At 71.4% G+C, this 57,671-nt stretch carries 37 protein-coding genes, 1 tRNA gene, 1 rRNA gene, 4 pseudogenes and 1 riboswitch; of the genes and pseudogenes, 14 read left to right on the top strand and 29 right to left on the bottom strand.

What is annotated here, in order from left to right; all coding sequences use genetic code 11:
- Positions 1-856: 856 nt before the first annotated feature.
- From MTQ01_RS00210 to MTQ01_RS00200, 3 genes and pseudogenes are all read right to left on the bottom strand, one after another.
- Positions 857-2,104 (bottom strand): CU044_5270 family protein, encoded by a 1,248-nt coding sequence (locus tag MTQ01_RS00210; RefSeq protein ID WP_374207626.1) that lies wholly within the window; start codon positions 2,102-2,104, stop codon positions 857-859.
- Positions 2,105-2,188: 84 nt separating this feature from the next.
- Positions 2,189-2,754 (bottom strand): annotated as a pseudogene (locus tag MTQ01_RS00205) (RNA polymerase sigma factor); the annotation flags it as partial.
- Positions 2,755-2,854: 100 nt separating this feature from the next.
- Positions 2,855-3,802: a restriction endonuclease gene (locus MTQ01_RS00200; RefSeq protein ID WP_247486247.1), complete on the bottom strand. Its 948-nt coding sequence runs from the start codon at positions 3,800-3,802 to the stop codon at positions 2,855-2,857.
- Between the two features lie 453 nt (positions 3,803-4,255).
- Between MTQ01_RS00200 and MTQ01_RS25200 the strand changes: the two genes are divergently transcribed.
- Positions 4,256-5,338, top strand: coding sequence for a hypothetical protein (locus tag MTQ01_RS25200; protein WP_374207625.1), 1,083 nt, complete (start codon positions 4,256-4,258; stop codon positions 5,336-5,338).
- Between the two features lie 37 nt (positions 5,339-5,375).
- On the opposite strand, the gene MTQ01_RS00195 is transcribed toward MTQ01_RS25200, so the two are convergent.
- The 8 genes and pseudogenes from MTQ01_RS00195 to metE form a co-directional block, all read right to left on the bottom strand.
- Positions 5,376-6,059: a DUF3592 domain-containing protein gene (locus tag MTQ01_RS00195; RefSeq protein WP_247486246.1), complete on the bottom strand. Its 684-nt coding sequence runs from the start codon at positions 6,057-6,059 to the stop codon at positions 5,376-5,378.
- Between the two features lie 160 nt (positions 6,060-6,219).
- Positions 6,220-7,026, bottom strand: a complete 807-nt coding sequence (locus MTQ01_RS00190) for a hypothetical protein (RefSeq protein ID WP_247486245.1) — start codon at positions 7,024-7,026, stop codon at positions 6,220-6,222.
- 156 nt (positions 7,027-7,182) lie between these two features.
- Entirely contained in the window at positions 7,183-8,817 is a 1,635-nt protein-coding gene (locus MTQ01_RS00185; protein WP_247486244.1) for a serine/threonine-protein kinase, read from the bottom strand.
- On the bottom strand, positions 8,804-11,215 hold the full coding sequence (locus MTQ01_RS00180; protein WP_247486243.1) for a serine/threonine-protein kinase: 2,412 nt from the start codon (positions 11,213-11,215) through the stop codon (positions 8,804-8,806). The genes MTQ01_RS00185 and MTQ01_RS00180 overlap by 14 nt, the downstream gene beginning before the upstream one ends.
- Before the next feature lie 563 nt (positions 11,216-11,778).
- Positions 11,779-12,825 (bottom strand): hypothetical protein, encoded by a 1,047-nt coding sequence (locus MTQ01_RS00175; protein WP_247486242.1) that lies wholly within the window; start codon positions 12,823-12,825, stop codon positions 11,779-11,781.
- Positions 12,826-13,145: 320 nt separating this feature from the next.
- A pseudogene (locus MTQ01_RS25195) lies at positions 13,146-13,916 on the bottom strand (AAA family ATPase); the annotation flags it as partial.
- A gap of 483 nt (positions 13,917-14,399) precedes the next feature.
- The gene (locus MTQ01_RS00165) at positions 14,400-15,044 is read right to left on the bottom strand and encodes a hypothetical protein (RefSeq protein ID WP_247486240.1); all 645 of its coding nucleotides are present in this window, start codon (positions 15,042-15,044) and stop codon (positions 14,400-14,402) included.
- A 391-nt stretch (positions 15,045-15,435) separates the two neighbouring features.
- Complete coding sequence (gene metE, locus MTQ01_RS00160; RefSeq protein WP_247486239.1) at positions 15,436-17,751, bottom strand: 5-methyltetrahydropteroyltriglutamate--homocysteine S-methyltransferase; 2,316 nt, start codon at positions 17,749-17,751, stop codon at positions 15,436-15,438.
- A 158-nt stretch (positions 17,752-17,909) separates the two neighbouring features.
- Positions 17,910-18,131, bottom strand: a riboswitch (cobalamin riboswitch).
- A 582-nt stretch (positions 18,132-18,713) separates the two neighbouring features.
- Here metE and MTQ01_RS00155 point away from each other — a divergent pair.
- The 4 genes and pseudogenes from MTQ01_RS00155 (at position 18,714) to MTQ01_RS00140 (ending at position 23,707) form a co-directional block, all read left to right on the top strand.
- Complete coding sequence (locus tag MTQ01_RS00155; protein WP_247486238.1) at positions 18,714-19,295, top strand: (2Fe-2S)-binding protein; 582 nt, start codon at positions 18,714-18,716, stop codon at positions 19,293-19,295.
- A pseudogene (locus tag MTQ01_RS00150) lies at positions 19,292-20,278 on the top strand (xanthine dehydrogenase family protein subunit M); the annotation flags it as partial. The gene MTQ01_RS00155 and the pseudogene MTQ01_RS00150, both read left to right, overlap by 4 nt.
- Positions 20,279-20,370: 92 nt before the next feature.
- Positions 20,371-22,545 (top strand): xanthine dehydrogenase family protein molybdopterin-binding subunit, encoded by a 2,175-nt coding sequence (locus MTQ01_RS00145; protein ID WP_247486237.1) that lies wholly within the window; start codon positions 20,371-20,373, stop codon positions 22,543-22,545.
- The gene (locus tag MTQ01_RS00140) at positions 22,538-23,707 is read left to right on the top strand and encodes an XdhC/CoxI family protein (protein ID WP_247486236.1); all 1,170 of its coding nucleotides are present in this window, start codon (positions 22,538-22,540) and stop codon (positions 23,705-23,707) included. Before MTQ01_RS00145 ends, MTQ01_RS00140 begins: the two co-directional genes overlap by 8 nt.
- 197 nt (positions 23,708-23,904) lie before the next feature.
- On the opposite strand, the gene MTQ01_RS00135 is transcribed toward MTQ01_RS00140, so the two are convergent.
- Both MTQ01_RS00135 and MTQ01_RS00130 read right to left on the bottom strand, forming a co-directional pair.
- Positions 23,905-24,903, bottom strand: coding sequence for a YdcF family protein (locus MTQ01_RS00135; protein WP_374207624.1), 999 nt, complete (start codon positions 24,901-24,903; stop codon positions 23,905-23,907).
- A 171-nt stretch (positions 24,904-25,074) separates the two neighbouring features.
- The gene (locus MTQ01_RS00130) at positions 25,075-25,899 is read right to left on the bottom strand and encodes a CPBP family intramembrane glutamic endopeptidase (RefSeq protein ID WP_247486234.1); all 825 of its coding nucleotides are present in this window, start codon (positions 25,897-25,899) and stop codon (positions 25,075-25,077) included.
- A gap of 372 nt (positions 25,900-26,271) precedes the next feature.
- On the opposite strand from MTQ01_RS00130, the gene MTQ01_RS00125 reads away from it, so the two are divergent.
- Both MTQ01_RS00125 and MTQ01_RS24760 read left to right on the top strand, forming a co-directional pair.
- Complete coding sequence (locus MTQ01_RS00125) at positions 26,272-26,856, top strand: TerD family protein (protein ID WP_247486233.1); 585 nt, start codon at positions 26,272-26,274, stop codon at positions 26,854-26,856.
- Positions 26,857-27,389: 533 nt separating this feature from the next.
- The gene (locus tag MTQ01_RS24760) at positions 27,390-30,296 is read left to right on the top strand and encodes a BTAD domain-containing putative transcriptional regulator (protein ID WP_282613111.1); all 2,907 of its coding nucleotides are present in this window, start codon (positions 27,390-27,392) and stop codon (positions 30,294-30,296) included.
- Between the two features lie 344 nt (positions 30,297-30,640).
- On the opposite strand, the gene MTQ01_RS00110 is transcribed toward MTQ01_RS24760, so the two are convergent.
- The 8 genes from MTQ01_RS00110 to MTQ01_RS24755 form a co-directional block, all read right to left on the bottom strand.
- On the bottom strand, positions 30,641-31,258 hold the full coding sequence (locus MTQ01_RS00110; RefSeq protein ID WP_247486232.1) for a M23 family metallopeptidase: 618 nt from the start codon (positions 31,256-31,258) through the stop codon (positions 30,641-30,643).
- 315 nt (positions 31,259-31,573) lie between these two features.
- Complete coding sequence (locus tag MTQ01_RS00105; protein WP_247486231.1) at positions 31,574-32,254, bottom strand: response regulator; 681 nt, start codon at positions 32,252-32,254, stop codon at positions 31,574-31,576.
- A gap of 26 nt (positions 32,255-32,280) precedes the next feature.
- Positions 32,281-34,842: a sensor histidine kinase KdpD gene (locus MTQ01_RS00100; protein ID WP_247486230.1), complete on the bottom strand. Its 2,562-nt coding sequence runs from the start codon at positions 34,840-34,842 to the stop codon at positions 32,281-32,283.
- Between the two features lie 141 nt (positions 34,843-34,983).
- Complete coding sequence (locus tag MTQ01_RS00095) at positions 34,984-35,595, bottom strand: potassium-transporting ATPase subunit C (RefSeq protein WP_247486229.1); 612 nt, start codon at positions 35,593-35,595, stop codon at positions 34,984-34,986.
- A 5-nt stretch (positions 35,596-35,600) separates the two neighbouring features.
- Positions 35,601-37,814 carry a potassium-transporting ATPase subunit KdpB gene (gene kdpB / locus MTQ01_RS00090; protein ID WP_247486228.1) on the bottom strand — a complete coding sequence of 738 codons (2,214 nt, stop codon included), beginning with the start codon at positions 37,812-37,814 and terminating at the stop codon, positions 35,601-35,603.
- Positions 37,815-37,849: 35 nt separating this feature from the next.
- The gene (gene kdpA, locus MTQ01_RS00085) at positions 37,850-39,514 is read right to left on the bottom strand and encodes a potassium-transporting ATPase subunit KdpA (RefSeq protein ID WP_247486227.1); all 1,665 of its coding nucleotides are present in this window, start codon (positions 39,512-39,514) and stop codon (positions 37,850-37,852) included.
- A gap of 7 nt (positions 39,515-39,521) precedes the next feature.
- Positions 39,522-39,611, bottom strand: a complete 90-nt coding sequence (kdpF, locus tag MTQ01_RS00080; protein ID WP_247486226.1) for a K(+)-transporting ATPase subunit F — start codon at positions 39,609-39,611, stop codon at positions 39,522-39,524.
- On the bottom strand, positions 39,608-39,739 hold the full coding sequence (locus MTQ01_RS24755; protein WP_282613110.1) for a hypothetical protein: 132 nt from the start codon (positions 39,737-39,739) through the stop codon (positions 39,608-39,610). The genes kdpF and MTQ01_RS24755 overlap by 4 nt, the downstream gene beginning before the upstream one ends.
- A gap of 232 nt (positions 39,740-39,971) precedes the next feature.
- On the opposite strand from MTQ01_RS24755, the pseudogene MTQ01_RS00075 reads away from it, so the two are divergent.
- Positions 39,972-40,067: pseudogene (locus MTQ01_RS00075) on the top strand (GntR family transcriptional regulator); the annotation flags it as partial.
- A gap of 1,428 nt (positions 40,068-41,495) precedes the next feature.
- Here the strand turns inward: MTQ01_RS00075 and MTQ01_RS00070 are convergent.
- From MTQ01_RS00070 to MTQ01_RS00055, 4 genes are read right to left on the bottom strand one after another with little or no spacing between them, the layout of a single operon-like run.
- Positions 41,496-41,792 (bottom strand): hypothetical protein, encoded by a 297-nt coding sequence (locus MTQ01_RS00070; RefSeq protein WP_247486225.1) that lies wholly within the window; start codon positions 41,790-41,792, stop codon positions 41,496-41,498.
- Positions 41,789-42,127, bottom strand: coding sequence for a hypothetical protein (locus MTQ01_RS00065; RefSeq protein WP_247486224.1), 339 nt, complete (start codon positions 42,125-42,127; stop codon positions 41,789-41,791). The genes MTQ01_RS00070 and MTQ01_RS00065 overlap by 4 nt, the downstream gene beginning before the upstream one ends.
- Positions 42,121-42,591, bottom strand: a complete 471-nt coding sequence (locus tag MTQ01_RS00060) for an ATP-binding protein (RefSeq protein ID WP_247486223.1) — start codon at positions 42,589-42,591, stop codon at positions 42,121-42,123. Before MTQ01_RS00060 ends, MTQ01_RS00065 begins: the two co-directional genes overlap by 7 nt.
- A 46-nt stretch (positions 42,592-42,637) precedes the next feature.
- Positions 42,638-43,045: an NUDIX hydrolase gene (locus MTQ01_RS00055; RefSeq protein WP_247486222.1), complete on the bottom strand. Its 408-nt coding sequence runs from the start codon at positions 43,043-43,045 to the stop codon at positions 42,638-42,640.
- 118 nt (positions 43,046-43,163) lie between these two features.
- Between MTQ01_RS00055 and MTQ01_RS00050 the strand changes: the two genes are divergently transcribed.
- Entirely contained in the window at positions 43,164-43,952 is a 789-nt protein-coding gene (locus MTQ01_RS00050) for a GntR family transcriptional regulator (RefSeq protein WP_247486221.1), read from the top strand.
- A gap of 429 nt (positions 43,953-44,381) precedes the next feature.
- Here the strand turns inward: MTQ01_RS00050 and MTQ01_RS00045 are convergent.
- Positions 44,382-44,455, bottom strand: a tRNA-Gly gene (locus MTQ01_RS00045).
- Positions 44,456-44,988: 533 nt separating this feature from the next.
- Between MTQ01_RS00045 and MTQ01_RS00040 the strand changes: the two genes are divergently transcribed.
- Entirely contained in the window at positions 44,989-47,499 is a 2,511-nt protein-coding gene (locus MTQ01_RS00040; protein WP_247486220.1) for an asparagine synthase-related protein, read from the top strand.
- A 78-nt stretch (positions 47,500-47,577) separates the two neighbouring features.
- Here the strand turns inward: MTQ01_RS00040 and MTQ01_RS00035 are convergent, their stop codons facing one another.
- Positions 47,578-49,632 carry a sigma-70 family RNA polymerase sigma factor gene (locus MTQ01_RS00035; RefSeq protein WP_374207558.1) on the bottom strand — a complete coding sequence of 685 codons (2,055 nt, stop codon included), beginning with the start codon at positions 49,630-49,632 and terminating at the stop codon, positions 47,578-47,580.
- Positions 49,633-49,834: 202 nt separating this feature from the next.
- On the bottom strand, positions 49,835-50,713 hold the full coding sequence (locus tag MTQ01_RS00030; RefSeq protein WP_247486219.1) for a TetR/AcrR family transcriptional regulator: 879 nt from the start codon (positions 50,711-50,713) through the stop codon (positions 49,835-49,837).
- Positions 50,714-51,441: 728 nt separating this feature from the next.
- Between MTQ01_RS00030 and MTQ01_RS00025 the strand changes: the two genes are divergently transcribed.
- Positions 51,442-52,794 (top strand): NAD(P)/FAD-dependent oxidoreductase, encoded by a 1,353-nt coding sequence (locus MTQ01_RS00025; protein ID WP_374207623.1) that lies wholly within the window; start codon positions 51,442-51,444, stop codon positions 52,792-52,794.
- A gap of 181 nt (positions 52,795-52,975) precedes the next feature.
- Positions 52,976-54,688, top strand: a complete 1,713-nt coding sequence (locus MTQ01_RS00020) for a SpoIIE family protein phosphatase (RefSeq protein WP_374207557.1) — start codon at positions 52,976-52,978, stop codon at positions 54,686-54,688.
- 112 nt (positions 54,689-54,800) lie between these two features.
- On the opposite strand, the gene MTQ01_RS00015 is transcribed toward MTQ01_RS00020, so the two are convergent.
- Positions 54,801-56,237 (bottom strand): MFS transporter, encoded by a 1,437-nt coding sequence (locus tag MTQ01_RS00015; protein ID WP_374207556.1) that lies wholly within the window; start codon positions 56,235-56,237, stop codon positions 54,801-54,803.
- A 205-nt stretch (positions 56,238-56,442) separates the two neighbouring features.
- Here MTQ01_RS00015 and MTQ01_RS00010 point away from each other — a divergent pair, with 205 nt between their 5' ends.
- Both MTQ01_RS00010 and MTQ01_RS00005 read left to right on the top strand, forming a co-directional pair.
- The gene (locus MTQ01_RS00010) at positions 56,443-57,024 is read left to right on the top strand and encodes a MarR family winged helix-turn-helix transcriptional regulator (RefSeq protein WP_247486216.1); all 582 of its coding nucleotides are present in this window, start codon (positions 56,443-56,445) and stop codon (positions 57,022-57,024) included.
- Positions 57,025-57,557: 533 nt separating this feature from the next.
- Positions 57,558-57,671, top strand: a 16S ribosomal RNA gene (locus MTQ01_RS00005); the annotation flags it as partial.

Raw genomic sequence — 57,671 nt, 5'->3', positions numbered from 1 at the left:
TTGCTGACCGAAGTGTCCCGGTAGCGCACTGTTCGCTCCCGGGCTGCGCGAGAAGTCTCACTGTTGCTGCGTCAGTTGTCTCACGCGCCGTCAACTGCGAACCGGGAGAGTGATCGGGGCACAACTGCGAGCGAGCAGACGAAGACAGGTGACGTTCACGGCGTACGGAGCCGGCCACGGGGGGCCGGTCCCGATCTCGCCGCGAACAGCGCCGAGGGGGCGGGACCACGGCCGTGCGGACGGCCAAAGTTCGGAACGACCGGTCATGGCCAGGGGGTGGCTCATGACCCGGGGGGAACCGTTCCGATCCCTCGCACTTCGACGTTCGCAACCGCCGACCCGGGTACGGCGTCGGCCGGCAGCAGTGTGCACGGGCCTGTGCCCGCTCGGACGAGGGGGAGAGCGGGCGCAGGCGGGGTCCGACCACCCCCGGGTGGGTCGCTCCCTCTCGCGGCCACTCCGTCTCGGCCCCTCCGGCTCAGTCCCTCCGGCGCGTCCTCGGCCACTGCGGCACCTTCGGTCGTTCCGCGTCTTCGGCCACTCCGGCGTCTTCGGCCCCTTCGGGCGCGCTGCCGGCTCTGCGCGACCGTGTTCCTCGGAGCGGTCGCGTCCGCTGTGTTCCGTGTGCCGCGCCGCATTGATGGCGTCGGGTGCTCGGGTGCTCGGGCACCCGTACGCCGCGCCGGTGGCGACTTCCCGTACGCCGCCCACGGCCGGCTGGTGGGGCCCACGGCCGCGGGCCCGCGTATCGGCGGAGGCCAACTCCGCGGATACGCAGGCCCGTTGGTGCGTCACAGATTGTTCAGCGTCAACTCACTGCTCGTCGCCCGGTGTTCGGTGCCCCGGCGCTCGCTGCTCAGCTCTTCGCCGACGGCTTCTGCTTGAGCTCGTCGACCACGGCCCGGGCGGTGGTCGCGCTGGTGAAGGTGACAGTGCCGGGCTTCATCAGCAGATCCTCCTCGTTCGGGCTCTTCGGCTCCTTGACCTGGACACCGCGTTCGCCGAGGAAGGCGTGCGTCCTGCGGTCGAAGATCCACTCGGTGCGTTCGCCGCTGAACTCGTCGAGCCTGGCCACCGCTACGCCCTTGCGGCCGACGGCGTCGACGGCGTCGTCGACGTTCACCACGCCCGGGATCTTCGCCGCCGCCTTGTAGAGGGCGGCCTCCAGGCCGGCCGGCGCGTAGCTCTCGCTGATCAGGTCGCCGATCAGGTCGAACGCCGCGTGGTCCCTGCTGTTGCCCTGGTCCTTGCTCTCGGCGTAGATCTTCTTCAGCAGTGCGTCGGGTTCGGTGGGCAGCTTCTTCAACTTGTCCCACGCGCCGGTGTGGCTGTGCTCCGAGTCGAGGGTCTCGCCGCCCTCGGGGCTGTTCCCCGGCTCGATCAGCCAACCCTTGTGGCCGTCGGGCGACTGCCAGACCTGCCGTGTGTGCGGCTTCTCGCTCACCACGGTGTGCTTGTTCTCGACCGTCCTGACGTAGGTGTTCGCCACGGTCGACTCGACGTAGATCCACTGGTCGGGCCGCGGGTCCGGGCCGGCGGACTGCTTCGCGGCGGTGGAGATACGGTCGAGCAGTTCGTCGGTACCGCTCGTACTGGCGGCGCCGACCTCGGTGGTCAGCACCGGCCCGGTGGCGGCTGTCGGAAGCTCCTCGTCATCGCCGTCCTGGCCGACCAGTACGGCGCCGGTGGCGATCAGGCCGGTCAGCGCGCACGCCGCCAGCGGCACCGCGATCACCGGCCGGCGGAACCAGCTGCGCGGCCCTGCGGCGGGCGTGTCGGACGCGGCGGGATTGGTGGAGGTGGTGCGGGACTCGTCGTGAATGCGGGCCATCAGGCGCTCCTTGTGGAACTCGTGGCGGCCCGCGGGCAGTTCCCGGTCGACCGGCGGAACGAGACCTCGGGTCTCCTCCCACTCGGTCGGGTGCGGTGAACGATGGGTGTTCATCGGGTTCCTTCCCGTGCGGACCGGACCGCGGAAACGCGATCGCCCTCTATCTGTTATCTGTCGAACGGATCGGGTGAGTTCCCTCTGCTCGCCGTCCGGATTCCGCTCAGCCGGCTCTCCGCCGCCCTCGCGCGCGCCTTCACGCCCGCCTTCGAGCAACTGCCGTGCCCTGCGCGCGAATCGGCCCGCGCCGCCGCGCTCCGGCGACCCGCCCGACGATCCGCTCCACGAGTCGTCCGACGCTCTGTCCGACGAGCGCAGCTCCGCCTCCGTCAGCCTGCTCAACCTCTTGCGGGCACGGGACAGTCGCGAGCGCACGGTGCCGACCGGAACGCCCAGGGCCCGCGCCGCATCGACGTACTGCAGGCCCTCCCACAGGCAGAGCACCAACACCTCGCGCTCGGCCGGCTTCAGCGAGGCGAGCACCTTCAGCGTGACGTCGATACGCCGTCGGTCGTCCACCCGCCCGGCCACTTCCTCCGCATGGTCCGGCACCTCGACGGCAGCCCGTGCCGCTGCCGCCGACGCGGCGGCAGCGGCACGGTAACGGCGGTTGCCGCGTACGTGGTTGCGCGCGATGTTGGTCGCCACGCCCAGCAACCAGGGCCGCAACGAGCCCCCGTCGGCGTCGAGCCTCCCCGCAGACGCCACGCCGCGAGGAACGTCTCCGACATCACGTCCTCCGCCACCGACCAGTCGGCCGTCAGCCGGAACGCGTGGTTGTACACGGCTCGCGCCCAGGTGTCGAAGAGCTCGGCGAAAGCCGCGGGGTCGCCGTCCCTGATCCGAGTTCGCAAATCTGTGGTCACCCCCGTGAACTGTCCACCACGGCCCACGGAGTTCCAGTGGCCCACATCACATCCGAGCCGACGTCTCTGCGCTCGGTGTGGCGGCGACGGCGACCCGTCCTCACTCGGGGCGTGGCAACGCCCGCACATCGGTACTGGTGAAGCTCTCACCTTCTGGCCAAATAACGGCACACTCCTGTGCGTTGGCGAGGTCCAAGAGATCATCTCGTGGCTTTGAAGGCAGCAGAATCGCTCGAACTCCGTGATCTACGAATCTGCCGTAGTCGGCCAGTTGCCCTATGGCCATGCGTACGTTCTCGCGGGTGACGCTCCCCTTCGCTTCTACGAGCAGTCCGAGGTCGTTGACATAGACATCGGTGAAGAGCGGACGTGTTTCGCCAGGAGGCCGGATCGTCTGACGGTTGCAGTGGTGGCCCCGCCGATTGAGATAGCTGGTGAAATCCTCGATGAGCAGCCGCTCCCTGCGCTGTGCCTCGTAGACCTCTCCGCTTGGGCTGACGAAGGTGCTCTCTGTCTCGTGGCGCTCAAGCGGCAACTGCTTGACTTGCTCCGGGTGACCCTCAAGGAACCGGCCCAGGCTGGTAGTTGGTGCCTGTGGGGAGGTGTCGACTGGTAGCAGTCTAAAGATGATGACTCGGCGGAGCGGGCCACCGTCAGTCTCTGGTGCGTCCGCGGTGTACCAAGGGTTGTCGGCATCGACGACAAACTCACCCTGGTAGGTGACGGTGCCCCTGGCGCCCTTGAATACGCGAAGCGCACGCCGGTCGGAGCGGTGGTTCAGGATCGCGGCGTTCCCAGATTTCATGGACTGGTCGCCACGCTGCCCTTCGCCGCTGTAGTGAAACGAGCTATCGGGCATCCAGCCGTCGTAGTAACCATGTTGCTCGCCGGCGGCAGGGTCAGTGAAGACGAAGACGTTAGGTGTCTTCGCAGACGGCCCGATACCGCCCTGTCTACGCCCCCCGTAGGTGCGGTGCAGCTTCTTGCGTTCGATCTCGTCACCGGGACGCAGCGTCCACGGGATCTCTGTCGCAGCCGCTTCGCTCATGTTTCCCCCTACTCCGACGTGGTGCCTTACCTCAGGCACGGTGATCTTCCCACGCGCAAGTATGACTATTAAGTAGGCGGGGGCGTGTGCCTTACCCGGCTTCCCTGGGAGTAAGTACCCAAGCCGGCCAACGGAGTTAGCCGGTAGGGAAACAACCGCAGTGACACCCAGCCGCCTAAGTTGGCATGGGGGTGGAGCTAAGCAGGCTGGCAGTGAGTCACGACTGCAGAGCCGTGGAGGTAGTCCACACACGGGGCGGCTGCTGCCTATGGGCGGCGCCGACGCGGTTACGTACGTCTTCGTTCGGACAGTCCACGCCCCGTAGAACCTTGAGCGCTTGGTCGCGTGGACCGTCGCAGCGCCGAGACAAGAGGGTAGGGATCTCAGCCTGCTGTCTTGTTTCCGTTCTATCGCCGAGACGTTGGCAGCCGCACCATCGGAACCGGGTGGCCGATGAGGTCGGCCCTACTGGTGGGAGCGGCAATGACGTACGTTCCGATACTGAAGGGCAAGCTCGGCGAGTTCACTGCACTTGGGCATATGGCGAGCGATGTTCAAGCCGGAGTACGGCCTGTCCTGGAAGTTGTTCCAGACGGTCAAGTCCACGATGTGCTGGCAACGTTCTTCAAGCACGCCTGTGAACGCTTACCGGAAGGGCTGGACCTTGCGGTGGACTGCGGGGAGCTCTGGCGTCACGGTCCGGTAGGAGGCGTTTGGCATGGGCCGCCGTTGAGCTGGCTTAGCGAGGCGTTCGATCAATGGATGCTCGCTCTCATCCCGGTGTTTCGCCCGTGCGATCCTGACGATGCACTTGCGGAAGTCCGGAAGGTGCAACGGGTGCACGGCTGCGGTGCGGTGATGAGGGTAGAGCTCGCCAGTTTTCCTTCCGATCACTCTCAAGCGAGCCGAACTACGGCAAGAACGCTGAGAAGAATCGCACTTGAACCTGCTGAGATTGACTTATTGCTAGATGCGCGGCAGGTCGAGGGTAGGGACCGAGCGATCAGATGTGTTCCTGACGTCTTAACTGCGCTGCGCTGGGCGAGATCCGCTTCATGGCGGTCGGTGACGGTGGCGGCTGGGGCCTTTCCTCGGTCGCTTCGTAGCCTGCCTCGCGAGCGTCTGATCCGCCTGCCACGGTGGGACATCGCGCTTTGGCGAAAGCTGGCGTCAGACTGTGACGGGCCGACACCAGATTTCGGTGATTACGGGATCACTCACCCCGTGATGAGCGTGGCGCCTGGTAGGCGTGCAGCGCCCAATCTTCGCTACACCCTTGAGAACTCCTGGATAGTCTCGGTCGCCTCTGCGCGCCACCAAGGAAACGATGGCTTCTTTGTGCTCTGCGAGCAGTTGGAAGGCGCCGGTCTGGGGCCGGCGCGAGTCTCCAGCAGCTCCTGGGGAGATAGCCAACTCGCCGTCTGTGCCCGAAGGCAGAGACCTAAGGCCGGTCGCCCAGCCGACTGGCGGGCGTGGGCTACCTCGCGCCACCTTGCTGTCACCACGGCTGCCCTAGAGGGCCGCCAAGGGCCCTAATGCTCCACAGGCTTGCCAGTAGCACGGCGAATGCAGGTCAGGCGGTGGGCTTTTGGCGTTGGCGGGTGAGGTGGATGGCGGCGGCGAGGGCGAGGGCGAGGAAGAAGAGGGCGGAGACGCCGAAGAGCACGGTGAACACGGCGGCCCCGCCGCCGCCGACGTCCTGGTTCCGGGCGGCGACGCTGGGGTCGTCGGCCTGGTGGCGGACGGTGAGGCGGGTGCCGACGGACGATTTGCCGCCGCCGCTGCCTACGGGCAGGTCCGCGATCACCGTTCGTCCGTCGGCCTCGAAGCGGACCCGGCAGTTGCCGATCATGCAGGACCCGGCGGTGTGCAGCGTCGCTTCGGCCTGTTCGCCGTTCTGGAGAGAGCGCAGATGTTGGGCGGCCGGGTACATGACCAGCAGCGAGAGACTGCCCAGCAGGAGCGTGAGCACCAGGCAGAAGATCAGCGAAGCGCGCGGTCCGAGCCCGCCGGTGGCGGCGGTCCGGGCGCGGTGCGCGGCGATGGCGGTGGCTGCTTTGTGGGCCGGGTCGGCTTTGGTGGGGCCGGCCTTGTCCGTGGTGCCTGAAGTGGGGCTGCTCGGGGCGGCGGTGGAGGCGGTGGTGCCTGAAGTGGTGCCTGAAGCGGGGCCGGTGGGGGCGGTGGTGGCCGGGTCGGGTCTGTCGGTGTCGCCCATGTTGATGCTGCCCCGTTCGTTCTGCGGTTGGGTGGGCCGCATTCTCCTGCGGTCACGCCATTTATCCGCTTTGCGGGCCAGTTTAGGCGGTCGTCCGGAACGGTCGTACGGGTGTACGCCCTCGCGGCAGTGCGCGCACGGTGCACCGTGCAGTGCGCAGTGCGCAGTGCGGCGGTGGAGGTGCGGGGTGAGGGGTGCGGGCTCAGGGGTTCAGGGTGTGGAGGTCGGGACTGCCGAGGGTGGTGGTGACCAGGAGGTCGGTGATGAGGTTGTGGTTCAGGGCGTTGCCGACCGGTTGCGTGACCTCCTCCTCGGTCAGACCGGGCACCGCGTACCGGGTGCTCAGACGCTTGCGCACCTTGGCGACGATGTGCGCGGCCCGCTTGGCGCTCCAGTGCTGGTCGGGTTGCAACTCGGCCAGCTCGTGGGCGACTTGAGACCAGGCGAGCGGCTGCGGCTGCGGTTCGCCGCGCAGATAGCGCTGGGCGAGGCAGACGAGTACGAGACGTTCCTCCGGCTTGAGCTCGCGGCGTACGTCGTCGTGGGTCTCGGCCTCGTGGTCCTCCTGCGCGCTGCCGCCGGGAGAGCCCGGAGGGCGAGTGGCGCCGGGGGTGGTGATGCGGACCTCCAACAGGTGCTCCTGCCGGGAGGAGACCACGAACAGCGGTGTGTAGCCGGTCATCAACTCCGCATGCTGGCCGCCCAGTACGAGCTGCGACCGCGGGAAGCGGATCGGCAGCCGGCCGGTGTTGTGCAGCACCCAGCGCGAGGACCGGCGGCTGATCAGTCCCTGCCGTCTGCTCACCCGTCCGTCCCCCGCGCCGACGCAGACGTGTACGTCGGGGTCGCTGCGTCCGAAGACAAGCGTGAAATCCACGTCCGGCGCCACGCTCATGCCGCCGCTCGGACCGAGCACGAACAGGGTGTTCGGCAGCGCCGGCGGGATCGTACGGCTGAGGCTGCCCATGTCGCCCGGCAGCAGGTCGACCTTGTTCGGTGAAGCGGCCATGGGGTGCGTGTCCTCCCTGATACGGGGTGAGGTGGCGGGGCGGTTCGAGCGGGCGGGGTTGGCGCCTCGGGCCGGTCGATCCGTCGGCGGTTCGGTGGTTCTGCCGTCGGCGGTTCTGCGGTTCTGCGGTTCTGCCGTTCGGCGGTTTCGGTGAGGCTAGGGCTCCTCGTCCGGGACCGGTACCGGGCCCTGCACCACCCCGCCGGTGTCGATGTCGAACGGTGGCGAGAACTGGATGCCCTGCTCGCTCGGGTAGCGCTGGTCCGCGACCTCGGCGCCGTTCCGGTACGACCTGATGCGCACCTTGCCCGAGACCAGGACCATGCGCAGCCGCCAGTCCCCGCCTCCGTGGGCGTCGCTGATCTCGCTGGTGTGCTCCCAGGGCAGCGCGACCTTTCCGACCTCGGTGGCTCTGCCGTTGATCCAGTGGGTCAACGAGTCGATCGCGCCGCTGCCGGTGATGGTCAGCCGCAGCTCGACCGGTTCGGGCGAAGGCGCCGGTGGTGGTGACGGCGGTGCGGACGGCCGCTCGTCGGACACCGGGGACGAGGCGTCGGGGGACGGGCCGGCTTCCTGTCCACGGTCGGGCGCGCCGCTCTCGGCTCCGAACTGCCGCGCGAGCAGGACCGCTCCGGCGGCGGCGCCGACCGCCGCGGCGCCGGCGGCGAGCAGCAGCCGCCGTCGGGACGGGGCCGGTGCCGCCCGGGGTTCGGGAGGGTTTATCGCGCTGCTCGCCCGTCGGTCGATCGCCGAGAGCACGGACGCGGGAAGCCAGCCCTCAACGGCGTGGTGGTGAACGACTGTTGGAGACTGACCGACCTCAACCGACGCTGTTGGGCGACGAGTTCCACCGGGCGGCGGCTCGACTGGTGTGGCGGGCCGTGGAGTTGGTGCGGTCCCGCGGTCGTCCGCCGTACGGGCCGGGCTCGGGGCCGGGCGGTCGGGCAGGTCGGGCAGGTCGGAGCTGCGCAGCAGCCCGGGGCGGCGAAGGAGCTCTGCCGCGGTGGGACGGTCGCCCGGTTCCGGCCGGGTGCAGGCGGCGATCAGTCGGTCGAGTACGTCCTCGCCGTTGCGCCCGGCGCGGTCTGCTCCGGTGCGGCCCGCCCCGTTGTGCTGCTCGTCGGCCCGGAGCTCCTCGAACTGCTCCGCTCCGGAACGGCCCTGTCGGGTGCGGGCCGCTCCGGTGACGCCCTCGCGTGCGTAGCGGAGGGTGGCGCCGAGCGAGTAGAGGTCGCTGGGGGTGCCGGCGTGGCCCGCCATCTGCTCGGGCGACATGAACCCCCCTGATCCGGCGGGCACTTGAGCGCCCCGGAGGGCGGCGATGCCGAAGTCGATCAGCATCGGCCCGTCGAGGGCGAGCAGGACGTTCGCCGGGGCGAGGTCCAGATGTGCGATCCCCTCGCGGTGGACGCCGACCAGAGCTTCCAGAAGTCCGCCCGCCAGCCTGCGAGTTGACGCGGTCGGCAGTGGGCCGTACGTCTCGACCGCCTCCCGCAGCGTCACCGAGGGCACGTACACGGTCGCCATCCAGGGGACGGCCGCGTCCGGATCGGCGTCCAGTACGGGCGGGCAGTACGGGCCGCCGACCGCCCTGGTCAGCTCGGTCTCGCGGCGGAACCGGGAACGGGCGTCCGGGTCCTGCGCGGACTCCCGGTGCGGTGTCTTGAGCGCCACCGCGCGACCACCGGCGGTGCGCCCGAGATAAACCGTCGCCGTACCGCCCACCGCGATCCGCGCGAGCGTCACGTTGCTGCCCAACCGACGCGGATCGTCCGGCTCAAGCGCTTCCATCGGCACCTCCGTGCACCTCGGCGGGCGGTTCCAGAGCTTCCAGCCGGCCGCCCGCGCTGCTCACCACGAGCAGCCCGCCTGCGCGCAGCACCTTCTCCGGCGAACGCAGCACGGTCGGCGAGCTCGATGAAATCCCCTCCGGATACTCGGCGTTGAGAGACCAGCGGATGCGGCCGTCGCCGGTGTCGAGTGCGTACAGGGTGAGATCCGTGCCGGTGAACCACACCGTGTCCCCGTCCAGCCCGACCACCTCGCTTCTGCCCTGTGCCGGACCGTCGGCCGTGCCGCCGGCGTCGGAGCCGGAGCTGTCGGGGCGGACGGACCAGAGCTGGTCGCCGGTCTCCAGTCGCAGCGCCCTCAGCCGCCCGTCCGGTTCCGGTACGTACACCGCGCCGCCGCCGAGGAAGCGCAGCGGATAGCGGTAGTCGAACGTCCGGTCCCACAGCCGCTCTCCGCTCGCCAGGTCCACGGCGTACACGGTGCCCGCGTTGTCGCACGCCAGAACGGTCCGGTCGGCGACCAGCAGCCGCACCGGGTTGCTGCGCAGCTTCCGGCTCCAACGAGTGCGCCCGTCGCGGGAGTTCGCGCCGACGAGGGTCCGGTCGCGGGCGAGCACGAGGTGGTCCTCGTGCACCGCGAGATTGAAGTGTCCGGAGTCGGCGGTCCGCCAGCGCTGCGCGCCGTCCCGGCTGTCCAGGGCCCGGACCCCGCCGGGCGAGTCCACGACGACCAGGGTCCCGCCCGCCGCGGTGGCCGCCGGGAAGAACGGAACGCGGCTGGTCCACCGGGTGGCGCCGGAGGTCGCGTCGAGTGCGCGCAGCGTGAAGTCGGCGGTGCTGTCGCCCTTGCGCGGGTCGTATGCGTACACGGTGTCGTGCCCGACGGGGCTTCCGGTGTTGCGGTCGTCCGCGGTGCGCTTCCACAGGGTCCGCCCGCTGCTCGGGGCGACCGCTCGCAGCGAGCGTCCGTAGCGCTGCACCAACACCCCGTCCACCAGGTCGAGTTCGCCTGCGCCGCTGGGCGGATCCTCCAACGGAGTGCGCTCCCAGCGGCGTTCGGGCCGTGGTGTGCCGGTGCCGGTGGGCCGTGGTTCGCCGCCCGACGTGCCCTCCTTGCCGCGGCTGCCCTCGGGGCGGCCGGTTCGGGGGGAGGGTTTCGAGGACGAATCCTCCCCGTCCCCCGGGGGCAGCGATTCGTCGAGGGCGAGCGCCAGCGCGCCGGCCGTCGGCAGCGCCGCGACCGCGGCCAGCAGCAACTGCCGCCGTCCGAGCCGGTGTTGATGCCTCGGACGTACGGGGGTGCCGGACACGCCGGGGGACTCGACAGCGCCGTCCGTGCCGGACAGCTCTGTCGAGTCGGCCGTGGCGTCTGCCGCGGCGTCTGCCGCCGGCGGGCGCGCGGGCAGCTCGTTCGGCCAACTGCCGGTGTGCGAGGCCCACTTGTCGCTTGCCTGCCCGTGGCCACCGCCGTGCGGCTCACCGGGCGAGGAGCCGGGCGGCGGTGCGGGCAGCGGCGGGCCGGTGGCTCCGGCGGTGCGCCGGTCGACGGCGTCCGCGTGCGGCGCGGGCAGCCAGCCGGTGCCGTACACCGATGCCGTGGACCGTCCCAGGCGCCGCAGCACTCCGGCGGCCGTCGGCCGACGGCTCGGTTCGCGGCGCAGACAGGCGTCGATCACCGAACGCAGCGCCTGGTCTCGTACGCCGCCGAGGTCGGCGCGCGCCGACCGCACCCGGGCCAGGGTCGCCGCCCGGTCGGGCGCGGCGAACGGCTCCCGCCCGGTGGCCGCGTACGCCGCGACCGCGCCCAACGAGAAGACATCGCTGGGCTGTTCGGCATGCCCGCCGGACGCCTGTTCCGGCGACATGAAGCCGGGAGTGCCGAGCAGCGTGCCGTGCAGGGTGATCGCCGTGGCGTCCACCGGGCGCGCGATGCCGAAGTCGATCAACCGCGGCCCGCTCGCGGTGAGCATGATGTTCGCGGGCTTGAGGTCCCGGTGGGTGAGCCCCGCGCGGTGTATGTCGGCCAGGGCCTCGGACAGTGCGGAGGCCAGCAGGCGTACGGCGTCGGGCGGCAGCGCACCGTGCTCCTGAACCGCCGCCCGCAGAGTGAGCCCGGGCAGGTACTCCATCGCCAACCAGGGCGTGTCCGCCTCGGGTTCGGCGTCCACCAGCGCCGCGGTGAACGCGCCGGTGACCTGCCGGGCGGCGGCCACCTCGCGTGCGAACCGGGCCCGGTAGCGGGCGTCGTGCCGGAACGCGTCCCGCACCAGCTTCACCGCGACCAGCCGGCCGCCGGGCGAACGCCCCAGGAAGACGAGACCCATTCCGCCCGAGCCGAGCCGGGCCAGCAGACGGTACTCGCCGATCCCGGACGGATCCTCCGGCTCCAACTGCCGCATTCGGCACCCCCGTTCGCTCTGGTCGACGCCCACCGGCGGCGCAGACGGCTGCGCCGCCGGGACGGTTCCCGGACAGCGCGCCCCGGGCTCCGCGGCGGCTGTGGTCCTGCGCTCCCCGCGGACCTGCGCCTCTGTGTGATCCTGCGCTGCCGTCTGGTCCTGCGGTGCTGTGTGGTCCTGCGGTGGCCGGTGGCCGGGCCGCCTCGCCCGGCTCGTCCCGCCGGACCGAGCACGTTCCTCCCGCGCCGATTGCCCGCCGTGCGGTGACGTTGTGGTGCGCCACCGCGCCCGGCGCCACCCGCCAGCCCACCGCGCCACGCGCCGCCGTGCCGACCGGGTCGTGCCGACGGGGTCGTGCCGTACGTGGTCGTGCGGTGCACAGCTGTGTCACGCCGTGCGCCGTCGTGCCGTGCGGTGGGTCATTCTCCGCCACGCCGCGGTGAGCGGTCCACCGGGACGCCCGGATCGCAACGCGGCCCGCCCGTGTGCGGCCCGGTGCCGGGTGCCCACCCCCGTGTGGCACCCGAACACCGGACCGCGGCCCTGCCGGCCCGCCCGGAGCCTCAACTCCCGTGCGGCGGAAGGTCGTTGCGCAGCAGACCCAGCCCGGTGAACATCTCCCGGCACCAGCGCAGCGCCGTGTCCGGATCGCTCCACCCGTGGTCCAGATGGGAGAGGTGCGGCAGGACGTACGGCCGGGTGACGGCTTCCGGCAGGTCCCGTGCGACGAGACCGAACGGGCCCGCCCCGTACGCGTTGTCGCACATCCGGCCGGCGACCGGCGCCGGTTCGCTGTCCCACACGCCGAACCACAGGCGGCGGAGCATCGCCGGATGCGCCATCACGAAGATCAGCCGTCCGATGTCCAGCGGTTCGGCCGCCGACACCACCCGTGCGACACCGGCGTACCGGCTCTCCGGGCCCACGTACGCGCCGTAGCCGGACCAGATCTCGACGCTGTGCCCGGTCGCCAGGATCGAGGAGCAGAGCGCGGCGAGAGCGACGCCGCGGTTGTGCACCGCCGCCCGCGGGGTGGTGCTGGAGTACGCGGCCGGCACCAGGAAGCTGACCACCCGCCCGCTGGTCGACAGCTGCTGCGGGACGGAGTCGACCATGCACTCGGGCGTGCCACTGAGGTACGCGCCGACGTCCACCTCGCTGCCGGTCACGTCCCACACCGGCACCGGCACGGTGGACAGCGTCTTCTCGCCCACTCGGCCGCGCAGTTCGGCGACTTCGGCGGCGACCTCGGGCAGCACGGTCGTCCAGCCGTCCTGCGCCAGCCGCATCGCCTCCTCCCACGACGCTCCCGCCCACTCCTCGGACCCCGCACTCCGACCCGCACCGTCGGCGATCGAGTCGAAGGCGCGCGCCCGGTCCACGAACTCCTGCCAGGACCACATCGGCGTCAGCCGGTGCACCGTGTCCGCGTCCAACCACGCCTCGTCCGCGTCCGCCTCGTCCGCGTCCAACCACGCCTCGTCCCCGATCGCCTCGTCCGCGTCCAACCACGCCTCGTCCCCGATCGCCCCGACCGCGTCGGCGTCGTCCCAACTCCCGTACTGCGGCGCCTGCTTGCTCCGGCTTCCCTCTCCCCGCAGGCGGCTCACGCGTACTCCGCCTCCTCCGGCACGTCCGCGTCCTCGGCCAGACCGAGCGCGGTCCGGTGGGCCGCGGACATCCCGCGCACGACGCGCCAGCGCATCGCCTGCTCCGGGCTCGCGCCCGCCTCGAGCAGCTTGGCCCCGTCGATGCCGGCGCGCGGCGAGAACATCACCGGCAACCGCTTCGCGGCGGCCAACTCCCGCAGCCTGCGCACCTCTTCGAGCAGTTCCAGCGCCTCCTCCTCGCAGGACGGAGCGTGCGCGAGGGCGATCCGCTCCTCCAACTCCTCGTCCACCGGCACGTCGACGACGACGAACCGGTCGAGCGTGGCCGCGTCCAGCGCCTGGCGGCCGACGTACTGGCGGTCGCCCCCGGTGCCGTAGGTGTTGGCCGTGGCGACGAGGCGGAAGTCGGGATGGGCCTCCACCATTCCGTCGGCGAAGGCGCAACAACGAATGGAGAGCGCCTGGTTGAGTTCCGCGAGCAGGCCGGGGTGCCCACTGTCCAGCTCGTCCAGCAGCATCAGGCCGCCGTGCTCGAACGCCCTGCGGAACGGCGTCCCGTGATACGCGCCGTGCGCGTCGTAGTAGCCGAAGACCTTGCTCATCGGCGTGGTCGGCCCGAGCGAGAGAGCGTGGAACTCCTGGTCGAACGCCTCCGCGGCCTGTCTGGCCATCATCGACTTGCCCGTCCCGGCGGGACCCACCAGCAGCACCTGGCACCCCGCGCCCAGCGCCAGCAGCACGTCCGGCAGCACCTCGTGGGTCGCGCCCGCGATCCGCACCGGCTCCGCCTGGCCGATCCGGACCTCCGTGACCGGAGGCACCGTTCGCGCGACGGTCTCGGCGACCACCCGTACCGCCTCCTCCCTCGCGAAGAGCCCGGCCGCACGCCGCTCCTCCTGCCACTCCGCGCGCGCCCGCGCGCCCGCCTCCGCCCACTCCCCGCGCACCCGCTTCTCGACCGCACCCCACTCCTCGCGGGCCAGGGCCGCTGTGTCCTCCCACTGCGCCCGGGCCCGCTCCCGGGCCCCGTCCCACTCCTCGCGGGCCCGCTTCTCGACCGCGGCCCACTCCTCGCGGGCCTCGCCGAGCATCCGTGCCACGGAGTCGCGCGAATCCTCCAGCGTCCTCGCACCGGCCGCCGCCACCAGATCGACGACGGTCTCCTCGGCGACCCTGCGGGAGGTGTCGGACGCGGTCCGCTCCGCGGCGGAGGCGGCGGCCGAGACGATCTCCTCGGCGTGCGCGATCCGTTCGTCGGCGATCGTCCGGGCGACCTCGGTGGCGGTCGACGTGGCCGTCTCCCGCATCGTGTCCCTCGCGAACGGAGACCTCGCGAGCGCGTCGGCGTATCGCATCACCGTCTCGCCGGCGACCGCCCCGGCCACCAGACGTACCTGTGCTTCGGTCTTCTTCAGCATGCCGCGGATTGTGGACGCACCGGCTCGGGACCCCTCCCGAACCCGCTTCGCCCCGACCGGCGCCGGGCCGCAACCGCCCGCGAGACCGCAGGCGGACGGGGGCCCTGCCCGCGCGGGGCTCGCCGTCCAGCGGCGCTGCGAGGAGGAGGGGGAGCTTCAGCCCGTCCGGTTGAGGGGCGCGGTACGGCCGCGGCGCAGTCGCAGGACCGCCGCCGCCGTCGCGCCGGCGCCGGCGAGCAGCAGCACCGTGCCCGTACCCACCACGCCCGGAGCGTGGGCGATCCACCGTGAACCCACCCCGGTCGCACGCACCTCGGTGGGGTCCTCGCGGCCGTCGTGGTCGACGAAGGAGATGCGGGTGGGACGGGTGCGCTCGCGGGGCTGGTGGAACGTGCTGTCCGGCCGGTGAGCGCTCAACGCGTCGTGCAGGGCCCGGCGTTGCTCCTCATCGGCAGCCTCGTCCTGCGCGCGGGTCATCCCGTGGCAGTGCCACACGCTCCCGCCCTTGGCGACGTCCGTCTCGTTGCAGGAGATGCGCACGAACGTCTGCGTACGAAGCCCCGGAGCCCCGGTGCCGACAGCGATCACGCCGCCACCGACGAGCAGCAGCACCACCCCCAGCCCGGCCCACAGCGCCGCCACGCCCCGGCCCGTACGCCGCCCCCGCGGACGCACCCCGCCCGCACCTCCGGCAGCGGTCCCGCGCTCGCGTTCGGCAGGAGTCCCGCGATCGCCCTCGGCAGCCCCGCGTTCGCGTTCGGCGGTCCCGCTCGTGTCGTTGGTACCGTCCGTGTCTCTCATCCCGGCGCCCCCTCGTCGGTCCGGCGCCACGAGCCTAGCCGGGCGGCCCTCCCGGGGCCCGTGCGCACGAGGCCCGCCGCTCGACGCGAGCGCACGGCACCGACGCGCTCGTCACGCACCAACCTGCCCGGGAACACGCGGACTTGCCCGTCGACCGGCCAACCGGGCTTTGGACACGCGGACTTGTTCGTCGGTCCGCCAACCGGCTCAGATCCGCCCGTACTTGGCGGGCAGCCCGTCAACTCGCTCTCGCAGCACGCCACTTGAACACCCCCCCCGTCACCCCGCCCGCCATCGCAATCCGCCCCCGGGCCCGACGGCCCACCGCCCGCGCACCCGTGCGGGGCGCGGGCGTCGAACTGCGCCCGTGCCCCGCACGGTTGAAGGACGGCTAGCCGGAGAGCTCGCCGCGGACGATGCGCGCCGCGGCGACCAGGTTCTCCAGCGACGCACGCGTCTCCGGCCAACCGCGGGTCTTCAGACCGCAGTCCGGGTTGACCCAGAGCCGTTCGGCGGGGATGGCCCGGAGGCCGGTGCGCAGGAGTTCGGCCGCCTCCTCGGTGCTCGGCACCCGTGGGGAGTGGATGTCGTAGACACCGGGCCCGGCCTCGCGCGGGTACCCGTGGGCGGCCAGTTCCCTGGCGACCTGCATGTGCGAACGTGCGGCCTCCAGGCTGATGACGTCCGCGTCGAGGTCGTCGATGGCCTGCACGATGTCGCCGAACTCCGCGTAGCACATGTGCGTGTGGATCTGGGTGTCCGGGCGTACGCCGGCGGTGGTGATCCGGAAGGACTCGGTCGCCCAGTCCAGATAGGCCGGGTGGTCGGCGGCCCGCAGCGGCAGGGTCTCGCGCAGCGCGGGCTCGTCCACCTGGATCACCGAAGTGCCGGCCGCCTCCAGGTCGTCCACCTCGTCGCGCAGGGCGAGCGCGACCTGGCGGGCGGTGTCGCCGAGCGGCTGGTCGTCGCGTACGAAGGACCAGGCCAGCATGGTGACGGGGCCGGTGAGCATGCCCTTGACCGGACGCTCGGTCAGCGACTGGGCGTAGGACGTCCAGCGCACCGTCATCGGCTCCGGACGGGAGATGTCGCCGGCCAGAATCGGCGGACGGACGTACCGGGTGCCGTAGGACTGCACCCAGCCGTGCTGGGTGGCCAGATATCCGTTCAGCTGCTCGGCGAAGTACTGCACCATGTCGTTGCGTTCGGGTTCGCCGTGCACCAGCACGTCGATCCCCGCCTTCTCCTGGAAGGCGACGACGTCCCGGATCTCGGTGCTGATCCGCTCCTCGTACCCGGCGACGTCGATGCGGCCGGCGCGCAGGTCGGCGCGTGCCGTGCGCAGCTCCGAGGTCTGCGGGAACGAGCCGATGGTCGTCGACGGCAGCAGCGGCAGTCCGAGGTGGGCGCGCTGCGCGCCGGCCCGTTCGCCGTACGCCTGGGCGCGACGTGTGTCGGCCTCGGTGACCGCGGCGGCCCGTGCGCGCACGGCCGGGTCCCGGGTGATGGGCGAGCTCTCGCGCGAGGCGAGGTCGGCCCGGTTCGCCGCGAGTTCGGCGGCGATGGTGTCGGTTCCCAGCGAGAGGCCCTTGGCGAGGGTGACGATCTCGCGGGTCTTCTGCTTCGCGAACGCCAGCCAGCGCAGGATCTGCGGCTCGATGTCCCGTTCGGCCGCCGTGTCCAGGGGGACGTGCAGCAGCGAGCAGGACGCGGCGACGTCCACGCGGTCGGCCAGGCCCAGCAGGGTGCCGAGCGTGGACAGGGACGCGGTGAGGTCGTTCGCCCAGATGTTGCGGCCGTTGACCACGCCGGCGACCAGCCGCTTGCCCGGCAGCCCGCCGACCGCGGCGAGGTCCTCCAGGTTGGCGGCGGCGGCCTCGGTGAAGTCCAGCGCCAGACCCTCGACCGGTGCCTTGGCCAGCACGGGGAGCGCGTCGCCGAGCCGGTCGAAGTAGGAGGCGACCAGCAGCTTCGGGCGGTCGGTCAGCGCGCCCAGGTCCCGGTGGGCGCGGGCAGCCGCGTTCAGCTCGGCCGGAGTGCGGTCCTGCACCAGGGCCGGCTCGTCCAGCTGAACCCACTCGGCGCCGGCGGCCCGCAGATCGGCCAGCACCTCCGCGTACACCGGCAGCAGCCGGTCGAGCAGCGTCAGCGGGTCGAAGTCGGCGGCCACTCCGGGCGCCGGCTTGGCGAGGAGCAGGTACGTGACGGGGCCGACGAGCACGGGCCGCGGGGCGAGCCCGAGGCCGAGCGCCTCCTTCAACTCGCCGACCTGCTTGGCCGAGTCGGCGGCGAAGACGGTGTCCGGGCCCAACTCGGGGACCAGATAGTGGTAGTTGGTGTCGAACCACTTGGTCATCTCCAGCGGAGCGACCTGCTGGGTGCCGCGCGCCATGGCGAAGTACCCGTCCAGGGCGTCCGCCTCGACGGCCGCGCGGTGGCGGTCCGGGACCGCCCCCACCATCACGGAGGTGTCGAGCACGTGGTCGTAGTACGAGAAGTCGCCGGTGGGGACTTCGGTGACGCCGGCCTCGGCCAGCTGCGTCCAGTGGGTGCGGCGCAGTTCGCCGGCGGTCTCCCGGAGGGCGTCGGCGGTGACCCTGCCCTTCCAGTAACCCTCGATCGCCTTCTTGAGTTCCCGGTTCTGGCCCTGACGGGGGTAGCCGTACACGGTGGCCCGTGCTGCCGCGGCTGCGGACTTCGATGTCACGGAGATCTCCTTCGCGAGATGAATCCCTGAGATCCCGGGACGGGACGAGAACGCGAAGGTGGACACAGCGGCGACCGGGGGCGCCGCGAACGCGTGCGCCGGTCCTGCCGATGTGTACGCCGACCCGCCCTCGAGGTCACCGGGAATCCGCACGCGATCGTTCACGCGCGGGCAGTGGCAGGTCTTCGGACTCGCGGGCACGTCCCGAAAACACTCAGGACTCCTAGTGGCCGTCGCTTCCCGGACCCTTCCCGGATCCAGTGCACTTGACGGCGGTCGTTCCCGCTCACCGCTGCGGGGCAGTCCCGGATTCCCACCGGGTTCCCTCTTGCGACGCTCCTGCCTGGCGGGCAGGGCGAACCAGCTGCAGTCGGCAGCCTACGGGCCGCCGCCCGATCGGGAGCGGCTCGTCCGCGATCCGGAAAGTGACCCGCGTCACGCACCGGCCGTCGGGCGGACGGCGGACGCGCGGGCGGGCGCCGCGGCGGATGTGCACGGTCCGGCGTCGTGCGCACGACGGGTCCGCGCGCCGCGTCCCGTGCTGTGCGCGTGCGGTGTCCCGTCCGGTTCTCTGCGCCGTGCCCGTGCGGTGTTCTGCGCCGTGCTTGTGCGGTGTCTCGTGCTGTGTTCGAGCCGCTTCCGGGCGGGTACGGCGACGAGTTCCGGCCGTGCGCACGGCATCCGCTCCGGACTCGCGCGCGGCCGCCGATCGGCCGCCGTCGAGGGCCGGTTGACCAGGTGGTGGCCCGGACGACGGTCCGGGCTGCGGGCCGCGGAGCGCAGCCCCGGGCTGTCGGCGGCGGCTTGATATCGACGGTGTTTCACCACGGCCCGTGTTCTGCTGGAAGATCAGACCGATTCAACAGCCACCGGTCGCTCGCCCACCTTGTCCCGTCCTCGTCGCGCTCCGCCGCCGTCGCCAGGCGGCGGCCGACGACGTCGTGGCGAAGAAAGGCAGAACCTTGCAGACTTCGACATCGAGCGAGATCACGCTGGACGTCAACGGCGAAGAGCACGCGCTCTCCGTCGACCACCGCACCACCCTGCTCGACGCGCTGCGCGAGCGTCTCGACCTGACCGGCAGCAAGAAGGGCTGCGACCACGGGCAGTGCGGCGCCTGCACCGTGCTCGTGGACGGGCGACGCACCGTCGCCTGCCTGCAGTTCGCGGTGGCCGCCGAGGGGCGGAAGATCACCACCGTGGAGGGGCTCGCCCGGGAGGACGGGGCGCTCCACCCGGTGCAGCAGGCCTTCCTCGACCTCGACGGCTACCAGTGCGGGTACTGCACCCCCGGGCAGATCTGCTCTGCGATCGCCGTGATCGAGGAGCACGCGGCCGGCTGGCCCAGCGCCGCGACCGACGACATACGCCCCGAGTCGGGCGCGTCGTCGCTCACTCCGGAGGAGATCCGTGAGCGGATGAGCGGCAACCTGTGCCGGTGCGGGGCCTATGTCTCCATCGTCGAGGCCGTCGCCCGCGCCGCGGACGAGCGTGCCGCGGACGAGCGCGGCGCCGCAGCGAGCACCGAGGAGGCCGCCGTATGAGGGAGTTCGGGTACCGCCGTGCCTCCGACGTCGCCGGAGCAGTGGCCCTGCTGGACGCCGACCCCGAGGCACGCTTCCTCGGCGGCGGCACCAACCTCGTCGATCTGATGAAGACCGGCGTGGAGCGCCCCGCACAACTGGTCGATGTGCGCGCCCTCCCGCTGGACCGGATCGAGTTGTCCGCGAGCGGCGCGGTGCGCATCGGCGCGACCGTCACCAACAGCGACCTCGCCGCGCATCCGGAGATCCGCCGGCGCTGGCCCGCGCTCGCCCAGGCCGTACTGGCGGGCGCCTCGGGCCAGTTGCGCAACATGGCCACCGTCGGCGGGAACCTGCTCCAGCGCACCCGCTGCGGCTACTTCGCCGACGTCAGCGGCCCGTGCAACAAGCGGGCGCCGGGCAGCGGATGCCCGGCCGTGGAGGGCGAGCACCACAACCACGCCATCCTGGACGCCACCGACCACTGCGTCTCCGTCCACCCCTCCGACATGGGCGTCGCACTCGCCGCCTTCGACGCGGTGGTCGAGTACGAGACGGCGACGGGCACCGGCGAACTGCCGCTGGCCGACTTCTATCTGCCGGTCGGCGACACCCCGCATCTGGAGACCGCGCTGCCGCCCGGCGCGCTTATCACCGCCGTCACGCTGCCGCCCGCCCCGGTGGCCGCGCACTCCCGCTACCGCAAGGTGCGCGAACGCGCCTCGTACGCCTTCGCGTTGGGCTCGCTGACCGCGGCGCTCGAAGTGCGGGAGGGCACCGTCGCCGACGTACGGCTGGCCTGGGGCGCCGTCGCCTCCCGCCCCTGGCGCGCCCGTGCCGCCGAGGAGGTGCTGCTGGGAGCGCCGGCCGACGCCGCGACCTTCGCCGCCGCCGCGGACGCCGAGCTCGCCGCCGCCCGGCCGCTGGCGCACAACGCCTGGAAGGTGACGCTGCTGCGCAACCTCACCGTGGCCGTCCTCTCCGAGCTCGCCGCCGACGCCGCCACCCGGGGCCCCGCCGCCGACGCCGCGGCCGACCCGGCCGGGGGGACGACCGCAGACCCAGCCGACGGACCACCTGCCGGAGGAGAGACCCGATGACCACCACCCCGACCGGCACCGAGTCCGCCACCGCCCCGACCGGCACCGAGTCCGCCACCGCCCGGCGGGCCGTCGGCACCGCGCACACGCGTGTCGAGGGATACGAGAAGGTCACCGGCACCGCCCGGTACGCAGGCGAGATCCCGTTCGCCGACCTCGCCCACGGAACGCTGGTGCTCTCCACGGTCGCCCACGGACGGATCGTCTCCGTCGACGAGGCCGGCGCGCTGCGGATGCCGGGCGTGCTCGCCGTCCTCCACCACGGGAACGCCCCGCGGATCGAGACCGATTACGTCGGCTTCCTCGGCGCCCCCGACCCGACCACCGCGGTCTTCCAGCACGACCGGGTGCCCACCAAGGGGTGGCCGGTGGCGCTCGTCGTCGCCGAGACCCCGGAGCAGGCGGCCGAGGCCGCCGCGTCGCTGGAGGTGACCTACCGGGAGGAGCCGCACGACACCGCCTTCCGTCCCGAGCACCCCGACGCGTACCTGCCCGGCAGCACCATCGTCGGCCCGCCGGTCTCGGAGCGGGGCGACCAGTCGGCCGCCCTGGCCGCCTCCGCCTTCGTGGTCGACGAGCTGTACGAGACCGCCGAGATGCACCACAGCGCGATGGAGCCGCACGCCGCCACCGCCCGCTGGGACGGCGGCCGCCTGGAGATCGTCGACTCCAACCAGGGCACGGTGTGGGTCGCCAGTGAGCTGGCGAAGCTCTTCTCCCTCGACCTGTCCGCGATCCGGGTCCGCTCCGAGCACGTCGGCGGCGGTTTCGGCAGCAAGGGCTGCCGCGCCCACCAGGTGGCGGCCGTGATGGCCACCACCCAACTCCAGCGCCCCGTGCGGGTGGTGATGACCCGTCGGCAGACGTTCAGCCTCGCCGGCCACCGGGCACCCACCGCCCAGCGCGTCCGGCTCGGGGCGGACGCCGAGGGCAGGCTGCTCGCCCTCGACCACGAGTCGCTGAACCAGACCGCCGCCGGATACGAGTGGGTGGAGCCCGCCGCCCTGCCGGCCCGCACGATGTACGACGCGCAGGCCCACCGCACCGCGCACCGGCTCGTACGGCTGAACGTCCCCAGCCCCACCGCGATGCGCGCCCCCGGCGAGGCCCCCGGCTCGTTCGCACTGGAGTCGGCGATGGACGAGCTGGCCGAGCGCTGCGGCGTCGACCCCGTGGAGCTGCGGGTGCGCAACGACACGCAGGTGGCGCCCGGTTCGGGCAAGCCGTTCACCGCGCGCAGGCTGGTCGGCTGTCTGCGCGAGGGCGCCCGCAGGTTCGGCTGGGAGCAGCGCACGCCCCGCCCCGGGGCGACGCGCGAGGGGCGGTGGCTGATCGGCACCGGTGTCGCCTGCGCCTCCTTCTCCGCCGGCGCGATGCCCACCACCGCCGCCATCACCGCCCACGCCGACGGCACGTACACCGTGCACGTCAACGCCTCCGACATCGGCACCGGAGCCCGTACGGCGCTCACCCTCGTCGCCGCCGACGAGTTGGGGACCGACACCGAGCACGTACGGGTGCGCCTGGGCGACAGCGACCTCGGCCCGGCCGGTATCGCCGGCGGTTCGACCGGCACCCGCTCCTGGGCCTGGGCCGTCGGTCTGGCCGCCCGCGACCTGCGCGAGCGGCTGGCGCTCGGCGCCGACATCCCGCCGCAGGGCGTCACCGTCCGCTCCGACACCACCGAGGCCATCAAGGCCCTCGGGCACCGCGAACGGCACTCCTTCGGCGCCCAGTTCGCCGAGGTCGCGGTCGACCCGGACACCGGCGAGGTCCGCGTCCGGCGGATGCTCGGCGTCTTCGCCGCCGGCCAGATCGTCAACCCGCTCACCGCCCGCAACCAGCTGGTCGGCGGCATGACCTGGGGCATCTCGATGGCGCTGCACGAGGAAGCGGTGCGGGACACGCGCACCGGCGGCCACTACAGCCCCGACCTCGCCGGCTACCACGTCGCGGCGAACGCGGACGTCCCGCGGGTCGAGGCGCACTGGATCGACGACCCCGACCCCGAGGACCCGGTCGGCATCAAGGGAATCGGCGAGATCGGCACCGTCGGCGCCGCCGCGGCCGTGGCCAACGCCGTCTGGCACGCGACCGGCGTGCGGCAGCGGGCGCTGCCCGTCCGGCCGGACCGCGTGCTGGCGGGAGGGGCGGGTTCCACCGGTGCTTGACCTCGCGGCGGAGCTGGCCGGATGGGCGGCGCAGGGGCGCGAGTTCGCCGTCGCGACGGTGGTCTCCGTCAGCGGCAGCGCGCCGCGCGGCCCGGGCGCCGCCCTCGCCGTGGACCGGGACGGCACCGTCGTCGGCTCGGTCTCCGGCGGCTGCGTGGAGGGCGCCGTGTACGAGCTGTGCCTGGCGGCGATGGAGAGCGGCGAGAGCGTCGTCGAGACCTTCGGCTACAGCGACGAGGACGCCTTCGCCGTCGGCCTCACCTGCGGCGGCGTGCTCGACGTGCTGATCACGCCGGTGCCCGCCAGGGCACCGCAGCGGGAGGTGCTGGCCGCGGCGTGGTCGGCGGCCGGGCAGGGCGACCCGGTCGCCCTCGCCCGGGTGGTGCGCGGCCCGGCCGAACTGCTGGGGCGGGCGCTGACGTTGGCACCCGACGGCGCCGCCGCCGGCACCCTCGGCGGCGCCCCGCAGCTGGACCGTGCGGCGGCCGGGCAGGCACGGGCGCTGCTGGACGCGGGCCGCACCGCCGCGGTCGAGCTGTCCGAGGACGGCTCGCACTGCCCCGGCGGCCTCACCCTGCTGGTGGAGACGCGGACGCCGCCGCCCCGCATGATCGTCTTCGGCGCGGTGGACTTCGCCTCCGCCCTGGTGCGGGCCGGCCGGTTCCTCGGCTACCGCGTGACGGTGTGCGACGCGCGCCCCGTGTTCGCCACCCCGGCCCGCTTCCCCGAGGCGGACGAGGTCGTCGTCGACTGGCCGCACCACTATCTGCGCCGCACCGGGACCGACGCCCGCACCGTGCTCTGCGTGCTGACCCACGACGCCAAGTTCGACGTGCCGCTGCTCGTGGAGGCGCTGCGAATGCCGGTCGCCTTCGTCGGTGCGATGGGCTCGCGCCGCACCCACGCCGACCGCGACCGCAGACTGCGCGACGCCGGGCTCACCGAGGACGAACTCGCCCGGCTGCGCTCGCCCATCGGCCTCGACCTCGGCGCACGCACCCCGGAGGAGACCGCCCTGTCCATCGCTGCGGAGATCGTCGCCACCCGCCGCGGCGGCAGCGGCACCCCCCTCACCGGCGGCAAGGACCCCATCCACCCCGACCCCGACCCGGTCCACCCCGGCGTCAGCCCCGTCCGGCCCGGGCCCGCCCGCCCCGACTGAGCCCGGCCCGGTCCCGGTCCCGGCCCGTTCCCGATTCCGGCACCGTCCTGACCCCGGTCCCGGCACCGTCCCGATTACGCCCGCCCCGACAACGACACCGCCGGCGGACACCCCGCGCCCGCGCACACGTCAGCGCCTGCGCCCGCGTCCACGCCCGCGTCCGCGCACACCTCAGCGTCCGCGCCGCCCGGTGCTCGCTACGATCCGGTGAGCACCAGGGCGAGCGCGGTGAGCAGGACCGCGATGTTCAGATTGATGACGCGGTGCTCCCACAGAACCGCCGCGAACTCGCGGATGGTCGCGCTCGGCCAGTAGTAGCGGGCCGTCGGCGAGCCCAGGACCTGGCCGTTCACCCCGGCAGCACGCGCGGTCATGGCGGCCCGGAACGCGTGGAAGTTGTTGGTGACGACCACACAGACGTAGCCGGGGTCGTCCGTCTCCATCAGCGCCCGGCTGAAGCGCAGGTTCTCGTCCGTCGTACGCGACCGGCCCTCCTCCCGCACGTGCGCGGCCGGAGCGCCGTTGGCCACCAGCCAGCGCGCCATGGCGCTGCTCTCCGGCAGCAGCTCGTCCGCCCCCTGGCCGCCCGAGGTCAGCAGCACCGGCGCCCGTCCGCCGCGCTCGATCTGCCGGTCGTGGACCTCCAGGCCCCGTCGCAGCCGGGAGGCCAGCAGCGGCGGTACCCGCTCACCGCCGATCAGCCCCGAGCCCAGCACCACCACGAAGTCCACATCGCCCCGGACCCGGTTGCGCCCGTACAGGAAGGCGTAGCCGAGGAAGCAGGCGAAGAGGAAGAAGACGTACGCGCTCAGCAGCACGACGACACCGAGCACCAACTCGACCAGCTTGTTCGTGTTGTCGAGGAAGAGCAGCAGAAAGAGCAGCACGGTGACGACGGAGATCCCCAGGGCCAGCGAGAGCAGGTTCGCCGGCCGGTGGCCCTCCTTGCGGACCATGGTCACGCCGTTCGCCACGAGGAACGCCGCGAGCAGCAGTCCGCCGAGAACCGCCACCAGGAAGCACAGCACCACCACGACTTCCGCGTACGCCGGTTTCGTGACCAGCACTGCCACGGTGGTGCTGACCGCCGTCAGCCCCAGCAGCACCGCGTTGCGGAACATCCGGCGGTCGCGGCGCACGCTGTACGCGAACGCGGCGGAGAGCAGTACGGACGGTGCGAAGACCAGCGTCGCGATCACCGGACACCTTTCGACGTTTCGGCTGTGGCGTGCGAAGTGCGGACACGACGGCGGACCGGCGGCGGGGTTCCGCGCCTCTGAGCCCCGCGCCCCCGAGACCCACGGACACGGCGTCCCACGGACACGACGGCGGACCGGCGGCGCCGCTCATCGCCGCCGGTCCTGCGGCTACCCCCGCCGGAGGCTGCGTCGCAGGCTCCACAGCGCGCAGGCCGCGAGCAGCGCGAGGACGCACGCCACCGACGTCACCGTCGCGGCGTCGAGACCGGAGGCGTTGCCGTCGCCGCCCCCGCCGAAGGCGGTGGGCGCCCAGTTCCACACGGTGTGGAAGGCGCACGCCCGCCACAGGTTGCCGTCCGCCAAGGTCCACATCGCCAGCGCCAGGCCCAGCAGGAAGGTGAGCAGGGCGTACACGGGCGGCGCGGCCGGATTGATCAGATGCGCCAGCCCGAACAGCGCGGAAGTGAGCAGTACGCCCGCCGCCATCCCCCACCTGCGACACAGCACCGGCAGCAGGAAGCCGCGGAACAGCAACTCCTCGGTGGGTGCCTGCACGGCGAAGGTGACGAGCAGAAGCAGCGCCTGGGGCAGGGCGAGAGCGCCGCCGCCCTCCTGCTCGGAGCCGCTCGCGACGGCGCCCGCCACGATGTTCAGCACGATCAGCCCGACGATCGCCGTGCCCACCCCGAGCAGCAGCCTGCGCACCCGGCCCGGGCCTCTCAACCCCAGTGCGGAGAAAGGGCGTTGCTCCCGGCGCACCACCCACAGCCCGAGCAGCGCGGCGGCCGGTGCGAAGCCGAGCACGTTCCCCCAACCGGTGCCCGCCGGGGAATCGGGGTCCGCTCCGACCGCCCGCAGAACCAGCCACGCGAACGAGAGCCCGATCGTCAGGCAGACCGCCACCACCAGCACCGCGACAAGCGGCCCGGTCGTGCTCCGTCTCGGTCCGTCGGGAGTCTCGACCGACGGGTTCAGGGGTCTGGCAGTGGTCATGGGCGGTCCTTCCCGTGCACGTGCACTCCCGCGGATCTCGGGGGAGACGTACGCTTCCAGCCCTCCTGCGGCCTCACACCCTGGGTACTCCGAACGAGTGGCACCCCGCCCACCCCCGCGCCCCCGCTTCCCGGCCCGCGCACGCACTGCGCGACCCGCCCCGCGCACGCGCCCCGTGACGCAACCCGCTGCCCGTACGCGCGAGGACACCGGCCGCCCCGCCCGTACCCCCGCCCCGGCACCCTCCCGTCACCGCGGCGCCGACGGTCGTCCGGCGCCCGCCGGTCACCGATGCGGGCCCCCACGCCAACTGCCCGGGATTTGCGGGACAATTGACCATCGCAGTTCCGTCCACCAAGAGGATGACCACGCATGCTTACGCTCACCAAGGAAACCGGCCCGGCTGACCTGGACGGGGTGACCCACCTCTCCATCGGTGTTTCCTGGGACCCCACCGCCGGCGCCAGCGGCGGAGTTCTGGGCAAGCTCCGGCAGAAGAAGGGCACCGACCTCGACCTGATCGCCATCGCGATGCACAACGGCGATCCGGTGCGCATGGCGGGCCTCGACTCCCTCGACCCGATGGGCAACGGTTCCCTGGTCCACAGCGGCGACAACCAGAGCGGCCACGGCGACGGCGACGACGAGACCGTCACGGTCGAGTTCGCGGGCATCCCGGCGCACATCAGCTCGATCGTCTTCGTCGCCGCCGCCTACAAGAAGGGCAGTTCCTTCCAGAAGGCGCGCAACATCAGCTTCAAGGTCTACGACGCGACCGGCGGCAGCGTCGACCAGGTCGCCGACATCTGGCCCAGCATGCTCACCGAGGACAACGCCTGCGCCGTGGCGAAGGCCGAACGCGTGGGCAACGCCTGGAAGCTCCAGGTGATCAACACGACGGGCAAGGTCAAGCAGGGCGACGAGCCCGCCCTGATGCGCTTCGCCGTCAGCAAGTAACGCCGAGCAGGAGCACGGAGCTGCGGCACGGAGCAGCAGCACCGAGGGGCCGCGTTCGCCGCCGAGCGCTCGAACGCGGCCCCTCACACGTGTCCTCCCACACGTGTCCTCCCACACGTGTCCTCCCACCGCGTCCCTCGACCGGCCCGGAGCCGGCGCACCGCCCGCCCGCGCGTCGGCCCGCGCCCGACGGCGCCCGACCGTTCGCCCGCGCCACCCCCGCCCCGGCCAACAGCCCTGCAGGCCAACCGAGTTGAGCGCCCGCGAGCTGAGCGCCCACGCCGCCGAGCGCCGTACCCCGCCGGAAGACCCGCACGGACGTCGGCCCCGTACGGACGTCGGCCCCCGCACGGACCCCGGCCCCGTACTCGTGCCGGCCGCTTCCGGGCCGCTCGCTCGGCCCCAACTCGCCCGCCCACCAAGCCCGTTCGCCGACCGTCCTCCCCGAGTGCCGCGGACAGGGCCACTGTTCGCTCGTCTCCGCCTCCGGTACTCTGCCCGCCAGTTTCGGATTCTCGCGGAGGCGGGGGCAGATGGGGGAGCCGACGTTCGGACTGTTGGGCCCGCTGCGGGTGTGCACGGCGGGCGCCTCCGTGCACATCGGCGGGCCGAAGCCCCGCGCGGTCCTCGCCACCCTGTTGCTTCAGCCCGGCGGCTTCGTGTCGCTGGACCTGCTGACGGAGGTGCTGTGGCCGGGCGGCGCACCGCGTTCGGCGGTCGCCAACGTCCGTACGTACGTGCGCGGACTGCGGCGCGTACTGGTCGCCGCAGGCGTTCCCTGCGAGCTGCGAACCGAGTCCGCCGGGTACACGCTCGGTGTCGAACCGGCCGATCTCGACATGCTGCTGTTCGTGCAGCGACTGGAGCAGGCCCGTGCGGAACGGGAGCAGGGCCGGGCGAACGAGGCGCTGCGCGGCTACGAGTCGGCGCTCGGCCTCTGGCGCGGCAGCATGCTGCAGAACGTGCCGTCGAGCGTCGTGTGGGATCCGACGGTCACCCGGATCGAGGCGCTGCGGTCGGCCGCGGCGGACGAGTGCCTGGACCTGCGGATGCGCATGGGCGACTACGTGCCGCTGGTCGCCGAACTCCGTTCGCGACTGACCGAGAACCCGCTGCGCGAGGACCTCTGGCGGATGCTGGTGCAGGCCCTGCACGACGCGGGCCGCACCACGGAGGCGCGGTCGACCTACCGGCAGGCGGAACAGGTGCTGGCCGCGGAGCTCGGAGTGGAACCGAGCGCGCCGCTGCGCACCGTCGGCGAGCAGGTGCACGGCTACGCCGCCGCCCGCCGCGCCAAGCGGACCGAACCCGTCTGCCAACTCCCCATGCAGATACCGGACTTCACCGGCCGACAGTCGGAGATCGACGTACTGGAGGGGCTCCTGGCCGCCGCGGGCCGCGAACCCGTGGCCGTGGTGGTCTCCGGGGCCCCGGGCGCGGGGAAGTCGACCCTGGCGGTGCGGGTGGCGCACCGCGTGCGGGAGGCGTTCCCCGACGGCCAGCTGTTCGTGGACCTCGGCGGGATGAGCGATCGACCCCGTGAACCGTCGGACGTGCTGGCGGAGATGCTGCGCGGACTGGGCGTCATCGACAGTGCCATCCCCGTGAAGACCGGCGAGCGGGCGGCACTGTTCCGTTCCCGACTGGCGCAGCGGCGGTTCCTGATCGTTCTCGACGACGCGGCGGGAGAGGCCCAGGTGAGGCCGCTGCTGCCGGGTACGGGCGGTTCGGCGGTGCTGGTGACCTCGCGCCGCCGGCTGCCGGGCCTGCCGGCGCACCACACCCCGCTCGAGGTGATGACCAGAGAGGACGCGCGGGCGCTGTTCGCCGCACTCGTCGGCCCGCAGCGGCTGCGCACGGAGGGACGGGACGTGGACCGCGTCGTGGCCGGCTGCGGCGCGCTGCCCCTGGCCGTACGCATCGCCGGAGCCCGGCTGGCACACCGTCCCGGCTGGACGGTCGGCGCGCTGGCGGACTTCCTGCAGGACCGCCGAGGACGTCTGGACCAGCTGCAGACGGGCGAGTTGGAGGTACGGGCAGGCGCCGAGCTGAGCTACCGGAACCTGCCGGAGGACGTGGCGCACGCCTTCCGCTGCTTCGGCGAGCTGGCCGGGGAGGATGTGGCGGGCTGGATGGCGGGCGTGGCGATGGGCCGGGCCGACGGCGCGCCGAACGTGGTGGAGCGCCTGCTGGACGAGCACCTGGTCGAGTTGGTGGGCACCGACCGGTTCGGCCTCCAGCGCTACCGCATGCACGACCTGCTGTGCTGCTACGCCCGGGAGTTGGCCGACGCCGACGGCAGGGCGGCGCGCGCCGAACGCCGGCTGCGGGTGGTCGACGCCCTGACCGGTCTGGCCCGCTGGGCGAACGCGGCCATGCCGATCCGCTTCCTCGGCGTACTGGGCGAGCCGACGCCGGTGCCGGGCCCGGCGGCACGGATGGTCCCGGCGGTGCGTGCCCGGCCGGTGGAGTGGTTCGAGAGCGAACGCCGCGTCCTGGTGTCGGCCGTCGACGCGGCCGTCGGGCTCGGCGAGGTCTTCCGGGCCGCCGATCTGGCGATCGAGCTGGCCGGGTTCTTCGACATGCGCGGGTACTACGACGACTGGCTCCGGACACACCGACTGGTGCTGGAGGCGATGCCCGAACACTCCGACGCCCGAGCCGCAGCACTCCTGCGCAACCTGGGCCAACTGCACCTCTACCAGGACCGGTACGCCGAGGCCCTGGCATCGTTCGAGCAGTCCCGGGAGCTGTTCACGGCCCTCGGCCACCGCTCGGGCGAAGCGATCGCCGCACTGGGCGTCGGGTCGGTGCAACGGGTGAAGGACGACCTGGACGCGGCACTGAGCACCTTCGAAGAGGCGCTGCAGACCTTCGGCGAGGCGGACGACGCACACGGCGAGGCCGTCGCGAGGAACGCCATCGCCTCGGTCTGGCTGGAGCGACGGGACGCACGCGTCGCGGCGCACTGGCTGGAGGGGGCGCTGCGGCTCTCCAGTCGGCTGGGCGACCGGCACCGCGAGGCCCAGGTCCGGCGGAGAATCGCGGTCATGCACGAGCTGCGCGGCGAACCGGCAGCCGCCCGGGCCGAGTTGGAACGAGCACTGCGCATCTTCGACGAACTGGCGGACACACACTGCGCCGCCTACGTACAGCAGAGCGTCGGGGAGCTGTGCCTGCGCCAGGGAAACGCCGGCGAGGCGTCCGCCCTGCTGCTCGGCGCACTCGCGGTGCAGCGCCAACTGGGCGACCGCCGAGCCGAGGCGCGAGTGGCGTGCCTCCTCGGCGAGCTGCACCACCGGACCGGCCGGAAGCAGACGGCGTGGCAGTACTTCCACCGTTCACTGTCCACCTGGCGCCGCCTGGACGTACGTGACCAGGCCGAACTGGTGGACGCCAAACTCCAAGCCCTCCACCACTCCCCACCACCCCCGGACTGATCCACCCAGCCGGGACACACGCAGCCCCGAGCCGCTGAATCCGACACCGCACGCGCGCCGAACTCTCCCGTGCGCCGTGGAAGTTGGACAGACCCGCCGCAGAAGCCACCCGGACGACAGATCAACTCGCCCGCGCCTGACGCACGTTCAACCGCCACAGGCGGAAACGGCACGCGTGCGACCGGAGTTGGAGCGCCCTGCCCCTCGCCTCAACGACGGGAGAGCCGGCCGCCGCCCGGCACGAGACCGCACGGCAACCGGCAACCGGAGGACGGCAACCACCCGCCGGAGGACGGGAGAAGCACCGCCGCCTTCTCCCTCCCCGGCGTACACAGATCCGGGCGTCAGCCGCACCGGTTGTTGCTGGTCTGGTTCCGCTTGGTGAAGTCGTGCCAGGTGACGCCCTGAACGACAGCGACCACCGTGCGGCCGTTGTGGATCTGCTCGTAGTGCAGGTGGGGTGAGAGCGTGTACTTCGCGGAAGTGGCACCGACCTGGCCGATCTTCTGGCCGACCTTGATCTGGGCGCCCTTCTGCACCGCACGGGTCTTGAGGTGTGCGTAGCGGGTCTGCCAGCCGTTTCCGTGGCCGATCACGATGGTGTTCCCGTAGCCGGTGGTGGTGGAATAGTGGGACTCCAGCACCGTGCCGCCGGCGCTGGCGAAGACGCGGCGCCCGCGGTCGTCCGGGTTGCCGTTGCTGTCGTAGTGGTTCCAGTCGATGGAGTGGGCGGGGCTGTGCCCGTTCCAGTTGCTCCCGAGCCACACCTGACCGCATTCGAACGGCATCTTGAACGCGGGGCGGGTGGCGGCGAGTTCGGCCTCGCTCGCCACCTCGACGGCCTGGTCTCCCTTGCCGCCTGCAGCGCCGTTCTGCGGCGCGGCGAAGGCAAGTGGTGCGGCGACGGTGACGGCGACTGCGGCCCCGGCTGCGGCCAGCAGTCGTCGGTAGTGTCTGTGCATGCTTCTCCCTGGTCATCGAGTGACAGGAGGGAGATTCAACGAGCCACGCATACACGCCGGATACATTCCCCCGACCACCAACCCCCGACTCCCGGCACCGATGGTCCGAAGTGGCGTCTCACCAGCGCGAACGGCTTCGACAGCAGCTTCTGGGAACCCCTGGTGAGGCCCCGAGCGACCGCTGTTGGACCGCCCTGAACGGCACGCAGCGGCACGCAGAAAAACGCAGCGGCACGTCATCGCGAGTGGTCTGCAGGTCGTCTCATCGTGGCGTCGTCGTCACGGTTCCACAGGCCGAGGCCGGGTCGGGCCGGGTCAGGGCTCGAAGCGGTAGCCCATGCCCGGTTCGGTGATGAAGTGCCGGGGCTTCGAGGGCCGGGCCTCGAGTTTGCGGCGCAACTGGGCCATGTAGAGGCGCAGATAGTGCGTCTCGGTGTCGTAAGTCGGTCCCCACACCTCGTGCAGGAGCTGCTGCTGGGAGACCAGGCGCCCCGGGGTGCGTACGAGGACTTCCAGCAGGTGCCACTCGGTCGGCGTCAGCCGGACGTCCTGGCCGTTGCGCCGGACGCGCTTGGCGGCCAGATCGATCCGGAAGGTCGGGGTCTCCACCGTCAGCCGTTCGTCGTCGGCCACGGGTTCGGCGCGGCGGACGGCGGCGCGGAGCCGGGCCATCAGCTCGTTGATCCCGAACGGCTTGGTGACGTAGTCGTCCGCGCCGGCGTCCAGGGCCCGGACCTTCTCGTTCGATGTCTGCCGTGCGGAGAGCACCAGGATGGGCACGCGCGTCCAGCCGCGGATGCTCTGGATCACCTCGACACCGTCGAGGTCGGGCAGCCCCAGGTCGAGGATGATCACGTCGGGTTGCCGCTCGGCGACCAGCGTCAGGGCGGTGGCGCCGTCGTGGGCCGTGTCGACGACGTACTCACGGGCTCTGAGGTTGATCACCAGGGCTCGGATGATCTGCTGTTCGTCGTCGACCACGAGTACGCGGGTCACGGGTCCTCTTTCCGGGGCGTGCGGCGTCAGCCGAAGGTTGGGGAAGGCAGGTCGGGGAGGTCGTCGGGGTGCGGCTCGGCCGCCCGGAGGGTCAGCACCATGGTCATGCCTCCGCCCGGTGTGTCCTCGGCCTCCAGGGTGCCGTTCATGACCTCGGCGAAGCCGCGCGCGACAGCGAGGCCGAGGCCGACGCCGGAGCCGCGCGGGCTGTCTCCGTAACGCTGGAAGGGTTCGAAGATGCCCGGCTTGGCGCTGTCGGGTACGCCGGGACCGCGGTCCGTGATCCGCAGCTGCACGCGGTTGCCCAACGAGCTCGCGGCGACCTTCACCGGTTTGTCGGGGGGAGCGTGCTTGACGGCGTTCTCGACAAGGTTGGCGACGACACGTTCCAGCAGCCCGGGGTCCGCGGACACCATGGGCATGGATTCCGGGATGTCCAGGACGACACGGTCCAGCGGGACTCCGCCGAGCGCGCCGGGCACCACCTCGTCCAGATCGACCTCGCGGATCAGCGGACGCACTGTCTCGGTCTGCAGCCGGGACATGTCGAGCAGGTTCCCGATGAGGTGGTCGAGGCGGGCCGCGCTCTCCTCGATGCCTGCCAGCAGCTCGGCCTCGTCCTCGGGCGACCAGGTGATGTCGTCCGAACGCAGCGAGGTGACGGACGCGGTGATGCCCGCCAGGGGCGTGCGCAGGTCGTGGCTGACGGCTGCGAGCAGGGCGGTGCGCATCCGGTTCCCCTCCGCGAGCTCGTCGGCCTCGTCGGCGGCGAGCCGGAGGCGTTGCCAGTTGAGCAGCCCCGCGGCCTGGGCCGCGAAGGCGGCCAGGACGCGACGGTCCGCCGCCGGAAGGACCCGACCGGCGAGCGCGAGCGTCATGTCGTCCCCGACCGGCATGTCGACGTCCGCGCCGCCCGGTCGCGGCGGCTTCGCGCCTCCCGTCCACGCGGCGCACGTCCACTGCCCGGTCGGCGAGGTGCGCTCCCACAGCGCGACCGTCTCCATGCCGAACGTCTCGCGGATGCGGGCCAGCAGCGTCTCCAGGCTGGTGTCACCGCGCAGTACGCCGCCGGCGATGAAGGACAGCGTCTCGGCCTCGGCGCGCAGCCGGGACGCCTGGTGTGCTCTGCGGGCGGCCTGGTCGACGACGGAGGAGACCGCCAGGGCGACCGCGAGGAAGACTCCGAGGGCGAGCACATTGCCCATGTCCGTGACGGTCCAGGTCCGGACGGGCGGAGTGAAGTACCAGTTCAGGAGCGCCGAGCTGACCGCCGCCGAGGCCAGGGCCGGGCGCAGGCCGCCCAACAGCGCCGCGCAGACGGTGAGCGCGAGGAAGAGCAGGACCTCGTTGGCCAGGCCCGGCCCCTCCCCCTCCGAACGTCTGCCGACGACAAGAGCGAGCAGCACCGTGAGCAGCACGGGCCCGGCCACGCCGATGAGCCAGCCCCAGACGATCCGGGCGCGACCCAGCCGTGCGGTTCCGGAGGTGGGCAGGCCGCGGCCCGCACCGACCTCCTCGTGCGTCACGATGTGCACGTCCAGGTCCGGGCCGGACTGGCGGGCGGTGGTGGTGCTCACGCCGGGTCCGAAGGCGTACTGCCAGAACTTCCTGCGGCTGGCCCCGAGGACGATCTGGGTGGCGTTGACACCGCGTGCGAAATCGAGCAGCGCCTGCGGAACGTCGTCCCCGACCACGTGGTGGAAGGTGCCGCCGAGACTCTCGACCAACTCCCGCTGGGCGGCGATCTCCTGCGGCGAGGTCGTGGTGAGACCGTCTGAGCGTGTGACGTAGACAGCGAGTACCTCGCCGCCCGCGCCCTTCTCCGCGAGCCTCACGGCCCGGCGGATCAGAGTGCGCCCCTCACGCCCGCCGGACAGCCCCACCACGATGCGTTCCCGTGCCTGCCAGGTGGAGCGGATGTCGTGCGCGCCCCGGTACTCACGCAGGTACTCGTCGACCCGGTCGGCGACCCACAGCAGGGCGAGCTCGCGCAGTGCGGTGAGGTTTCCCGGGCGGAAGTAGTTGGAGAGCGCCGCGTCGATCCGGTCCGCCTGGTAGACGTTCCCGTGGGCCATGCGGCGGCGCAGCGCCTGCGGGGACATGTCGACGAGCTCGATCTGGTCGGCACGCCGCACCACCTCGTCGGGGACGGTCTCCCGCTGCCGGACGCCGGTGATCGACTGGACGACGTCGCCCAGCGACTCCAGGTGCTGGATGTTCACCGTGGAGACGACGTCGACGCCGGCGTCGAGCAGGACCTCGACGTCCTGCCAGCGCTTCGCGTGCCGGGAGCCGGGGACGTTGCTGTGGGCGAGCTCGTCGACCAGGGCGACGCGTGGCCGGCGGGCCAGCACCGCGTCCAGGTCCATCTCGGCGAACCGGGTGCCCCGGTACTCGATCTCCCGCCGGGGGACCTGCTCCAGTCCGTGGAGCAGCACCTCGGTGCGCGGACGCTCGTGGTGTTCCACCACGCCGACGACGCAGTCCGGACCGCGCTCCAGGCGCCGGTGCGCCTCGGCGAGCATGGCGTAGGTCTTCCCGACGCCGGGGGCCGCGCCCAGGTAGATGCGTAGCGTGCCGCGTGCCATGGTTCTGCGTTCCTTTTCGGACGAGCCGCGGGCCCCGCACCGCACAGGCCCACCCGGTCTGATTCTGTACCTTCGCCCCCGCCCCCGCCGCCGGCGGTTTCGGGAGTCGTGGGCCGAAGCGGAGCCGGCCCTCCGACGATCTCACCGTCCGGCCTGCTCCTTCAGCGCGAGGTTGAGCCTCAGCACGTTCACCCGCGGTTCGCCGAGGAAACCGAGGGAGCGGCCGGTGACCTGCTCCTCGACCAGAGCGCGGACCTGCTCCTCGGTGAGGTCGTTGGCCTCGGCCACCCGCGGCGCCTGGAGGCGTGCGTACTCCGGGGAGATGTGCGGGTCGATGGCGGAGGCCGAGCCGGTGACGGCGTCCGCGGGGACGTCGGACTCGGGCACGCCGTTGAACTCGGCCACCCGGCCGCGCTCGCGTGCGACCGCCCCGACCAGCCCGGGATCGTCGGCACCGAGCTGGCCCGAACCGGTGGCGAGGGGGTCGTACGCGCTGTGCGAGGGGCGGCCCTGGAACCACCGGGGGTCGGGGTCATCACTGCCCCTGATGTTCCAGGTCTGGCCGATCGGTTCGGAGCCGACCTCTCGGCCGTCGGCGGAGACCACGGACCCGTTCGCCCGGTCCGCGAACAGACCCTGTGCGACGGCGGTGACGGCCAGCGGGTAGAGCACGCCGGTCACCAGGGTCATGGCCAGCAGCGCGCGGAGGGCGGCGGTCACCTGGCGCCCGAGACTGTGCAGTGAGGTGTTCATGATGATCAGCCGATTCCCGGGACGAGGGCGAGGAGCAGGTCGATGAGTTTGATGCCGACGAACGGGGTGATGAGGCCGCCGAGTCCGTAGACGGCGAGGTTGCGGCGGAGCATCCGGTCCGCGCTCAGGGGTCGGTAGCGCACTCCGCGCAGCGCGAGCGGCACCAGCGCGACGATGACCAGTGCGTTGAAGACGACCGCGGCGAGGATCGCGCTCTCGGGCGAGGCCAGCCCCATGACGTTCAGCCGGTCCAGCGAGGGGTGTGCCGCGGCGAACAGCGCGGGGATCACGGCGAAGTACTTGGCGACGTCGTTGGCGATCGAGAAGGTGGTCAACGCGCCCCGGGTGATGAGCAGTTGCTTGCCGATCTCCACGATCTCGATCAGCTTCGTCGGGTCCGAGTCCAGGTCCACCATGTTCCCGGCCTCCTTGGCGGCCGAGGTTCCGGTGTTCATCGCCACTCCGACGTCGGCCTGGGCGAGCGCGGGGGCGTCGTTCGTCCCGTCACCGGTCATCGCGACCAGCTTGCCGCCGGCCTGCTCGCGCTTGATGAGCGCCATCTTGTCCTCGGGGGTGGCTTCGGCGAGGAAGTCGTCCACTCCGGCCTCCCGTGCGACCGCCCTGGCAGTGAGCGGGTTGTCGCCGGTGATCATCACGGTCCTGATCCCCATGGCGCGCAGTTCGGCGAAGCGTTCCCGCATGCCCTCCTTGACGACGTCCTTGAGGTGTACGACGCCGAGGACCCGGGCGCCTGCCGCGTCGTCGACCGCCACCAGGAGCGGGGTGCCGCCCCCTTCGGCGACCCGGTCGGCGATGTCCCGTGCCGCTTCGGCCGCTTCGCCGCCGCGCTCCTCCACCCAGGCGAGCACGGCGGAGGCGGCGCCCTTGCGGACGCTGCGCGCCCTGCCGTTCTCCGCCACGTCCACGCCGCTCATCCGGGTCTGGGCGGTGAACGGCACCCAGGACGCGTCGGCCGGCTCTCCCTCGTGGCGCTCCCGCAGTCCGTACCGCTCCTTGGCGAGTACGACCACCGAACGGCCCTCGGGGGTCTCGTCGGTGAGTGAGGACAGCTGGGCGGCGTCGGCGAGTTCGGCCTCGGTGGTGCCCGGCACCGGGAGGAACGCCGCGGCCCGGCGGTTGCCGAGGGTGATGGTGCCGGTCTTGTCGAGCAGCAGCGTCGACACGTCGCCGGCCGCCTCCACGGCGCGGCCGGACATCGCGAGCACGTTCCGCCGGACGAGCCGGTCCATGCCCGCGATACCGATCGCCGAGAGCAGCGCGCCGATCGTGGTGGGGATCAGGCAGACCAGCAGGGCGCAGAGGACCAGCACCGACGTCTGCTCCCCGGCCCCGGCGTGGTCCGCCATCGGCTTGAGGGCGACGACGGCGAGCAGGAAGACCACGGTGAGTGCGGCGAGCAGGATGTTCAGCGCGATCTCGTTCGGTGTCCTCTGCCGGGTGGCGCCCTCGACGAGGCCGATCATCCGGTCGATGAAGGTCTCGCCCGGCTTCGCCGTGATCCGTACGACGATCCGGTCGGACAGCACCTTCGTACCGCCGGTGACCGCGCTGCGGTCGCCGCCGGACTCCCGGATGACCGGCGCGGACTCGCCGGTGATGGCGGACTCGTCCACCGAGGCGACGCCCTCCACGACGTCGCCGTCCCCGGGTATGACGTCGCCGGCCTCGCAGACCACACGGTCGCCCACGCGCAGTTCTGTCCCGGCCACCTCCTCCTCCACGGCTCCGGAGAGTCGCCGGGCCGTGGTGTCGGCCTTGGCCGCACGCAGGGTGTCGGCCTGCGCCTTGCCCCGGCCCTCGGCCACCGCCTCGGCCAGGTTGGCGAAGAGGACGGTCAGCCAGAGCCAGGCGGCGATCACCCAGCCGAACCAGTCACCGGGATTCGTCACTGCCAGGCCCGTGGTGACGACGGAGCCGACCAGCACCACGAACATCACCGGGGAGGCGACCATGGTCCGTGGGTCGAGCTTGCGGAAGGCCGTGGGCAGTGCGGCCGGCAGTTGGGCGGGCGCGACGAGTCCGTCGCCCGACCGGCTGCCCCGCCCGCCCCGCGCGCGTTCGCCGTACGGGCGTACTTCGCCGTGCGGGCGTGCGTCGTGCGGGCGTTCGCCCCGTGCGTGTTCGCCGTGCGGACCGGAGTTCGGGGCCGGAACGGAGTCGGCCGCTGAGCGGGAGTGGCCGGATGCGGGGCTCGGCATCTCTTCCTCGTACCTTCGGTTCGTTCGGTGCGTGGTCATGTCGCCAGACCTTCCGCCAGCGGTCCCAGGGCCAGTGCCGGGAAGAAGGTCAGACCGGCGACGATCAGGACGACTCCCACCAGCAGGCTGCTGAACAGTGGCTTCTCGGTGCGCAGAGTGCCCGCGGAGGCCGGTACGGGCCGTTGTTCGGCGAGTGAGCCGGCCAGCGCCAGCACGAACACCATTGGCAGGAACCGTCCCAGGGCCATGCACAGGCCCAGCGCGGTGTTGAAGAACGGGGTGTCGGCGCCGAATCCGGCGAAGGCCGATCCGTTGTTGTTGGACGCCGAGGTGAAGGCGTACAGAACCTCCGAGAAACCGTGCGGGCCGACGTTCGTCATGGCCCTCTCGCCGTCCGGCAGGGCCATCGCGACCGCCGTGCCGCCCAGCACCAGGGCGGGTGTGACCAGGATCGAGCAGGCGGCCAGCTTCATCTCCCCGGCGCCGATCTTCTTGCCCAGGTACTCGGGCGTACGGCCCACCATCAGACCCGCCACGAAGACCGCGAGCACTGCCATGATCAGCATTCCGTACAGCCCCGACCCGACACCCCCGGGAGCGATCTCCCCGAGCATCATCCCCAGGAGCAGCACTCCGCCGGACAGTCCCTGGAAGGAGTCGTGGGAGGCGTTCACCGACCCGGTCGAGGTCATCGTGGTGGAGACCGCGAACAGTGACGAGGCGCCCTCCCCGAAACGCTGCTCCTTCCCCTCCATGCCTCCGCCCGCGAGTTGGGAGGCGGCTCCGGGGTGCGTGAACTCCACCCAGGACACCGCGATGACGCCGACCAACCAGATGGAACCCATCGCGGCCACGATCGCGCAGCCCTGCCGGACGTTGCCCACCATGCGGCCGAACGTCCTCGGCAGCGAGAACGGGATCAACAGCATGAGGAAGACCAGCAGCAGGTTCGTGAACCCGTCGGGGTTCTCGAAGGGGTGTGCGGCGTTGGCGTTGAAGAAACCGCCGCCGTTGGTGCCGAGGTTCTTGATCGCCTCCTGCGAGGCGACCGCCCCCGGGCTGACCGACTGCGTCTGCCCGGTCAGCGTGGTGACCTCCTGGACACCACCGAAGTTCTGGATGACACCGCAGGCCACCAGAACGACCGCGGCGAGCGCGGAGACCGGCAGCAGAATACGAATCACACAGCGCACCAGGTCGGTCCAGAAGTTGCCGACCTCCCCCGTGCGGGAACGCGCGAAGCCCCGTACCAGCGCGATCGCGACGGCGATTCCGACCGCGGCGGACACGAAGTTCTGCACGGCCAGCCCGGCGGTCTGGGTGACGTGGCCCATGGCCGACTCACCCGAATAGGACTGCCAGTTGGTGTTGGACACGAACGACACGGCCGTGTTGAACGCCTGGTCCGGGCCGATCGCCTCGAAACCGAGGGAGAGCGGCAGCCTGTCCTGGACCCGCATCAGCAGGTACAGCCCGAGCACGCTCACCCCGGAGAAGACCAGAACCGACCGCAGATAGGTGCCCCAGCGCATCTCCACGTTCGGATCGGCGCCCACGGCACGGTAGATCCACCGCTCCACCCGCAGATGCCGGCGGGAGCCGAAGACGGCGGCCATGTAGTCCCCGAAGGGGCGGTGCACCAGGGCCAGCGCCACGATCAGCGCCGACGCCTGCAGCACACTTGTCAGTACGGGACTCATCCGGTGCTCAGAACCTCTCCGGACACAGAACGGCGAGGACGAGGTACCCCAGCAGCCCGACGGCGACGAGCAGCCCGACGATGTTCTCGGCGGTCACAGCTTCGCCACCCCCCGGGCGGCCAGCGCCACCAGCGCGAACACGGCAGCGGTGACGGCGACGTAGGCCAAGTCGGCCATCAGATCTCCTGGACAGATGTCGGGAAGTTGCTCACGGCCACAGCACACACCCGAAAACACCTACGGCCTCGTCCGCTTATGTGAGCCTGACGCCCCCTTGACAGATTCCTTACGGCGGCGGCAGGCCCCGGCTTCCTCCTAGCCCCGACACCTGCCGCATCCGCCGTCCTACCTGCAACGACACCGCAGATTGCGGGGGTGCCGTTGCGGCCACCGCCCACTTGCGCCGTGCGTCCTGCCTCCTCGAACCGTGACGGTCGGCGCAAGGGAATCGGCCCCCATCGCAGAGCCCAACCCCGGCCCCGGTGGAATCCACGCCCGGCTGGAAGAACTGGGTCACTCGCTCAACCACTTCGACGAGAAGACCCGAGCGCGCACAACACACGCAGACGCCATGGTTGAGGGAACGGCAGTGGTGCAGGTCATACGGAATATGTCTCGGGACTCGAGCTGATGCAGGGTCAGTCGCCGAGTTCGGGGGCTTGGCCTGCGTGACTGGCTGCGTTGATCGCCGACTTGCGGCACGCGAATGGCACGCGGGCCTGGATTGGTCTGAACAACAAACAACCCCCGGGTCGCTGACCTGGGGGTTTGTCGTGGAGCGGGCGACGAGAATCGAACTCGCGCTCTGAGCTTGGGAATCACCGCTCTTTCAGGGCGAGTTGACCGTCTGACCAGCACCTTCGCGCCCCCTACTGCACTTCAGGCAGGCCCCAACTCCCCGTCGTTGACCCCGGTTTACCGCCCCAACGGGCACGCGTCGGGCACGACACCCTAACGGTCACTCTCGTTGCCAACGAGGGGTTGGGGGAGTGTTTGACTTCGGGTGGTCTGTGGGGCGAGAGCATGGAACGGGGGGCGTACGCTCGCTCAGGCAGAGTGGGGCCGCAGGCCCTCACCGCGCTCTTGGTCCCACTGCCCCCCGTTCCATGCTCTCGGAGGGGCCCCGCTGGCCACCCGAAGTTAAAGACTCCCTCAGCCCTGTACGTCGAGGCTCGGTATATCCACCTCAACCTCAAGCATCCGCCAGCGTGTATCGGTCGAGCTCTGACCGGGTTGGGCCACCTTCTCGGGCGCCGTCATCGTCGATCAACCTTTCGAGGCGGAACCGGCATCTTGGTGGTGCCTTTCGCACGCCGATTCCATGGCAAGAACAGGCTTAAGGACTCAAGCACTTGTCCCAGCCCTGGAAGGATCTGAGGCAGATCTTCGGGTCGAGCTTTCGCCACGATGACGTGGACCAGCATCGCAACAACAGAAAGAAGCACGACGACACCTGCTAGAGCGGCTATGAGGAAGTAGATGGGGGTAACGACTGGCCAGACATGTTCTGTCACAGGAACCTCCGAGCATCAAGAAAGCCCCGACCTGGGCCGGGGCTTGAAGCGTGGTGGTGAGAAGGAGATAGAAAGAGCCCCAACTCGGTGTTAAAGATGGGGCCTTCAAGATCATGTACTGCGCCACGAAGGGGCCTTGTGGTTCGTCACCCTCGCTGTAGGCGCTGCTGTATGCGGTTGTTGAGCCCAACTGCTGTGACGCCATGGCAGCACAGCAAGGCTAAAGCGTGACGATGCAACGGGTGGGACGTTGCACTGAAGGGAGTTTGGATGGTGCTCTCAACCTCAACGCGTAGAAGACTGTACAGCATCGTCGCTAGGCTGCCGTAGCTTCGGTTGAATCGGCAGCTCGTGAGCGCGGAGCGGCGGACCGGGCTGGAGCGGGGCGGAGACAGGAGCGGCGGCCCGGGGAGCCGGGCCGCGCGCGGGGAGCGGAGCGAGCCGCCTTGAAGACGTAGAGAAAGTTGTTACTCGCTGCGGTTGCGGGTGATGCGGTGGCGGTGGCGTTCGATCTCGTAGGCGATGGTTTCGGCTGCCTGGATGCTGAGTTGGAGTTGGTTGAGTACGTCCTGGCGGGCCTGGGCGATGAGTTCGCGGTGTGCGGGTGCCATGGGGTCGGCGGTGCCCTTGGGTGTCCAGTTGCCTTGGTAGCTGTGGTGGCGGACGACGTCTTGGCAGGCGCGTACGACGTGGTTCATGGCGGTGGTGATCTCGTAGCGGTAGTGGGTCTCGTACTCGTCTGCCGGGCTTGGTGGTTGGTTCATGGGCGGTGTCCTTGGAGTTGGACCTGTCGGGCGGTGAGTACGTAGCGGGTGGTGTCGGCGTAGATGGTGTAGCGGTACGTGGCGCCTTGGGCGAGGAGGCGTAAGGCGTGTTCGTGCTCCTGGTGGTCGTCGAGCCAGTGGAGGGCGGGGCGGGACTCTGCCGGGTCGAGTTGGTCTGCGATGTGTGCTGCTCGGGTTTGGAGCCAACGAAGCGCCAGGCGTGGAGTGTTGGTGGGTTCGTTGCCCAAGGGGATGGGGTGATGGCTGGGGTGTACGAACGCGGTGGCGTTCGACCAGTAGGTGAGGTTCGTGGCGAGGTGTGGGCGGGTCAGCATGTTGGTGCCTGGTGGTGGGTTGGCAGCGCGACTGTGTGGGTGGGGAGTTCGGCGGTGACGGTGTGGCCGTGAGGGTTGCGGGTGACTGAGAGGTGTTGGGCGAGGGCGGCGACGATTTCGAGGCCCCGTCCGTGGGTCTCGTGGTCGTGGGCGCGGGTGATGTGCGGGCTGGTGGTGCTGCTGCCGTTGTCGGTGACGCTGAGGGTGACGGCGTCGGCTGTGCGGTGAATGGTGAGGCGGAAGTTCGGGCTGGCGGTGTGGGTGACGGTGTTCGCGGCCAGCTCGGTGACGATCAAGGCGGCGTCGTCGGCGCAGGGGCAGTTGGTGAGGATCAAGGCGGCGTCGTCGGCGCAGGGGCAGTTGGTGAGGATGTCGCGGGTCCAGCGGCGGGCGCGGGCCACTTCTTCGGGGAGGCCTGGACAGAGCAGTTCCCAAGCCAGTTCTCTACACGTATACTCATCCATACAAGTTCCTTTGTGCTGGTAGGCCGCTATGGACAGTGAGGTCGTGCTAGACGAGTTTCACGCCGTCGTGTGCGCGGACGGGTGGGGGAGAGGTGGCGTCGAGTGCGTCCAGTACGCGAATTGCGTAGGCCTCGTTGGCGAGTTGGGTGACCTCGTCGCGGGTGGCCCAGTGCAGGGCCTTGGTCTCGTCGCCGGTTGTGGGCTGACCGTCGATGGCGCGGCAGCGGAAGACGAGCGACACGATCAAGCCCGTCATGTTCTTGTAGACGCCAGTCAGTGTGGCCGGAAGCGCGATCTTGAGTCCGGTCTCTTCCAGGACCTCGCGTTGGAGCGCGTCCGGCAGGGTTTCGCCGGCTTCGACGACTCCGCCTGGTGGCTCCCAGTGGCCGTTGTCGCGCCGCTTGATCAGCAGAGCGCGATCGCGTTCGTCCACGATGACGCCTGCGACGCTCACGGAATGGGGGCGCTCGGCGGTTTTCACGTCTGGGCTTCCTCGTGTGATCGGCTGGCTAGGCTCGCTCCACGGTAGCAACAGAACTTAGGCTCTCGTCTAGATATCTAAAGGAGTACTCATGACCGCTCTGTCATCCGGTGCGCTGGGCTCGCTGGACCCGACCAGCGACCGGGCTGTGTTTCGCCAGATCGCCGACCAACTGCGCGAAGCCATCGACCGGGGGAAGTTCGCTGAGGGTGCCAAGCTCCCGTCGGAGTCGGATCTGGTCGAGCACTACGGCGTCTCCCGGATGACCGTCCGGAACTCCATCTCGCTGCTTCAGGGGGAGGGGCTGGTCTCGTCCGAGCATGGCAAGGGCGTCTTCGTGCGGCCTCGGCCTCCGGTGAGGCGGCTGGCGTCGGACCGCTTCGCGCGGCGTCATCGGGACCAGGGCAAGTCGGCGTTCACCGTGGAGGCGGAAGCCGCGGGGAGTCGTCCCGAGGTGGACAGCCTGGTGGTCAAGGAAGAGCGGCCGACTGCTGACATCTCTGCTCGACTGGGCGCTCCGCGCAAGGTGTTGGCGCGTCGTCGGCGGTATCTGCTGGACGGTCGGCCGGTGGAGTTCGCCGTGTCGTACCTGCCGTTGGATCTGGCGCGCGACACTCCGATCGCTCAGCCCAACCCCGGCCCTGGTGGCATCTACGCCCGGCTGGAAGAACTCGGCCACCACCTCGACCACTTCGACGAGGAGATCCGGGCGCGGATGCCATCTCCCCAAGAGGTCAAGACGCTTCGCCTGTCTGCCGGTGTGCCCGTCATCCAGCTGATCCGTACGGCCTTTGACACCAAGGGGCGGGCCGTTGAGGTCTGCGACACGGTGATGGCGGCAGACGCGTACGTCCTGAACTACCGCCTGCCGGCAACCTGAGCTTGTGGCCGCGTAGGGGCTGGCATCTCTATGGGTGTTCGGTCCCACGAACTTGTACACGTGAAGGTGGGTGTTCGTGCAGGCGAGTAGCCACAAGGCTGTGATGTGTTGGCGGTCGACTCAGCTTGGCTTGCCCGTTTTGCGTGGACTGCTGTATGCGGGGAGTTGGAGTGATCGGAAGCAGCGACCGGTCGCGCGCCTGGCTGTAGCGACCTGAAGGGTTGAGGATCTTTGTGCGGTCGTACTGGCGGGGTGAGGTCCGTGACCGGCGGCTCGTGAGGTCGTCGAGGCGCCGCTGAGGACGGTTTGCTGAGGGGCGGCTGGGCATGGGAAGAAAGCCGCCGGGCCTTCTGGTGTGGATGTGGGGCAAGAGGGCTGAACTGGCTCGGAAACAAGCAACCCCCAGGTCGGTGACCTGGGGGTTTGTCGTGGAGCGGGCGACGAGAATCGAACTCGCGCTCTGAGCTTGGGAAGCTCATGTTCTACCATTAAACTACGCCCGCGTGAGCCGACCGTGAGCCTGGCTCCGGCGTTACTTTACCGCACCGGCGGGGTGCTCCGCACGGAGGTGTGCGGGTCGTGGTGGAAGCGATGCGAGGGCCGCGTCGGTGGGGGTGCGGGCACTGCCCGGGCAGGGGCGGGCTGCGGGGCGTGGCAGGCCTCGACGGCGCGGGTGCGGTTCGTGTGCGAAGGGGGCGGGCTGTCGGCGGGTCGGTGCAGGGAGTGCACGGTGCCGGGAGTGTCGAGTGGCCCGTGGTTCGTGGTGTGCGTCGTGTCCGGCGGTCGTGCTGTGCACGTCGCGTGTGCGTCGGGGTGCGTACCGTCCGGGCGTCGGTGGTGGTGCGGGGTGGTGCGCCGGAGCGCGTGTTGTTCGGCGTGACGGGTTCAACACACCGTCAAACGGGGCACCTTGCCGAAGCCAAGCCGTCACTCTCGTGGCAGCATGGGCCACACAACGACAGTCAACTTGCAGCCTGCAGCAGCCAGATGACAGCGAGGCGGCAGTGCGGCCGGACCGGCACGGGTGGAGGCGTCGATGCGGTGGTTGGTGGGATGGAGCAGCACCGCCGCGGGTGCGACTCACGCACAGACCCTGCAACCGGTGGGGGCGCAGCAACTCTGGGGCGATCCCGACCCGTTGTGGGCTGTCGGCGACTGGCGTGCGGACGAGGTGCGCATCGTCGAGGCCGACGCCAACACCAGGCTCGCGGTCTTCGGCTACTGCGGCGCCAGTGACGACCAGTTGCGCGTGGGCCTGTTCGCGGCGAGAGGCGGGGCGGTACGGCATCTGACGACGTACCCGGGTTCGTACACCGCCGTCGTCCGCATCGGCCGCCGTATCGCCGTAGCCACCGATCTCGCCGGTGTACGCCCGGTGTTCCACACGCCCTGGGCCGGCGGCACCGCCTACGCGACTGCCGCGCTGCCGCTCGCCGATCTGGTCGAGGCGCAGCTGGATGTCAGCCATCTCGCCGCGCTGCTCGCCGTTCCCGACGCGCCGGAGGCGCTGGGCGACTCCACCCCGTACGCCGAGGTACGACGCGTACCGCCGGGGCATTCGCTGATTCTGCGCGACGGGGGTTCGCGGCAGATCAGCAGTTACGAGCCGACGGCGCCCACCGTCGTCGCCGCACCGCCGATTCCGGCGGAGGAGGCGGTCGAGGGCGTGCGTGAGGCACTGGTCGACGCGGTACGTGCCCGGCTCGCGGCGGCCCGTCACGTACCGGACACCTTCGGAGCCGACTACGGCGGCGACCACGCCGACGGGCGCGGCGCGCACGCGATTCCCGCGCAGAGCAGGCCCGTTGACGTCCGGAACGGTCCGGGAGGGCAGCAGCGCACCACGAACGGATACGCCTCCGACAGCCATGTGCCCGACGGTCACGCACCGCCGGGCACCGCGTACGACGACGGCAGCGACGGCGCCTACGGCAACGACGGCGCGTACGACAGCGACGGCGCGTACGGCAACGGAGGCCGCGGCGCGTACGGCCCCTCCAACGGCAGTGCGTACGGCCCCGACAGAGGCAGCGCCCACACCAACGGCAGTGCGTACGGAAACGGCAGTGCGTACGCCCACGGCGGCGCCCACACCAACGGCGGCGCGTACGGCCCCGACGGCGGCCGGGACGCGGGCGGCCGGGACGGGGGCGGCCGGGATCCCGGGCCGATCCCCGGCATGGGCCCGGCCGACCGCCGTGCGGGTCGCGGCCCCGCGCCCGGCGTCGGCGCGGACCTCTCCGGCGGCCCCGCGTCGGCAACGCTCGCGCTGCTCGCCGCCGGACTGCCCGGCGTTCCGGGCACGATCCTGGGCACCCCCGGAACGGTCGCGGGGGAGCGGCTGCTCGCGGTCACCTTCAACGATCTGACCCAGAGCGGGGACAGCGAGCGCGAGGCCGAGCTGGAGCGCGCGCACGCGGTGGCCGAGAGCCCGCGGCTGCACCATGTGGTGGTCGCGGCGGCCGAGGAGGGGTTGCCCTACGTCGACCTCGACAAGGTTCCGTTGACGGACGAGCCCGGGCCCGCGCTGGTCCAGGCCGGTCGGCACCGGCTGCGGCTGGCGAGCGGCAGCGCCGACCAGTTCACCGGATACGGCGCGCGGCAGGTGCTGGACGCCCATCCGGCGCGCCTCGCCGATCTGCTGATGGACCGCAAACGTCGTCATCTGCTGCGCCCCGCAACGGCGTTGGCCGTGGCGGACGGCGCTTCGGGCGCCTCGCTGACGGTGCCGTTCACCGTCTACCGCGCGGCGCGCCGGCTCGCCCGAACCACCCAGCGCGACGGGGTCACCGACGTCGCTCAGGCGCTGCGGGAGTCCGACTTCGGCGCCAACGCCACCGACAGTGCACTGTCCGCCTCGCTCGCCGCGCTGAGTTGGTGCCGTCCCGGCCCTGCCGCCCGCTGGTTGACCGGGGAGGCGCTCGCGGAGGTGTCGGTCCGGCTGGAGACCGCCGCGATGCGCGCCGAGAGCGGTATCGGCAGCCGCCCGGGCGTGCTGCGCGCACAGGCCGCGCTGGCCCGGCAGGCCGCGGACTACCGGGTGCTCGAACAGGCCGCCGAGGTCCGCAACCAGCGTCTGCACGCGCCCTTCCTGGACAACCAGGTCGTGCGCGCCGCCCGTGAACTCCCCGAGGCGATGCGGGTGCGGCCCGGCGCACGCGCCTCCGTGCTGCGCGACGTACTCGCCGGAGCGGGCGTCCACGAACTGCCGCCCGGCTGGGGCACCACCACGTACGCGGTGCACGCCGCCGCCGGGCGGGCGGGGCTCCGCGCGGCGATCGGACCGCTGATGGACCTGTTCCGGGCTCCGCTGCTGGCCGACGCGGGCATCATCGAGGCCCATGTCGTGCGCAAGGCGCTCCGGTCCGCTGCCGACGGCGAGCCGCTGCCGCTGGAGGGCCTGGACCAACTGGTCGCGGTGGAGCTGTGGTTGACGCGTCTGATGCAGCGCCGCGGCAGCTGCTGGACGGGCGCGGACGCACCGCGGCGCCGCGCGGTGGTCGGCGTACCGGGCGTACCGAGCACCCCGCACCGCCCGGCGCTCTAGCACCCGTGCGCGGGGTGCACGCGTGCCCGCCGACGCGAGCAGCCCCCGTACCCGCGTTCTCGCCGGGCCGCGCGCGGGTCAGGAGCAGCGGATGACGGAGTTGGCCCAGGTGCTCAACACCACTGCTCCGAGCGCCGATTCGGGCGTCACTTCGAGCCGGAGCGTCTGCACGCCGTCCAGCGGGACGGCGACCCGTACGGGTGCGTCGCCGCGACGCACGGTGCCGGACTGCCACAGCTGTCTGCCGTCGCCGTAGACCGCGAACCGCACCGAGCGGTCCAGCAGCGTCAGATCGTCCACCCCGGCCAGCGCCTCGTAGGAACTGCACTCCCGGTTCAGGGCGATGTTGACGGAGGACGGACCGCCGACGGTGATGCCGTGGTCCTGCTCCCGACCGCCGACCCGGGGGGTCGAGCGCTGCCACACCCAGGTGCTCTCGGTGAGTTTGATCGCCGGTTCGTCGCTGGAACCGAGCAGGTCCCAGGAGAGGTTGCGCACCTCGTACGGCTCCGGCTCCGGCTCCGGTTCGGGTTCCGGCTCCTGGGTGGGAGTGGGAGTGGGAGTCGGCGTGGGTGTCGGCGTGGGTGTCGGTGTCGGGGTGGGAGTCGGAGTGGGCGCCGGGGTCGACGGCGTGGGCGTGGGCGCCGGCGGATCCGCGGGCTCCTCCGGCTCGGGCTCGGGGCGGGGCTCCTCGGGCCGCGGCTCCGGCTTCTGGCTGGGATCGGGCTCCGGCTCGGGTTCGGGCTGCGGCGCCTGCTCGGAGGGCTGTGCCTGGGGCGGTCGGGGCTCCTCCTCCTTGGGGTTGCCCGACAGTGCCAACACCAGCGCTGCAGCGGCAGCCGCTGCGACCACCGCGCTGGCCGCGACACCCGCCTTCGCCGGTGCGCCCAGGCCCTCCGACGCCGCTCCTCCCGCGCCGGCCTTGCCGCCCGCCGCGGCGGCCGTGCCCGCCGCTCCCGCTGCGGCGCCACCGCCGACGACGCCGGCGAGCTTGGCCGACCAACCGGCGGCGAACCAGCCGATGACCGCGATCGGCAGCAGTGCGCTCAGACGGTCGTTGACGTCCTTGACCTCGACCGCGGCCAGCCGGCACCTGGCGCACTCCTCGAGGTGCCGGCGCAGCCCGCGCTCGGCGCGCATCCGCAGCCCGCCGCGCGCGTACGCGCCCAACCGGTCCGCGTACCGCGAGCACTCCCCGCCCTCGGTCAGCGACTGGCTGACGTGCGCCTGGAGGTACGCCTGCTTCAGACCCTCGCGCGCCCGGTGGGCCAGTACGGCCGTGGCGTTCGGTGTGAGGCCCAGCATCGGCGCGACGTCCCGCGGAGAGGTGTCCTCCACGGTGGTGTGCCACAGCACGGCCTGCCACCGTTCCGGCAGCGTGCGGAACGCCTGCACGACCATCGACTGCTCGGCCTCGTGCATCGCCCGTACGTCCGCGCCGAGTTCCTGGGTGTCCTCGCCGCCGGCCTGCGAACCCACCGCGGAGACCGCGAACACCGCGAAGTCGTCGACCAGGTGCTCGCGCCGTGCGCTCTTGCTCCATGCCGCCGCGGCGTGCCGCACCGAGGTCAGCAGATACGCCCGTACCGCCGTCTCCGGGCCCTTGCCGCCCTGGAGGGCCTGGAAGGTACGGGCGAACACCTCGTTGGTGAGGTCGTCCGCGGTGTCGGAGTCGCGGCAGCAGGAACGCGCGTACCGGCGCACGGCGTCCGCGTGGCGGCGGTAGAGCTCGTCGTACGCTCCCGTGTCGCCGCCGCGCATACGGGAGATGAGCTCGGTGTCGCCGACGGTGTCGCCGTCCGCCGTGTCCGAGTCGTCGTCCTCCGGGCCGCTGCCGTGGACGACGTCCGCGCCACGGCTGCGCTGCTGCGGAACGGAGCGTGCGGGCGCGGATCCGTCCGACGCGGCCGCTGCTTCTCCCGCGCCGTCCACGCCGTCCGCGCCGACGCCATCGGCACCTTCGACGCTCTCACCGGCACCGGCACCGGCACCCGCACGGCCTGGATCGGCTGCCCTGGGGCTCGTCGAAGAGGCCTGTCCGGGGACCCTGGGCGCGGTGGACGAGCTGCCCGCGTCGTTGGCGTCAGCCTGTCCGTCCGTGCCGTCCGGCCCGTCCTGTCCAGTAGCGGCCACCACCGACACCCCGCGTTCCTGTCACGGCCAAGTACCGGGAAAGAGTGCCACATTGGCCTGTGCCGGGTGGGCCGCTTCGTGAGTAAGCACTCGACCGAGGCTCCGAAGGTTCGCCGCACCCTCCGAGCACCCGCCGCACCGACCGCCGGCGCCCACCGAACCGTCGGCCGGCGGATCACGTCCCCGCCGGCCGACGGGAACCTCAGCCGGTGCGCAGACCCGCGAGTAGAATCTCCAGCAGCCTGTCGGAGGCCGCGGAGCGCTGCTGAAGGTCGGGCAGGGACGGCGCAGCGGTGGCGATCACCAGCAGTACGTCGCTCACCGACACTCCCTCCCGGAGCGCGCCGGCGGCTCTCGCCCGGTCGACCAACTCGCCGACCACGGCGAGCAGTTCGCGGGCGAACGGATCGAAGTCCGCCTCGCCGGAGACCGCGGTCGTCTCCGTCGCGCCCTCTTCGGTGCGCTGCCCGGGAACACGCAGCTCCGCGCCGGACGCTCGGGATGCCGATGCCGATGCCGATGCCGATGCCGATGCGGTGCCGCCGCTCTGCGAGACGTCCGCCGCAGCGGTCTCTCCGGCTCCGGAGGACGTGACCTCCCCGGAGGGCCCCGGCACGCCTTCCGGCACGCCGCCCGCCTCGGTCTCCTCCGCCGCCAGGACGTGCGGCGGCAGCAGCCTGCCGGCGCCCGACGCCACCGAGCTCCGCAGGAATCCGGCCAGCGCGGGCCAGCCCCCGCCCTCGTGCGCCAGCGCCGATCTCGCCTGCTCGGCGAGGCGTGCGGTCTCCTCCTGCGCTATGCGCCTGACCAGCACGTCCTTGCTCGGGAAGCGGCGGTACACCGTGCCGACTCCCACTCGCGCCCGGCGGGCGACATCCTCCATCGGCGCCCCGTAGCCGACCTCGCCGAACACCTCGCGGGCAGCCCGCAGCACGTGCTCCAGGTTCCGTTGGGCGTCGACTCGCAGAGCGGGCTGCCGAGGCTTACCCTGCGGCGGCGCTGCGGCGGGCGTGGAGCCCGGAGAGGCCCGCACCGCGTCGTCCCAGGGCGGCGCACCGCTTCCCGGGTCGACGCCGACCATCTCGGATCCGTAGCCAACTGCGCCACGGAGACCGCCAATTGTGTCGGTATGTGTCTGTCCGAGGTCGGTAAGACCCTCAATACGCATTAATGCCCCCGTTGTTCAATGTCTCCCCCCGGAGACGCCCCGTTGTCCGGTCGGGCGGAAAACGGGCTTCCGTTTCCTTCCCGACCACCACTCGAACATAGTTGAGTGCTGGTCATCAGTGAAGAGGTGAGATGGATGACCGACTCACCCGCGATCTTCCGGCTACTCCGATCCGCCCTGTTTGGCCCGTTGCGTTACCGGGTGAAACCCATGCTGAACTGCATGTTCGGGACGCGGTTCACCTCGGTGGGCCAACCGGAGCTGCAGGTTCCAGCGATCACACAATTCGGCGCGACCTGTGGACAAACAACGGCCCGGCGGTGCGTCATGGACGAGTGACGGACGGACAGGTGTCGAAGACGACCCAGCCAGCAGCCAAGCGCCCGACCCGCATCCTGGTGGTCGGCGGTGGCTACGTCGGTATGTACACGGCGCTGCGGCTGCAGAAGAAGCTCAAGGCGGAACTCAAGCGGGGCCGCGCCCACCAGAACGCGGACGACATTCGCGCGGACGCGGACCCCGGCGCTCCCGCCGGTACGACCTCCGCGCAGGCGGCCGAAGCCCCCGTCCCGGCCGGCCGCAGCACGCCCGACCTCGCCGACACCGGCGTCGAGATCGTCGTCGTCAGCCCCGAGCCGTACATGACGTACCAGCCGTTCCTTCCGGAGGCCGGCGCCGGCTCGATCTCGCCCCGCCACGTCGTCGTCCCGCTGCGCCGCGTGCTCTCCGAATGCCGCATCGTCGTCGGTGAGGCCCGTTCCATCGATCACGCCGCGCGCCGTGCCCACGTCCGCACGATCGCCGCCGACCAGACCTCCATCGACCAGACCTCCATCGGCCCCAACGACAGCGGCACGCCCACCGGCAGCACGAACAACTCCGGCAGCACGAACAGCTCCGGCAGCACCGCGGCCGGCAGCGCCGCCACCGCCACGGACCGCACCGACGCCGACGGCGCCAACCTCACCCTCGACTACGACGAGTTGGTCCTCGCACCCGGCTCGGTCTCCCGCACCCTCCCGGTGCCCGGCCTGGCCGACCACGGCATCGGTTTCAAGACGGTCGAGGAGGCGATCGGTCTGCGCAACCACGTGCTGGAACAGCTCGACATCGCCTCCTCCACCCGCAACCCGGAGATCCGCGACGCCGCCCTGACCTTCGTCTTCGTCGGCGGCGGCTACGCGGGCGTGGAGGCGCTCGGCGAGCTGGAGGACATGGCGCGCCACGCGTGCAGCTACTACCACAACCTCCGCCCGGAGGAGCAGAAGTGGATCCTCGTCGAGGCGACCGACCGCATCCTGCCCGAGGTCGGCGAGGAGATGGGCAAGTACGCCGTGCGGGAGCTGCGCGGTCGCCGTATCGACGTGCGTCTGGAGACCCGGCTGGAAAGCTGCGAGGACCGGGTCGCGGTGCTCAGCGACGGTTCGCGGCACCCGTGCCGCACGCTCGTGTGGACCGCGGGCGTCAAGCCGAGTCCGGTGCTTGCCGCCACCGACCTGCCCCGCAACGAGCGTGGGCGGCTGCGCTGCCGCGCCACCCTCCAGATCGAGGGAACGCCCAACGCCTGGGCAGCCGGCGACGCGGCAGCCGTACCCGATCTGACGAACGACGAGCCCGGCCAGGAGTGCGCGCCCAACGCCCAACACGCCGTACGCCAGGCCCGGCTGCTCGGTGACAACCTCGTCGCCTCGCTCCGCGGCAAGCCGCTGGTCGACTACGAGCACGCCTACGCCGGCTCGGTGGCCTCGCTCGGCCTGCACAAGGGCGTGGCCCGCGTGTACGGTCGCAAGCTCAAGGGCTACCCTGCCTGGTTGATGCACCGCGTCTACCACCTCAGCCGCGTGCCGACGGTGAACCGCAAGATGCGGGTTCTCTCCGAGTGGGTCCTCTCCGGATTCTTCAAACGGGAGATCGTCTCTCTCGGCTCGCTCGAGCACCCCCGCGCGGAGTTCGAGATCGCAGCCGGGGGAGGTCCTCGCACCGAGGAACGCTGACGAAGGTCAGATCGTCGACCGCGCCGGGCATGTGACCATGGGTGCGTCGGTCGACGCGAAGCGTGATGACTCGACGGGTGCCCGCCACCACGCTCCCCGGCACCAGGTGTGCTGACCGCCACCAGCACACCGTCCCCAGCAGTCCCGGTACCACCCACAGCAGAATCGGATCTGAAACGCAGTGAATTTCACGCGCTGGAGCGCCCGCCTGCCCGGCTCCCAGCGTCGCACCGCAGCAGTGCGGGCGGCGCGACGGTCGGCGGAGCAAGCCCTTTCCGCGGCCCCGGCGACCCCTCAGGATCCCTCCACCGCGACGCCGTCGGCCGGCGAGGTCCCGGCGGCCCGCGGCGAGGGCGGCCGGGCCGTCCAGGGCGGCAGTACGTCCGCGTCGCCGCGCAGCGTGGACGAGCTCACGGTCGGCGAGCTGCTCGGCCAGGTGCCGGCGCCCGTCGTCATCGTCCGCGGGCGGGACCACCGCGTCTCCTACGTCAACGAGGCGTACGCCCATGCCTTCGGGCCCCGCGATCCCGGGGCGCCGGCGGCCGACGCCCTCCCCGAGCTCGTCGAGCTCGGCCTCGTCCCGCTGATGGACCAGGTCCAGCGCAGCGGCAAGCCCCGTACGGTCAAGGCCCGCCGCATCGACGACGGCGACCGTCCGCGCTTCTTCACCTTTACGTGTACGCCCATCGAGCTGGAGGCGAGCGACCGAGGGGTGCTGGTCTTCGCCGCCGACGTCACCGACCAGGTCGAGTCCGCCGAACGGCTGCGGGCCAGCGAGGCCCGCCAGCGGGCCGCCGCCGTGACGCTCCAACGCAGCCTGCTGCCACAGGAGTTGGAGCACCCCGACGATCTGCGCGTCGCCGCCACCTATCAGCCGGGCGGTACCGAGGCCGCCGTCGGCGGGGACTGGTACGACGTCATCACGCTCGGAGCCGGCCGCACCGCGCTGGTCATCGGCGACGTGATGGGCCGCGGCGTGCGCGCCGCCGCAGTCATGGGCCAACTCCGCACCGCCGTACGCGCGTACGCGCGACTCGACCTCCCGCCGCACGAGATCCTGCAGCTGCTCGACGGTCTGGCCGCAGAGATCGACGCCAGCCAGATCGCCACCTGCGTCTACGCCGTGCACGACCCGAGCGAGGGCAGTCTGACCTACGCCTCGGCCGGTCATCTGCCCATCCTGGTGCGGGAACCGGACGGCACCGTGCACCGTGCCGAGGAGCCGACCGGTCCGCCGCTGGGCACCGGCGGCTGGCTGCACACCTCCGGCTCGATCCCGTTCGGGGAGGGCGCCGGCGCGGTGTTCTACACCGACGGCCTGGTGGAGCGCCGGGACGCGGACATCGACGAGGGCGTCGCGCGGCTGGAGCACGCCTTCTCCGGCGCCACCGGCACACCGGAGGTCGTCTGCGACCGGCTCCAGCGCGCGCTCGGAATCACCGCCGAGCACGACGACGACCTCGCGATCCTTGTCATCCACCAGCCCGACCACGCCGGACCGGACGCCGACCTCTTCCGCAACGCCGCGCTCGACCTGCTCGGCGGCACCGAGGCCGCCCCGCGCGCCCGGGCGTTCGCCTCCGGAGTCCTCGCCTCCTGGCGCTTCCCGCGCGAACTGCACGACCTCGGCGTGCTCGCCGCCAGCGAGCTGGTCGCCAACTCCCTCCAGCACGGCACCCCGCCGATGCGGCTGCGGCTGCGGCGAACCGACCGCCGGCTGATCGTCGAGGTCACCGACGGCGACGACCACCTCCCGCGCCGCCGCCGCGCCGACACCGCCGACGAGGCCGGCCGGGGCATCTCGATCATCGCGACCATCGGCTCGTCCTGGGGCAGCCGCCGCACACCGGGCGGCGGCAAGGCCGTCTGGTGCGAGTTCGCCCTGCCGGACTGACCTCGCGGGACCGACTCCCGCGGGACCGAGCCCCGCGGGACCGATCCCAGGGGTGACCTCAGGGGACTGACCTCGCGGGCCCGGGCCCCGCCGGTGGGCGATCGGGCTCCGGCTACCCGGCCGTCGTCGCCAACCGCCCGCGAACCTCCGTGTCCGCGGGCGCACGTGAGTCCGTCGGCGCCTGCGCGTCCGCGGGCGCGCCGATGTGCGTACCGGCCACGGCCTCCGCTGCCGCACCGGGCCGGCCCTGGGGAACGTTGCGGGCGACCACCCGGCTGCCCGGGCAGTCGTGCTCCGGGGCCAGCCGTCGACCGAGCACCAGCGCCAGCACGCTCACCGCAACCGAGCAGGCGATCAGCAGCAGCACGTACGCCGCGTACACCTGGGCCGCGATCATCAGTCCGCCCACCGCCGGGCCGACCGATACCCCCAGCTGCTTGACCAGGGCGAAGGCCGAGTTGTACTGGCCGACCCGGCCGGCCGGCGCCAGATCGGCGACCAGTGGCGCCACCGTCGGCGACAGCATCGCCTCGCCGATCCCGAACAGGGCGTACGTCCCGATCAGCAGACCGGTCGCCACTGCCTGGGCGTGCGGCACCAGGCCGGAGACGCCCGCCGCGATCCACGCGACGGTCCACACCGCGCCGACCAGCGCGATGACCCGGCTGCGGCGCCGCCCCTCGACCAGCCGCAGCACCACGAACTGCGTGAGCACGATCATCGCCGTGTTGGCGAAGAGCGCCAGGCCCAGCGTCGACGTGGAGATCCCGGTGACCTCGACCCCGTATGCCGCGAGACCGGACTCGAACTGCCCGTAGCAGGTGAAGAAGAGGACGAAGCCGAGGACGCAGAGCAGCACCATCGGGCGGTCCCTGAGCAGCGCGCCCCACCCGTTCCGCGGACGGTTCCGCCCGCCGACGGCGGCGCCGACCTGCGCGGGCGCGCCCGCGCGGGCCACCGGTGTGTCGGCCGTCGGGGACGGGGCCGGCAGCCGCACCGTCGCCAGCACCACGGCCAGCCCGACGAACATCGCCGCCTCGACGCAGAAGAGCAGGGTGAAGCTCGACGCGTGCGCCTCGTCGACCAGTTGTCCGCCGAGCAGCCCGCCGAGGCCCATCCCCAGGTTGTTGAGGAAGAACTGCGTCGCGAACGCCCGCGACCGCGTGGTCGCCGTCGAGCACCGGACGATCATCGTCGCCAGTGCCGGCTGCACCACGGCGATGCCTCCGCCCATCACCGCAGCCGAGGCCAAGACCGTCGGCGCGCTCGCCGCGAGACCGAAACCCAGCGCGCCGAACGATGCCGCACCGGTGCCGACCATGGCCACGGGCACGGGCCCGCGCCGGTCGATCACCCGCCCCACGAAGGGCAGCACCAACAGCGCGGCGGCGGCGAAGGCGGCAAGCACCGCGCCGGCGGTGCCGGGCCCCAGCTCCCGCACGTTCGCCACATAGACGAAGAGGTACGGCACCGTGAAGCCGCTGCCGAACGCGCTCAGGGCGTTGCCCAGCTGGATGCGGCGCAGCATGCCGCCCGTCTCGGTCCTCACCGCTCACCTTCCCAAGTCCCGGCCGCCACAACTCCGTCGACGCGACGCACCGCGCACGGAGGCGGCCCTGACGCGTGGAGCCGCTGCGGCAGGGCGAGGTACGAGCATGAGACTGAGGAGTGAAGACTTCACTACTAAAGTTCGAAGCTAAAGGATACATACCGCAAGCCTTCAGTGCTAACGCCCCGCGTGCGATACTCGCCGCATGGCTGACCCCAGGTCGTCACTCGACGAGCAGATCGCGATCTACCAGCGCGAGCACCGCGACCTCGACCCCCAGGTCGAACGAGTCGTGAACGCACTCAGCAGGCTCGACCGGCGGATGAGCGTCGCGTACGGAAGACAGCTCGCGGCGCTGGGACTCAGCAGCGCCGAGTGGGAGGTCCTCAAGGAGCTCGTCATGGTCGGCAGCCCTTACCAGCTCTGGCCCGGCACCATCGCCCGCCACCTCGGTCTCACCCCGGCCGCCATGACCCACCGCATCGACCGCATGGTCGCGGCCGGCCTGGTCACCAGGGAGCGCGACACCGAGAACCGGGTGCGCGTCATCGTCGGGCTCACTGACGAGGGCCGGGAGAAGTGGCTGGAGGTCATGCGCGAGGCGTCCGCCTTCGAGGAGGAGCTGCTCCAGGACTTCACGGTCAAGGAGCGCACTCAGCTCGGGGACATGCTGATCCGCCTGCTGGACCGGGTCTCCGTACAGCTCGACCGAGGCGTCCCGAGCGGCCAACTCCGTTCTAAACATGGTCAGTTGGCCGAAGTTGACACGCCCCACCCCCATCCGTAGTGTTCTCCGAGTTGCCACGGACCTGCGCGGTTTTGTGTGCGGCGCTTCTGCCACCTCTCCGGTGGCGTCACCTCTTGCAGCAGTTCCTCTTTCGAGGCTCTGTTCGGTATGCCTGTTCTGGTGTGTCCGAATTCGGTTTCGGTCGGCTCGATTTTGAGTCGGCGGGGAAATCTACTAACGTGGTGATCACGCCGGAGACGGCGCCCCGCCGACAGGGGAATCGGATTTCGAATCCAGACCGGAAACGGGACGGAAAAGAGTCTGATAGAGTCGGAAACACCGAAGGGAAGCCCGGAGGAAAGCCCGAGAGATTGGGTGAGTACAAAGGAAGCGTCCGTTCCTTGAGAACTCAACAGTGTGCCAAAAGTCAACGCCAGATATGTTGATACCCCGTCCCTGCATCATGTGGGAGACGTGGTTCTTTTGAGAGATACACAGCGAGGACGCTGTGAACCGGTCGAGTATTTCCGCTCGTGCCGGTTCCGCTCTTGTGACTGTGCAACCGGGAGCACTTTGTGTTTCTGGTGAAAGCATTCATGGAGAGTTTGATCCTGGCTCAGGACGAACGCTGGCGGCGTGCTTAACACATGCAAGTCGAACGATGAAGCCGCTTCGGTGGTGGATTAGTGGCGAACGGGTGAGTAACA

Source organism: Streptomyces sp. XM4193, assembly GCF_023072595.1.
Classification (GTDB): Bacteria; Actinomycetota; Actinomycetes; order Streptomycetales; family Streptomycetaceae; genus Streptomyces.
The sequence above is the reverse complement of the archived record's forward strand: the minus strand, read 5'-3'. Positions and strand labels throughout refer to the sequence as shown.

Excerpts from the sequence above, each read along its gene's own strand:
- MTQ01_RS00195 (WP_247486246.1), bottom strand. The coding sequence starts at position 6,059 with ATGCGGCCCACCCAACCGCAGAACGAACGGGGCAGCATCAACATGGGC.
- MTQ01_RS00040 (WP_247486220.1), top strand. The coding sequence starts at position 44,989 with ATGCGGTGGTTGGTGGGATGGAGCAGCACCGCCGCGGGTGCGACTCAC.
- MTQ01_RS00130 (WP_247486234.1), bottom strand. The coding sequence starts at position 25,899 with ATGACCACTGCCAGACCCCTGAACCCGTCGGTCGAGACTCCCGACGGA.
- kdpB (WP_247486228.1), bottom strand. The coding sequence starts at position 37,814 with ATGCCGAGCCCCGCATCCGGCCACTCCCGCTCAGCGGCCGACTCCGTT.
- MTQ01_RS00180 (WP_247486243.1), bottom strand. The coding sequence starts at position 11,215 with ATGCGGCAGTTGGAGCCGGAGGATCCGTCCGGGATCGGCGAGTACCGT.
- MTQ01_RS00070 (WP_247486225.1), bottom strand. The coding sequence starts at position 41,792 with ATGAACCAACCACCAAGCCCGGCAGACGAGTACGAGACCCACTACCGC.
- MTQ01_RS00185 (WP_247486244.1), bottom strand. The coding sequence starts at position 8,817 with ATGGAAGCGCTTGAGCCGGACGATCCGCGTCGGTTGGGCAGCAACGTG.
- MTQ01_RS00095 (WP_247486229.1), bottom strand. The coding sequence starts at position 35,595 with ATGAACACCTCACTGCACAGTCTCGGGCGCCAGGTGACCGCCGCCCTC.
- kdpA (WP_247486227.1), bottom strand. The coding sequence starts at position 39,514 with ATGAGTCCCGTACTGACAAGTGTGCTGCAGGCGTCGGCGCTGATCGTG.
- MTQ01_RS00145 (WP_247486237.1), top strand. The coding sequence starts at position 20,371 with ATGACCACCACCCCGACCGGCACCGAGTCCGCCACCGCCCCGACCGGC.
- MTQ01_RS00100 (WP_247486230.1), bottom strand. The coding sequence starts at position 34,842 with ATGGCACGCGGCACGCTACGCATCTACCTGGGCGCGGCCCCCGGCGTC.
- MTQ01_RS00190 (WP_247486245.1), bottom strand. The coding sequence starts at position 7,026 with ATGGCCGCTTCACCGAACAAGGTCGACCTGCTGCCGGGCGACATGGGC.
- MTQ01_RS24760 (WP_282613111.1), top strand. The coding sequence starts at position 27,390 with ATGGGGGAGCCGACGTTCGGACTGTTGGGCCCGCTGCGGGTGTGCACG.
- MTQ01_RS00025 (WP_374207623.1), top strand. The coding sequence starts at position 51,442 with ATGACGTACCAGCCGTTCCTTCCGGAGGCCGGCGCCGGCTCGATCTCG.
- MTQ01_RS00165 (WP_247486240.1), bottom strand. The coding sequence starts at position 15,044 with ATGAGAGACACGGACGGTACCAACGACACGAGCGGGACCGCCGAACGC.
- MTQ01_RS00125 (WP_247486233.1), top strand. The coding sequence starts at position 26,272 with ATGCTTACGCTCACCAAGGAAACCGGCCCGGCTGACCTGGACGGGGTG.
- MTQ01_RS25200 (WP_374207625.1), top strand. The coding sequence starts at position 4,256 with ATGAGGTCGGCCCTACTGGTGGGAGCGGCAATGACGTACGTTCCGATA.
- MTQ01_RS00065 (WP_247486224.1), bottom strand. The coding sequence starts at position 42,127 with ATGCTGACCCGCCCACACCTCGCCACGAACCTCACCTACTGGTCGAAC.
- MTQ01_RS00050 (WP_247486221.1), top strand. The coding sequence starts at position 43,164 with ATGACCGCTCTGTCATCCGGTGCGCTGGGCTCGCTGGACCCGACCAGC.
- MTQ01_RS00200 (WP_247486247.1), bottom strand. The coding sequence starts at position 3,802 with ATGAGCGAAGCGGCTGCGACAGAGATCCCGTGGACGCTGCGTCCCGGT.
- MTQ01_RS00010 (WP_247486216.1), top strand. The coding sequence starts at position 56,443 with ATGGCTGACCCCAGGTCGTCACTCGACGAGCAGATCGCGATCTACCAG.
- MTQ01_RS00110 (WP_247486232.1), bottom strand. The coding sequence starts at position 31,258 with ATGCACAGACACTACCGACGACTGCTGGCCGCAGCCGGGGCCGCAGTC.
- MTQ01_RS00060 (WP_247486223.1), bottom strand. The coding sequence starts at position 42,591 with ATGGATGAGTATACGTGTAGAGAACTGGCTTGGGAACTGCTCTGTCCA.
- MTQ01_RS00030 (WP_247486219.1), bottom strand. The coding sequence starts at position 50,713 with ATGGTCGGCGTCGACCCGGGAAGCGGTGCGCCGCCCTGGGACGACGCG.